The organism is Comamonas sp. Tr-654, from assembly GCF_011752915.1.
Lineage (GTDB): Bacteria > Pseudomonadota > Gammaproteobacteria > Burkholderiales > Burkholderiaceae_C > Comamonas.
In genome coordinates this window covers 1-57465 of record NZ_VWWQ01000003.1, presented here as the reverse complement: position 1 = coordinate 57465, position 57465 = coordinate 1, and the positions used below count along the sequence as shown (strand labels likewise).

Here is a 57465-nt window from a genome sequence, read left to right as displayed (position 1 = left end):
GTTCAAGCTATGTGCGAAAAACCGCTAGCTTAGCGCAACTCGATCAGAGTACGCCAACTTTACGCAGAGCATCCTCAACAACTGCTTCGCATTGCTCGCTCAGCTGCGTCATGGGCAGGCGCATGGCGGGGCCGCACAAACCCATGCGGGCTGCTGCCCATTTCACGGGAATGGGATTGGCTTCCACAAACAGGCTCTTGTGCAGGGGCATGAGCTTGAACTGGATTTCCATGGCGCGCTTGGTATCGCCGGCCATTGCGGCCTTGCACAGCTCGCTCATCAGACGGGGGGCGACGTTGGCCGTCACGCTGATATTGCCGTGGCCGCCGCACAGCATCAGTGCCACGGCGGTGGGGTCGTCACCGGAGTAGACGCCGAAGCCGGCAGGCACATCGCGGATCAGCCATTGGGCACGCTCGATGTTGCCGGTGGCTTCCTTGATGCCGATGATGCCGGGGATCTGGGCCAGACGCAGCACGGTCTCATGCTGCATGTCGGCGACCGAGCGACCGGGCACGTTGTACAGAACCACGGGCAGGTCGCCAGTGGCTTCGGCGATGGCCTTGAAGTGCTGGTACTGGCCTTCCTGCGTGGGCTTGTTGTAGTAGGGAACGACCTGCAGCTGGCTGTCTGCGCCCACCTTCTTCGCGTACCTTGCCAGCTCGATGGCTTCATGCGTGCTGTTGGCACCGCAGCCGGCCATGATGGAGACGCGGCCGGCGGCCTGCTCCACGGCGACGCGAATGATTTCGCAATGCTCTTCGACATTCACGGTGGGCGACTCACCGGTGGTGCCGACCACACCGATGCAGTTGGTGCCTTCGGCCACATGCCAGTCGATGAGTTTGCGCAGCGACGGGTAGTCGACGCTACCGTCTTCGAGCATAGGCGTAATGAGGGCAACAATGCTGCCAGTGAGAGCAACGGAGGGTGATGTCATATCCGCAATCAGAAAACGGTAAAAATGAATTCTACAAACAGGGACAGGGTGCAGGCAGTGGTTTGCTGTCAACAGTGTCTAGCAAAACTCTGTTTTTGTCGAAGTGTTGTCGATAAATGACGAAATGACGAAATATTTAATTTTTGTGCGTCATATTGTTTGTTGATTGACGGTCTGTTTCAGACGCCATGACGGCAATCCGGCCATGTTGCGGGTTCTGGCCGATGCGGCCGCGTCGGCTCGCTTGGGTGCCTGCCGCTTCGCAAAGGCCTGGGCCTGGAGCATCGGCCAGACCGCTGTGCAAAAAGGCATCAGGCTGGCAGCAAGGGGGCAGACGTGAGCGCTGCATCATCGGGCCGGATTGCGGCGATGCGCTGCACCACGCGCGCGGGCTGTTCAAGCAGACCATGCTCGTAGGCGACGATGTTCCAGCCGGAGCAGACCTGGAGCAGCTCGCCGGGAGCCAGCAGGAAGTCCGGGCGCGAGGGCTTGCCATAGGCTTCGTTGCCCTGGGCAAAGGTTTCGTAGAGCAGCACGCCGCCGGGCTTGACGCTGTCCAGAATCAGCGCCCACAGCGGACGCCACAGATAGTTGGTGACGACCACGCCGTCAAAGCTGCGGCCCGTCAGCGGCCAGGCGTTGTTCTCAATGTCGGCGGTAATCGTCTCGGCGATATCCGCTACGGACAGGGTGGCTTCCGGCGCCTTGTCCACGCTGGTCAGCCTGTGATCCAGGGCCGAGAGGAAACGGGTATGGCGGCCCATGCCGCAGGCCAGATCCAGCACCGAGCCCTGCGGGCGTACCAGATGGGCAAAGCGGGCAATCCAGGCGGAGGGTTCCTGCACGCAGTGGCTGGGGACAATCGCAGGAATGGCGGCGGCTGTGGGGGGCGGGGTGTGGCTGGTCATCTTGCGAAAACTATAGCAGTGCCCGCAGCCCTGTTCCTGGATGGCCTGCCGCAGCGTCAGATGTAGGTCACCAGCTCAGTGCGGCTTCACATCGTCCTTAAGCGCGGCCAGGGCCATGTCTTCCACCATGCCCGGGGCGATCAGCTTGATGAAGCGGCCCAGCTTGCCCTTGCCTGTCATCACCACCTCGCGCTGGCGGCGCTTCAGGCCGTCGAGGATGAGGCGCGCGCATTCGGCCACCGTCATCGCACCGTCTTCCTTGAGGCCGCTGACGCCTGCGGCTTCGCCTCTGGCGTTGTAGCCGTGGTAGCGGATGCGCGTATCCACCACACCGGGGTAGGCGGTGGTCACGCTCACGCCGGCGGGTTTGAGCTCGATGCGCAGGGCTTCGAAGAAGCCGGCCATGGCGAACTTGCTGGCGCTATAGGCCGTGCGGCCCGGCACACCGATCAGTCCTGCCAGTGAAGACACGGCGACGATGGAGCCCTGGCTGGCTTTGAGGTGCGGCAGCGCTGCGTGGGTGCACCAGACGCTGCCCCAGAGGTTGATGCGCATCAGCCTTTCATACCAGCCCAGGTCTTGTGCGCTAACCTGCTCGAACAGCGCATGGGCCGAGATCCCGGCGTTGTTGATCAGGGCGTCCAGCCCGCCGAACTGCTGCACGGCGGCGTCGATCAGCGCGCGGCACTGGGCCTCCTCGCTCACATCGGTGGGAACTTCCAGGACCTGTGCCCCCAGGGCCCGGCATTGTTCCGCCACGGCTTGCAGATTGTCGGCATTGCGCGCGGCCAGCGTCAGCTTCAGCCGGCTCTGATGGGTTTGCGCCAGCTGGCGGGCCATTTCGGCGCCTATGCCGTCGGAGGCTCCGGTGATGATGATGCGGGCCATGCTCTCTCCCGGCCATGCCGCCCGGGCTGGTTGCCCAAGAGCTCAGAAGCAGGCCCAGACCTGGTCTGCCAGTGTGAGCATGAATTCCGGTTGCAGATACAGGGCAAACACCGCCAGCAGCAGCAAGAGCACGGCACACCAGATGGAGAGGCGCTGCCAGAGTTTGAGCTGCATGGGTCTGTCTCCGGTATCAGGCGGCGCTGGGCGTGCGGCGCACAATGGCTGCCTCGCGCACGGGCAGGTTGACGACAGCGGCAAAAATGCCCAGGGCAATCGAGATATACCAGACCATGTCGTAGTTGCCGTTGATGTCGTAGAGATAGCCGCCCAGCCAGACTCCCAGGAAGCTGCCGATCTGGTGGCTGAAGAATACAAAGCCGCCCAGCATGGACAGATGCTGCACGCCGAAGATCTGGGCGATGGTGGCATTGGTCAGTGGCACGGTGGACAGCCACAGAAAGCCCATGGCGGCGCAGAAGGCATAGACCGACCAGGGCGAGAGCGGGGCCAGCAAAAAGGCCACGGTGGCCACCGAACGCAGCCCGTAGATCCCCGACAGCAGATAGCGCTTGGGCAGCTTCTGCCCCAGATTGCCGGCCAGATAGGTGCCGAAGATATTGAAAAGGCCGACCAGGGCCAGCGAATAGCTGGCCACATGGGGCGCCATGCCGAAGTCCTTCAGATAGCTGGGCATGTGCACGCCGATGAACATGACCTGGAAGCCGCAGACAAAGTAGCCCGCCATCAGCAGCAGAAAGCTGGGGTAGGTCCAGGCTTCCTTGAGCGCCTGACCCACGGTCTGCTCGCGCTTGATGGGCGTGCTGCCGCCAAAGCCCGGCTCGCGCAGGCCGAAGGCCAGGGCGGCGATCAGCAGCGCGAACAGCGCCAGTATCAGCAAGGCATTGGACCAGCCGAACTGCGCGATCAGCTTGCCTTCCACGGGCACCATGAAGAACTGGCCGAACGAGCCTGCCGCTGCGGCCACGCCCATGGCCCAGCTGCGCCGCGCCACGGGAATCTGGCGGCCCAGCACGCCGTAGATCACGGCATAGGTAGTGCCGGCCTGGGCCGCGCCGATCAGTACGCCGGCGGTCAGCAGGAACACCGTGGAACTGGGAGACAGCGCCATGCCGACCAGACCCAGGGCATAGAGGACGGAGCCGCCGATCAGCACCTTGAAGGCGCCGATGCGGTCGGCCAGCATGCCGACAAAGATGCCCAGGATGCCCCAGGACAGGTTCTGCACGGCGATGGCCAAGGAAAAGTTCTCGCGCGTCCAGCCCATGTCCTGGGTGATGGGCTGCAGCCAGAGGCCGAAGCCGTGGCGTATGCCCATGGAGAGCGTGACGATGGCGCCACCGCACAGAAGAATCTGCGCCATGGACATGGGGGCTGGAGTTGTCTTTGTTGTCATGCCGTGCGTGCGAAAAAAGGCCTGGGGTGCGGCCAGCACATCACTGTAACCAAAGCCGCTGCTTCGCGCCGGCACAGCTCGTCACATGTGCGCCAGCCTGTGCTGCCAGAATGCGGGAGCGGCGCCGGGCCCTGCGGGCGTACAGCAAGTCGTGAACCATAAAAAGTGAGCGCCTTGCGCACGGACTGCAATAAAAACTGATGTAAATCTATCTGAATCTATTGAATAACATGCGGTAAAAGCTATCTTATTGAGAGCTCCCGCAGCGGAAAAGATGCGCCGAAAACACGTTGCCAAGACAGATGTTCGGGCTTTGTGCAAGAGTATTGGGAGTAAACAACTGTGAATTTATCCAGCTCTCATCCGGAGAGGCCACTACAATCCGCCCCCATGGCAGTCAAACCGTCCAACGAATATTCCGAAGGCTCGATCCGCGTTCTCAAGGGTCTGGAGCCTGTCAAACAGCGTCCCGGCATGTATACGCGCACCGACAACCCCCTGCACATCCTGCAGGAGGTGATCGACAACGCGGCCGACGAGGCGCTTGCCGGCTACGGCAAGAAAATCAAGTTCACCATGCACGCCGACGGCTCCTACAGCGTGGAGGACGACGGGCGCGGCATTCCCTTCGGTCTGCACCCCGAAGAGAAGGCGCCCGTGGTGGAACTGGTCTTCACGCGTTTGCACGCGGGCGGCAAGTTCGACAAGGGCAATGGCGGCGCCTACAGCTTCTCGGGCGGTCTGCACGGCGTGGGCGTTTCGGTGACGAATGCGCTGGCCACGCGCCTGGAGGTGCAGGTGCACCGCGACGGCCAGGTGGCCACGCTGGTGTTCTCGGGCGGCGATGTGATCGAGCCGCTCAAGGTGCGCCCTCTGCAGGCCGGCGAGCGCAAGCAGGGCACGACGGTACGTGCCTGGCCCGATGCCAAATACTTCGAATCCTCGGCCCTGCCCATGGGCGAGCTGGTGCATCTGCTGCGCAGCAAGGCCGTGCTAATGCCCGGCGTGGCCGTTTCGCTGATCAATGAAAAGTCGCGTGACACCCAGAGCTGGCAGTTCAAGGGCGGTCTGCGCGACTATCTGGCGCAGAGCCTGCATGGCGAGCCCGTCATCCCCCTGTTCGAGGGCGAGGGCTTTGCCGACAAGAACAACGACAGCTTTGCCGAAGGCGAGGGCGCTGCTTGGTGCGTGGCCTTCACCGAAGACGGTGCGCCGCTGCGCGAAAGCTATGTCAACCTGATTCCCACCACGGCGGGCGGCACGCATGACAGCGGCCTGCGCGACGGCCTGTTCCAGGCCGTCAAGGCCTTTATCGACATGCACTCGCTGCTGCCCAAGGGCGTCAAGCTCATGCCCGACGACGTGTTCGCGCGGGCCAGCTATGTGCTCAACGCCAAGGTGCTGGACCCGCAGTTCCAGGGCCAGATCAAGGAGCGCCTGAACTCGCGCGATGCCGTGCGTCTGGTCTCGGGCTTTGTGCGCCCGGCGCTCGAGCTGTGGCTCAACGAGCATGTGGACTGGGGCAAGAAGCTGGCCGAGATCGCCATCAAGGCCGCCCAGACCCGCCAGAAGGCCGGCCAGAAGGTGGAAAAACGCAAGGGCAGCGGCGTGGCCGTGCTGCCCGGCAAGCTGACCGATTGCGAGAGCAAGGACATAGCCGTCAACGAGGTGTTTCTGGTCGAGGGCGACTCTGCGGGCGGCAGCGCCAAGATGGGCCGCGACAAGGAAACCCAGGCCATCCTGCCGCTGCGCGGCAAGGTGCTCAACACCTGGGAGGTGGACCGCGACCGGCTGTTCGCCAACAACGAAATCCACGATATCTCGGTGGCGATCGGCGTGGACCCGCATGGCCCCAATGACGAGCCCGACCTGTCCGGCCTGCGCTACGGCAAGATCTGCATTCTCTCGGATGCGGACGTGGACGGCTCGCACATCCAGGTGCTGCTGCTGACGCTGTTCTTCAAGCATTTCCCCAAGCTCATCGAAGCCGGCCACATCCATGTGGCGCTGCCACCGCTGTTCCGTGTGGACGTGCCTGCGCGCGGCAAGAAGCCCGCCATCAAGGTCTATGCACTCGATGCGGGCGAGCTTGATGCCATCATCGAAAAATGCGCCAAGGACGGCGTGCCGCGCGAAAAATGCCAGGTCAGCCGTTTCAAGGGCCTGGGCGAGATGAATGCCGAACAGCTGTGGGAAACCACGCTGAACCCCGATACGCGTCGTCTGCTGCCGGTGCAGTTCATGAATCTGGACTTTGCACAGTCGGAAGCCGTGGTCACCAAGCTCATGGGCAAGGGCGAAGCCGCCGCCCGCCGCGAGCTGATGGAGCTGCATGGCGATGCCGTGGAGGTCGATATCTAGGCGGGCGTTGCAACGCCTGCACTAGCGCTCACCAGCGGTCGATGGAGCCAGCCATGCACAAGCCCACGTTCGATGCCTCACCCAGCCAGCCGCCTGCGCGCGGCGGGTTCGCGTTTGTGCGTTTGCGACGTGCGGTGGCAGCTGCCTTGCTGGCGGGCTCGGGCTGGCTGGCCCTGGCGCCGGCGGCGTATGCCGATCTCTGGGCCTATGTCGACGAATTCGGCGTCACGCACTTTGCGGCCGAGGCGCTGGACGAGCGCTACAAGCTGTTCTTCAAGGGCGAGCTCTACGACAGCAGCCAGCCGGGTCTGCAGCTGAAGCCGGATTCGGCGGCCGAGGGGCTCAATGCCCGCACGCGCATGCAGAGCTTTTTCGAAGTCTCGCCGCGCTACAAGAGCGTGAGGCCGCATCTGCAGAAGGCGGCCGAGAGAACCGGCGTGGACTATGACCTGATCAAGGCCGTGATCGCCGTGGAGTCCGGTTTTGATGCCCAGGCCGTCTCACCCAAGGGCGCTGTCGGTCTGATGCAGCTGATGCCGGCTACGGCCGAGCGCTTTGGCGTGGCGGTCAGCAAAAAGCGCAGCCTGCAGCAGCAACTGGTCGACCCGGCCGTGAACGTGCCTGCCGGCGCGCGCTATCTGAGCTATCTGATGGACTTGTTCCCGGGCCGGCTCGATCTGGTGCTGGCCGCCTATAACGCAGGCGAAGGTGCAGTGCAGAAGTTTGGCAAGGCGATTCCGCCCTATAAAGAAACAATGAATTACGTCAAGGCCGTCACGGGCATTTACGAGCAGCTGCAGGCAGCCAGGCCCCTGAGCGGCCGGCTGGCTGCGGCCGGCTCGGCTGGCCGCGGCGGCTCCCGCATACGCATGACTCTGCCGGGCGCGGCCCCTGCGGCCGCGGACGCGCAAATACCTTGAGTCGCCGGATCGGCGCAATTTGGAAAATCACAAAGAATTCATGAGCGATCAAACCACACTGGATTTGTCTCAACAAGCCGCTGGCGATGCACTGGACCTGGGTCAATACGCACAGCGCGCCTATCTCGAATACGCTTTATCGGTGGTCAAGGGCCGAGCCCTGCCGGATGTCAGCGATGGCTTGAAGCCCGTGCAGCGCCGCATTCTCTATGCCATGGAGCGCATGGGCCTGAGCTATAGCGGCCCGAACGGCAATACGGCGGCCAAGCCTGTCAAGAGCGCCCGTGTCGTCGGCGACGTGCTGGGCCGCTTTCACCCGCACGGCGACCAGTCGGCCTATGACGCACTCGTGCGCATGGCGCAGGACTTCAACCAGCGCTACCCGCTGGTCGACGGCCAGGGCAACTTCGGCAGCCGCGACGGCGACGGCGCTGCGGCTATGCGTTATACCGAGGCGCGCCTGTCCAAGATCACCGGCCTGCTGCTCGACGAAATCGATATGGGCACGGTGGACTTCGTGCCCAACTACGACGGCAGCACCCAGGAGCCCAAGCAGCTTCCGGCCCGTCTGCCGTTCTCGCTGCTCAATGGAGCCAGCGGCATTGCCGTGGGCCTGGCAACGGAAATCCCCAGCCACAATCTGCCCGAAGTGGCGGCGGCCTGCGTGGCCTTGATCAAGAAGCCGCAGCTGCCCGAGGAAGAGCTGCTGGCGCTGATTCCCGGCCCCGACTATCCGGGCGGCGGCCAGATCATTTCATCGAGCAGCGATATCGCCGATGCCTACCGCACAGGCCGCGGCAGTCTCAAGGTGCGTGCGCGCTGGAAGATCGAAGAGCTGGCACGCGGCCAGTGGCAGCTGGTGGTGACCGAGTTGCCGCCTGGTGTGTCGGCCCAGAAGGTGCTCGAAGAGATTGAGGACATCACCAACCCCAAGGTCAAGACCGGCAAGAAGGCGCTGAGCCAAGAGCAGACCCAGCTCAAGGCCAGCATGCTGGCCGTGCTGGACTGCGTGCGCGACGAGTCGAGCAAGGATGCGCCGGTGCGCATCGTGTTCGAACCCAAGACCGGCAAGATTCCGCAGTCGGAGCTGATCACGGCGCTGCTGGCCCACACCAGCCTGGAGTCTTCGAGCTCGATCAACCTGACCAGCATCGGCCTCGATGGCCGCCCGGTGCAGAAGTCGCTGCGCCAGATGCTGGAGGAGTGGATCGCCTTCCGCTTCCAGACCGTGACGCGGCGCAGCCAGCATCGGCTGGAGAAGGTGCTGGATCGCATCCACATCCTCGAAGGCCGCCAGGCCGTGCTGCTCAATATCGACAAGGTCATTGCCATCATCCGCGCCAGCGATGAACCCAAGCAGGCCCTGATCGACGCCTTCAACCTCTCCGAGCGTCAGGCCGAGGACATTCTTGAAATCCGTCTGCGCCAATTGGCGCGCCTGGAGGCCATCAAGATCGAGCAGGAGCTCAAGGAACTGCGCAGCGAGCAGGGCAAGCTCGAAGACATCCTGGGCAGCGAAGCGACCATGCGCCGCCTGATCTGCAAGGAGATCGAAGCCGATGCCAAGACCTTCGGCGATGCCCGTCGCACGCTGATTCACGAGGAAAAAAAGGTGGTGGCGGAGGTCAAGGTGGTGGATGAACCCGCGACCGTGATCATTTCCGAAAAGGGCTGGGTGCGCACGCGCCAAGGCCATGGTGTGGACGCTGCCACGCTGAGCTTCAAGGCCGGCGACAGCCTCTACGGCACGTTCGAGTGCCGCACCGTCGATCAGTTGCTGGCCTTTGGCAGCAACGGCCGGGTCTATTCGGTGCCGGTATCGGCCCTGCCGGGCGGGCGCGGCGACGGCCAGCCCGTGACGACGATGATCGAACTCGAAGCCGGTACCCAGCTGCTGTACTACTTTGCCGGCAGCGAAAGCACACAGCTGCTGCTCTCGGGCTCGGGCGCCTATGGCTTCACGGCGAATGTGGGCGACATGGTCTCGCGCCAGAAGGCCGGCAAGGCGTTTGTCACGCTGGGCGAGGGCGAGACCCTGTGCGCGCCTTCGGTGGTGCATGGCGTGCCCATGAATGCGCGTGCCGAATATGTGGAGGGCGGCGAGCAGGGGGCCGGTTTGCTCAACCCCGCCAGCCATGTGATCTGCGCCTCGGTGGGCGGCCGCATTCTGACGTTCGAGATCGCCGAGCTCAAGGCCATGCCCAAGGGCGGGCGCGGCCTGATGCTGCTCAGCCTCGAAGACAAGGACCAGCTGGCCGGCGCGGCTGCCTATACGCGCAGCATCCGCCTGGATGGCGTGGGGCGCGGCGGCAAGGCACGTACCGAGACGCTGGAGATCCGCAGCCTCAACAATGCCCGCGGCAACCGCGGCCGCAAGGGCAAGGCAGCCGACCTGGGCTTCAAGCCCCAGGCGGTGACGCGCGTGGAATAAGGCAGCTCTTGCTGCCTGTCAAAAAGCCGCACCAGGCAGGTCCTGGGCGGCTTTTTTGTTTTCTGTGGTGCAAGCATTGACTTGAGGCAACGCGTGACAAAGGGAAATTCCTGCTGCTGAAATCGTTCGAGGCTCGATACATTTTGTATCAATGCGCTGCAATGTCTGCGCGCAGGCGGTGCAGCTTTGTTGGCAGGATATTTATGCAGCGACTGAAGATGGCCCACAAACTCTGGGCGGCAGTGTTACTTATCGTGGTGGTGTTGATGGCGGTGGTCGGGTTTGCCGCCTACCGCTCCTCGGTCACGCAGCAGGCATCGGACCAGGCGGCGCAGCAAATGCGCTCACGCACCGAACTGGCGATTCAATGGATGGGTCTGACCGAAGCCAATGCGGCGCGCACACTGGTGCTGGCGCTGACCAGCGAGGCTTCGGTGGAGGCCACCTTTAAGCCCGCGATTGCGGAGGCTTCGGGTCGCATCTCCAAGGTACAAAAGGCGCTGCAGGAGCTGGCGGTGTCTGCCGAGGACAAGGCCCAGATGGACCGGGTGGCCGCAGCGCGCCAGCAGGTGTTGACGCTGCTGGGGCAGATTGGTCAGCTCAAGGCCGCAGGAGATGTGGCCCAGGCTTCCACGCTGGCCGAGCAACGCTTCAAGCCCGCGATTGCGGCCTATATGCAGTCGCTGCAGGTGTTTGTCGATCTGCAGCAAAAAGCCGCCGCCGACAGCCAGTTGCAGATGGCCGGTGTGCGCATGCAGACCGTGAAGATGGCCGGCCTGGCCGTGCTGCTTCTGGTGGTCGGCATTGCCGCCGGCGCGTTCTTTCTGATCCGCAGCATGCAATTGCCGCTGCAGGCCGCGCAGGCCATGGCCGAGCGCATTGCCAGGGGCGATCTGCGGGTGGGCGAAAAAGTGCAGCGCCATGACGAATTTGGCGAGCTGCTGCGCACTCAGCAGAGCATGTGCCGGGCGCTCAACGACATGGTGGCCGAGGTGCGCCATAGCGCCGACAGCATCGCCACGGCCAGTGCCGAGATCGCCGGTGGCAACCAGGATCTGTCGGCGCGCACCGAGCAGACCTCCAGCAATCTGCAGCAGACCGCTGCCGCCATGGAGGAGTTCACCAGCACCATCCAGAACAGTGCCAGCAGCGCAGGGCAGGCGCGCAACACGGCTTCGAGTGCGGCCAGCCTGGCCCAGCGCGGCGGTGAAGTCGTGGGCTCCATGGTGGTGACCATGGACGAGATCCGCCAGAGCAGCCAGAAGATCGGCGACATCATCGGCGTCATCGACGGCATTGCCTTCCAGACCAATATCCTCGCGCTCAATGCGGCAGTGGAAGCGGCGCGTGCCGGTGAGCAAGGCCGCGGCTTTGCCGTGGTGGCAAGCGAGGTGCGCTCCCTGGCCCGGCGCAGCGGCGATGCGGCCAAGGAAATCCGGGCACTGATAGGTACTTCGGAGACGCGCGTGCAAAACGGCATCCGTTTGGTGCAGAGCGTGGGCGCATCCATGGACGATATCGTCAAATCGGTGCAGAACGCCAGCACCATGATTGCCGAGGTGACCGAAGCTTCGGTTCAGCAAAGTGCAGGCGTGACTCAGGTCAATCAAGCCGTCAGCCAGCTCGATCAGATGACGCAGCAGAACGCGGCCCTGGTCGAAGAATCGGCCGCTGCCGCGCAAAGCCTGCGCGAGCAGGCCGAGCATCTGAAGCAGACGGTCAGCATGTTCCGCATCGATGACTTGGGAAGCAGCCATGGATATGCCCAGGCTGCTATTGCATCGGCAGCAAGAGGCACTGCCTCGGCGGCCCTGCCACGCTCGGGTGCTGTTGTGCGCCAGCCAGCGCTGGCGCATGAGGACTGAATCGGGGCGCTCCGCTTCAGCGCGTCAGCGGTACGGCGGCAAAGGTTTGCGCCGGTGCCGTGATCTGCTCGCGGCTGGCGACCAGGGGCAGGTCGCGCTGCCCCGGTTCGGTGCGAGAGACCAGGGCATACAGGGTGCTCACGGCCATGGATACGGCATCGGGCACGGCGCGCCCTTGAATCAGATGGCCCAGCAGCACGGCCGAGAGCACATCGCCCATGCCGTTGGGCAGCGGGTGCAGGTCGATATAGGGCGTCTGTACCAGCCAGGACTTGTCGGCCGTCACGGCCAGTGTGGCCAACTGGTCGGATGGCAGATCGTCGGTGCGCAGGCTGGTGATGACGATCAGGGCCGACGGGCTGTGGTGCATCTGCGTGAGCATGGAGCGGGCCGCCTGGGTGGCCGCCTCCACGCTGCTCAGGGGCTGGCCGCCGCACAGCAGCTCGAACTCGTAGTGGTTGGGCGTGATGACGCTGGCCTGGGACAGCGCGCGCTTGCGCAGAAAGTCCGGGATGCCGGGGCGCACGAACACGCCGCGCCCCACATCGCCCATGACTGGGTCGCACAGGTAGTGGGCCCCGGGCTGGGCGGCGCGCACTTCCAGCACGGCGGCCAGGATGGCTTCGCCCACGCCGGCATCGCCCAGATAGCCAGAGAGCACGGCGGTGCAGCGCGCCAGCACGCCGCGGGCGCGCAGGCCGTCCAGCACATCCTGTACATGGGCGGGTGTGAAGACCTGGCCCTTGAACTCGCCGTAGCCAGTGTGGTTGGAGAATTGCACCGTATGCACGGCCACGGGTTCTATGCCCAGCAGCTGCAGCGGCAGCATGGCGGCGTCGTTGCCCACATGGCCGTAGGCGACATGGGATTGAATGCTGAGAACCAGTGGGGGTGCCTGCGTGCTGGGCATGGGTGCTCTTTCGTGAGGGATCGAGATGCTTGCGGCGAGCATCGCGTTGCAATGGTAAAGTGAGCTGCTTGCGCTTGCCAGCTAATCAATTCAGATGGTTTTGTATCTAAAATCTATGAATAGCAAGCGGTATTAGCTCACTTTATATGAGTGAGCGGAATCCTTAGCCCAGCTCGGCCATCAGCTCGATTTCCACGCAGCAACCCAGGGGAATCTGAGCCACGCCGAAGGCGCTGCGGGCGTGCTTGCCGGCTTCGCCGAAGACTTCGCCCAGCAGTTCGCTGCAGCCGTTGGTGACCAGATGCTGCTCGGTGTAGCTGGTGCTGGAGTTGACCAGGCTCATGACCTTGACGATGCGCTTGACGCGATTCAGATCGCCGCCGCAGGCATGCTGCAGAGTGCCCATCAGATCCACGGCCACGGCACGGGCTGCCTGCTTGCCTTCTTCGGTCGTCATGTTCTCGCCCAGCTTGCCAACCCAGGGCTGGCCGTTTTGCTTGGCGATATGGCCGCTGAGGAATACCAGATTGCCGGTCTGCATATAGGGCAGATAGGCGGCCGCGGGCATGGCCACTTCGGGCAGGGTGATGTTCAGTGCTTTGAGTTTTTCGTAGACGCTCATGACGGGCTCCAAAAAGTGCGGGGTTAAGAACGTGTTGACGATCTCCTCGCGCCGCGACAGAGGGCTTTGCGGGATGGCATGCAAGGCGGGCGGCCCCCCCGCGCGCGATACCGCAGCAATAGCTCTGCTATTGCGAGGATTCGCGCGGCCGGCAAGGCAACGCCACAGACCACCCCTGACGGGGCGTCCGCAAAGCCTCTGTCCCGAAGGTTTGGAGCGAAATCGGACGATTTCTGTGCGCTGACTCTTGCTTGCACCCTTGTGCAAGCGGCGAGCCATCGCTTCGAACTCATCCCGATTGCGCTCCAACGCGGCTGCGTAGAGATCGTCAACACGTTCTAAAAGGTTGACAAGTTTGACACAGCAGCGCGACCGGGCCGTCATTGTGTCGGCACGGCGGCCATAGCGTTTGAATTGATAGCTGCTCGCGCAACGAGAGTCGGCATCCGCTGCGGTTTTAGAGCCGCAAGCAGGGCAGGGATAGTCGCAATGCTGGGGGCCGGCCCTCGCTCCTAGCATGGCTAGCATGCCGCATCAGCAGATTTCCGCCTCTTTGCGTCGCCGCCTGTCCTGGCTGGCGCCGCTCTGGGGCTGTGTGCTGGGCGCAGCCTGGCAGGTGACTCAGGCCGGACTCTGGCATCTGGCGCTCTATCAGCTCCTGCTGGCCTTGGGGTTGCTGACGCTGCTGCTGGCTTTCAGATGGCGCGGCCGGCCGAGGCTGGGCTGGTGGCTGCTGCTGACGGGCGCGGCTTGCTGTGTGGCGGGGCTGACGGGCTGGCGCGCCCATGCCTATCTGCAGCAGACCCTGCCGTCGGCGCTGGAGGCCGTGGATTTGCAGGTGGAGGGCCACATTGCCTCGATGCTGCAGAACCAGGCCAACGGCCAGCGCTGGCGCTTTGTGGTGGAGCGTGCGGATGCCGGCGTGCCGCAAGTGCTGGAGCTGTCCTGGTACGGCCCGTTCGGGCAGCTGGCGGATGCCGGCCAACCGCTGCTTCCTGCCTGGGCCCAGGGCGTGGCGCTGAGTCCCGGTCAGCGCTGGCGCCTGACGGTACGCATCAAGCGCCCGCACGGCGCGCGCAATCCGCATGGTTTTGACTATGAGCTGCTGGCCTGGGAGCAGGGCGTGCAGGCCACGGGCTATGTGCGCGACCAGCCCGCGCCCGAGCTGCTGGCCGTGACGGCCCAGCATCCCTTGCAGCGCTGGCGGCAGTGGCTGCGTGATCGCATCCAGGACGAGATGAGGCGACTGCAGCGCTGGCTGCCAGGCGGCGATGCGGCGCGTGCCCAGGCCGCACTGGGCGTGGTGGCAGCGCTGGCCGTGGGCGATCAGCAGGCGATCGAGCGCAATGACTGGACGCTGTTTCGCCAGACGGGCGTGGCGCATCTGATGAGCATCTCGGGCCTGCATATCACCATGTTTGCCTGGCTGGCGGCCTTGCTGGTGGGGCGCTTGTGGAGGCTCAGTGCCAGTGCTTGCCGCTGGGTGCCGGCCCCGCGCGCGGCCCTGGCCGTGGGCGTGGTGCTGGCGGCCGCCTATGCCTTGTTCAGCGGCTGGGGCCTGCCCGCGCAGCGCACGATCTGCATGCTGGCCGTGGTGGCGCTGCTGCAATGGCAGGGCGTGCGCTGGCCCTGGGCCTGTGTCTGGCTGCTGGCGCTGGCAGTGATTGTCGTGGCCGACCCGTGGGCGCTTTGGCAGGCCGGGTTCTGGCTCAGTTTCGTCGCAGTCGGCGTATTGCTGGCTTCGGGCTCGGGTGCTGTTAGCGAGAAAGGTAAAAGCACTGCGGGCCGATGGATGGCAAAGCTGCATGCCCTGTGGCGTGAGCAATGGCTGATCTCCCTGGCCCTGGCACCGCTGGGGCTGCTGCTGTTCGGTCAGGTGTCCGTCGTGGGCCTGATGGCCAATCTGCTGGCCATTCCCTGGGTGACCCTGGTGGTCACGCCGCTGGCCCTGCTGGCTGCCGTGTTTCCCATGGCGGCAAGCGCTGCCGCTGTCGCCATGCTGCCCTTGATGCAGCTGTTGCAGTGGATGGCCCAGCTACCCGGGGCGGTTTGGGTTTTGCCGCAGCCTGCCTGGTGGGCCAGCGTGCTGGCGATAGCTGCCGGACTGCTGGTGATCGCGCCTTTGCCGGGCCGGCTGCGGCTGGTGGCCGCGCTGTTCGCGCTGCCTGCCTTGTTCTGGCCTCAGGCACGGCCGCGCGTTGGCGAGTTCGAGCTGCTGGCGGTAGATATCGGCCAGGGCAATGCCGTCATCGTCACTACCGCCGACCATCGTCTGCTCTATGACGCAGGGCCGCAGTACGGCCGCAACAGCGATGCCGGTGAGCGTGTGCTCTTGCCCTTGCTGGCCGCGCAGGGCATGCAGCTGGATGCCATGATGCTCAGCCACAGCGACAAGGATCACACCGGCGGAGCTCTGGCCGTGAAGGCGGCTCAGCCAGCTGCCAGAGTCTGGGGTTCGGACTCGGTGATTCAGGACCCGCAACTGGCGGGCCTGGCTCCGGTGCAGCGCTGTACCCAGGGGCAGCACTGGCAATGGGATGGCGTGACGTTCGAAGTGCTGCACCCGCCGGCAGGAGATGCCTGGCTCAATGGTCGCAAGGCCAAGCCCAATTTCGGCAGTTGCGTGCTGCGCCTGCGCTCGGCCAGTGGCCGGGTGGCGCTGCTGGCCGGCGACATCGAGGCTGCACAGGAGCGGCAGCTGTTGCAAACCAGTCTGGACGAGCCGGTGGACTGGCTGCTGGTGCCGCACCATGGCAGCAAGACTTCATCAACCGAGGCCTGGGTCGGCACGCTGCGCCCGCGCTGGGCGGTGGCGCAGGCGGGCTATCTGAACCGCTTCGGACACCCGGTGGCAGCCGTGGTGCAGCGCTATCGGGCGGTGGGCAGCCAGTTGGTGGCACAGGATCGCTGTGGCGCGGCCTACTGGAGTTCTGCTAAGCCGGAAAAATTGGAATGCGAGCGCTTGATTCGGGCGCATTATTGGGATGTTCATGCCGTCTCCAAGGGTCCGCCCTGAGAAACTGGCATGGGGCTTGCATTGATGCTGTACCGCCTTTCAGGCGGTAGGCAGACATGCTGGGTTGCTCGCGCGTTGCCAGGCAGATTGCCTGGCGCCGCGTCGCTAAACTGAAACCCGCGGCTTGCATGCGTAAGTCGCGGCAGAAATAGGGAGGACAGGATGCGCACATTCGATGAGATGTATCTGAACTCGCCCGCCGAAGGTGCAGCGGTGCGAGACCACTATCGGGACTATGCGCAGTGGCTGGGCAAGCAGTCGCAGGACTATCTGCGTGCCCGCAGTGCCGAGGCGGAAATCGTGTTTCGCCGCGTGGGCATCACCTTTGCCGTCTATGGCGACAAGGACGAAAGCGGTGCCGGTACGGAGCGCCTGATTCCGTTCGATCTGATCCCGCGCATCATTCCGGCCCATGAGTGGACCAGCATGCAGGCCGGTCTGGCCCAGCGCGTGAAGGCGCTCAACTGCTTCATCCGCGACGCCTACCACGGGCAGGACATGGTGCGCGCCGGCCTGATTCCGACGGAGCTGGTGCGCGGCAACAGCCAGTACCGGCCCGAGATGGAAGGCATACAGGTGCCCAACGATGTCTATGCCAATATTGCCGGCATCGACATCGTGCGTGCACCCGATGAGCAGGGCAACGGCATCTACTACGTGCTCGAAGACAATCTGCGCGTGCCATCGGGTGTTTCCTACATGCTGGAGAACCGCCGCATGACCATGCGCCTGTTCCCCGAGCTGTTCGGCAAGCACGCCGTGGCGCCCGTGGCCCACTATCCCGACATGCTGCTCGACACCCTGCGAGCCAGTGCGCCCTCTGGCGTGCTGGAGCCGACGGTGGTGGTGCTGACGCCGGGCATGTACAACAGCGCCTATTTCGAGCATGCCTTCCTGGCCCAGCAGATGGGGGTGGAGCTGGTCGAAGGGCAGGATCTGGTGGTCGAAAAAGACGTGGTCTATATGCGCACCACCCAGGGCCTGCAGCGTGTGGACGTGATCTACCGCCGCGTGGACGACGATTTTCTCGACCCGGAAGTCTTTCGGCCCACATCGACGCTGGGCTGCAAGGGCCTGATGCGTGCCTATCGCGCAGGCAACGTCAATATCTGCAACGCTGTGGGCACGGGCCTGGCCGATGACAAATCGGTGTACCCCTATGTGCCGGAGATGATCCGCTTCTATCTGGGAGAGGAACCCATTTTGCAGAACGTCCCGACCTGGCTGTGCCGCAAGGAGGACGACCTCAAATACGTGCTCGACCATCTGCATGAGCTGGTGGTCAAGGAGGTGCATGGTGCCGGCGGCTACGGCATGTTGATCGGCCCGGCAGCCACCAAGGCCGAGATTGAAGCCTTCCGCAGAATGCTGGTCGGCAACCCCTCGGGCTATATCGCGCAGCCCACGCTTTCCTTGTCTACCTGCCCGACCATGGTGGAAAAAGGCATAGCGCCGCGCCATATCGACCTGCGGCCCTTCGTGCTCACGGGCACCGAAGTCAATATGGTGGCCGGTGGACTGACGCGCGTGGCGCTCAAGCAGGGCTCGCTGGTGGTGAATTCATCCCAGGGCGGGGGAACCAAGGACACCTGGGTGCTGGAAGATCAAGAGGGAGGCCATTGATGCTGTCACGTACCGCAGATCATCGTTACTGGATGTCCCGCTACACCGAGCGGGCAGAAAAAAAGGCTGCAAGCATTTTTTCAACAGAATACGGCGCGCGCGTCCAGCGCGTGCGGGGTTCTCTGCCCAAGGAGGGCCTATGCTGAGCCGCACTGCAGATCATCTTTACTGGATGTCCCGCTACACCGAGCGGGCAGAGAACACAGCGCGCATGCTCAGCGTGGCCTATGAAACCGCCATGCTGCCGCAGGCCATCCATGACGCCCACCGTGGCTGGCAGAGCGTGCTGTCCATCAGCGAGCTGATCCCGGCCTTCAAGGCGCAGTTTCCGGTGGTGGACCGCGAGTCGGTGCTGCAGTTCATGGTTTCGGACGAGGCCAACCCGTCCTCCATCTTTGCCTGTCTGAAGGCGGCGCGCGAGAACGCGCGTGCCGTGCGCGGGGCGCTGACCACGGAGTCCTGGGAAACGCAGAATCAGACCTGGCTGGCGCTGCAGCGCCACTTCGGCAAGGATGCCTGGAAGAAGGATCCGGCACAGTTCTTCGAATGGGTCAAATACCGCTCGCACCTGTGGCGCGGTGTGTCTCTGGGCACCATGCTCAAGGACGAGGCGCTGCACTTTGTGCGCCTGGGTACTTTTGTCGAGCGGGCCGACAACACGGCACGCCTGCTGGATGTGAAGTTCCATTCCATTGAGCGCGACTACCATGGCATGCCGCGCGGTCGCGCCCTGATGAACTTCGACTTCTATCATTGGAGCGCGCTGTTGCGCAGCGTCTCGGCCTTTGAGGTCTACCGCAAGGTCTACCGCGATGTGATCACGCCCGAACGCGTGGCCGAGCTGCTGATGCTGCGCGCCGACATGCCGCGCTCGCTGCTGGCCAGCATGCATGAGGTGGTCAAGAACCTGGAGCGGGTGGCCAACGACCATTCGCAGGAAACCACGCGCAAGGCCGGGCGCCTGCTGGCCGATCTGCAGTACGGCCGCATCGACGAGATCCTGACCACAGGTCTGCACGCCTATCTGACGCAGTTTCTCGACCGCGTCAACGATCTGGGCTCGGGCATCAGCCGGGACTTCCTGATGCCGACCTGAGACAGGTGGCGCTCAAAACAAAAGCGGCCCTGAGGCCGCTTTTGTTTTTCGACGCGAAGCCGAACTTACTCGATCTCGCCCATCAGCGACTGCAGATAGTTCTGCGTGCCGACCTTGTCGATCAGGTCGAGCTGGGTTTCGAGGAAATCGATGTGCTCTTCGGTGTCGTCCAGAATCTTTTGCAGCAGATCGCGCGAAACATAGTCGCGCACGGATTCGCAGTGCGCGATGCCGTCCTTGATGGTTTGCTGCGCGGCTTGCTCCAGGCGCAGGTCGCAGGCCAGGGCTTCCGGCACGTCCTCGCCGATCTGCAGCTTGCCCAGGTCCTGCAGATTGGGCAGGCCGTCGAGCATGAAGATACGGTCCATCAGCCAGTCGGCATGCTTCATCTCGCCGATGGATTCCTCGTATTCCTTCTTGGCCAGCTTGTCGAAGCCCCAGTGCTTGTACATGCGGTAATGCAGAAAGTACTGGTTGATGGCGGTCAGTTCGTTCTTGAGCTGGGCTTGCAGCCAGGAAATGACTTGTGCATCACCTTTCATGGGGGACTCCTTCTCGGGTAGTTGTTGTTCGCGTCGATTGTCCATGCTTTATGAGGCAAATCAAACAAAGCCCATGCCCGCGCGAATTGGCTGCATCTGATCCGCGTTCTCGTTTAGTTTTGGGGGAGGCGCTGCCCGGCTTTGACGCAGTGATGACAACAAAAGCTATGAGCGTGATTGAAGGACTATTGGCTTGAACTGCCTGGTTTCAGCCCACAATAGAAAGCTGGGCTGCACAGCGGTGCAGCTTGACTTCAGAAGCCGGGAATCTGGTTTGATAGCTTTTGTAAATCAATTTAATGAAATCAATCGATTGGTTTTATTAAGTGGGTCGCTCTAAACTTCATCCTGTCTTCAAACACTAACCACAAGGAAACAGCAAATGTCTCTGATCAACACTCAAGTTCAACCTTTCAAGACCGAAGCCTATGTGAACCGCAACGGCAAGGGTGAATTCATCACCGTGACTGAAGAGAGCCTGAAGGGCAAGTGGTCTGTGGTGATCTTCATGCCCGCCGCCTTCACCTTCAACTGCCCCACCGAAATCGAAGACGCCGCCAACAACTACGCCGAGTTCCAGAAGGCCGGTGCCGAGGTCTACATCGTGACCACCGACACCCACTTCTCGCACAAGGTGTGGCACGAAACTTCCGACGCTGTGGGCAAGGCACAGTTCCCCCTGGTCGGCGACCCCACACACCAGCTGACCAATGCTTTCGGCGTGCACATCCCCGAAGAAGGCCTGGCTCTGCGCGGTACCTTCGTGATCAACCCCGAAGGCGTGATCAAGACCATGGAAGTGCATTCCAACGAAATCGCTCGTGACGTGTCCGAAACCCTGCGCAAGCTGAAAGCTGCCCAGTTCACCGCCGCCAACCCCGGCCAGGTGTGCCCCGCCAAGTGGAAGGAAGGCGCCAGCACGATCACTCCTTCGCTGGATCTGGTCGGCAAGATCTAAGCCTGATATCTATCGGCTGAGCGTGCAAGCGCTCTGAAAGCCGGACGACGTTCAGGCGCGTGCTGCCCGTCCGTCCGGCTTTTTTTCGCCCAGTTTTTGCTTTCATGGGCGGGCAAAGGCCTCAAAAGCACTTTGCTGCATTGCATCAACAACTCTAAATTCAAAGGAATCCACCATGCTTGACGATCAACTCAAAGCCCAACTCGCCGCCTACCTGGAACGCGTGCAGCAGCCGTTTGAGCTGGTGGCTTCTCTGGATGACAGCGAGACCAGTGCACAGATGCACGATCTGCTGAAAACCATCCAGTCCCTGCGCAGCGACAAGATTTCCCTGCGCACCGACGGCAGCGACGCCCGCAAGCCTTCGTTCACGCTGCAGCGTCAGGGCACGGCCACCCAGCTGCGCTTTGCAGGTCTGCCCCTGGGCCATGAATTCACCTCGCTGGTGCTGGCCCTGCTGTGGACGGGCGGCCATCCTCCCAAGGTGGAGCAGGAAGTGATCGACCAGATCAAGGCGCTCGATGGCGACTTCAACTTCGAGGTCTACATGAGCCTGAGCTGCCACAACTGCCCCGATGTGGTTCAGGCACTGTCGCTGATGGCGATTCTCAACCCCAAGGTCAAGACCACGGTGATCGAAGGCGGCGCCTTCCAGAAGGAAGTGACCGAGCGCGAAATCATGGCCGTGCCCATGGTGTTCATGAACGGCAGCGTGTTCGGCTCCGGCCGCATGAGTATCGAGGAAATCGTGGCCAAGCTGGACACCGGTGCCGCCTCGCGTGATGCCGCCAAGCTGTCTGCCAAGGAAGCCTTCGACGTGCTGATCATCGGCGGCGGCCCTGCCGGCGCGGCAGCCGCCGTGTACGCGGCTCGCAAGGGCATTCGCACCGGAGTGGCGGCCGAACGCTTTGGCGGTCAGGTCAACGACACTCTGGCGATCGAGAACTACATCTCCGTGCTGGAGACCGACGGCCCCAAGTTCGCTGCGGCCCTGGAAGCCCACACCCGTGCCTATGACGTGGACATCATGAACCTGCAGCGCGCAGAGAAGCTGATTCCCGCCGCGCAGCCCGGTGGTCTGGTGGAAGTGCAACTGGCCAATGGCGGATCGCTCAAGGCCAAGACCGTGATCCTGTCCACCGGTGCACGCTGGCGCAACGTGAACGTGCCTGGCGAAGCCGAGTACAAGAACAAGGGCGTGGCCTACTGCCCGCACTGCGACGGTCCGCTGTTCAAGGGTAAGCGCGTGTCGGTGATCGGCGGCGGCAACTCCGGCATTGAAGCTGCGATTGACCTGGCGGGGCTGGTGGCCCATGTGACGGTGGTGGAGTTTGCCGATCAGCTCAAGGCCGATGCCGTGCTGGTCAAGAAGCTGCATAGCCTGCCCAATGTGACCGTCATCACCAATGCCCAGACCACCGAGATCACCGGTGCCAATGGCAAGGTCAACGGCTTGAGCTACAAGGACAGGGCAACGGGCACCGAGCACCATGTGGAGCTGGAAGGCGTGTTTGTGCAGATCGGCTTGGTGCCGAACACCGAATGGCTCAAGGGCTCGGTGGAGCTGAGCAAGTTCGGCGAAATCATTGTGGATGCCAAGGGGCAGACCAATCTTCCCGGGGTGTTTGCAGCCGGTGATTGCACCACGGTGCCTTACAAGCAGATCGTCATTGCCGCCGGCGCAGGTGCCACCGCAGCCCTGTCGGCCTTTGATCATCTGATTCGCAACTAAAAGGTCTTCATCGCTTGCAGGGAAAGCGATGATGGCTATCAAAAAGGACTGCCTAGGCAGTCCTTTTTGCTTTTGAATGGGCGCGAAGAGGAGGGCATAGCCGCCGGGATCATCAAGGGCTCTGGCGCTCATGGCACCGGGTTCGCCGGCACCGGCAGCCCGTGAAAACAGGCACAGGTGCAAACCGCAGCTGCGCCAAGACACAATTCCCGTTTTGTAACGAAGTTATTTGCAGTTGAGAATTATTCGCATATACTGATCGACATTCAGCCAGCCAATGCCGTGCCAGCTACAGGCCGCGAAGCCTCTGACGTTTCGACCTGTGGCCATTGACGTACCTATCAGAAGCCAGCTCTTTTCAATTTCTATGAATAAAGAGGGTTTCTGGTATGGCTTCCGCCACCGCTTTGCACGCCCGCGCCTCGCTGGCGCCTAGCTCCAATCTGCGTCCGCTGGCGCTGGCCTGCGCACTGGCATGCGCTGCCATCTCGGCCCAGGCCCAGCAGCAGTCTTCCGAGTCCGTCCAGGTTGCGGCGGCCCGCGCCGACCGCAGCACGCCCGTGCTGCGCGATGTGGTCATCAGTGCCTCGCGTGACGAGCAGGACGCCGACAGCCTGCCCATGACGGTGGACGTCATCGATGCCAAGCAGATGGAAGAGGAGCAGATCAACGATATCCGCGAGCTGGCCAGCAAGCTGCCCAATGTGACCGTGCCGCGCAGTCCGGCGCGCTTTACGCTGGCAAGTGGCTCCACCGGACGTGACCAGAACAGCGGCTTCAATATCCGTGGCCTCGAAGGCAACCGGGTGCTGATGCTGGTCGATGGCGTGCGTCTGCCGCGCAGCTATTCCTTCAGCGCCAATGCCTTTGGTCGTGACTACATGGATCTGGGCCTGATACAGCGCGTGGAAATCCTGCGCGGCGCCGTGCCCGCGCTCTATGGTTCTGACGGCATGGGCGGCCTGGTCAATTTCATCACCGTGCAGCCAGACGATCTGCTCAAGGACGGCAAGACCATTGGCGGTCGCGTCTCGGCCAGCTATGACGGCTCGGACAACGGCAAGCGCGTGGGGGCGACGCTGGCGGGCCGTGCCAGCCAGGAATGGAGCTGGCTGCTGTCGGCCGGCATAGGCCGCTCCAGCGCGCTGGAAAACATGGGCAGCAATAACACCGTGGGTGCTCTGCGCACCACGCCTAACCCCGAAACGGACAAGAGCCATTCTTTGCTGGGCAAGCTGGTCTACACACCATCGGCCGTGCAAAAACATGTGTTCGTCCTGGAGGGCGTGGACAAGCGAGCCGACTACGACCTGCTGTCGGCACGCAGCGCCACGGTGACGGATTCCAAGTCGAATACCTCGATGAAGCGCTGGCGCGCTACCTGGCAGGGGCAGTGGCAGCAGCTGGATACGGCACTGGCCGACGAGCTCAAGCTGATGGCCAGCTATCAAAGCACGAGTTCGCGTGAGTTCGTGACCGAAACCCGCACCCCGCCTTTGGCCTATCGCGAGCGTGATGTGACCTATGACGAGGACGCGCTGCAGTTGCACGCCCAGGCTGGCAAGACGCTGCGCTGGAGCAATGGCCTCAGCGGCAAGTTCAGCTATGGCGTCGACTATCTGCGTGGCAAGGTGGTCAACGAGCAAAACGGCATCACGCCACCGGCAGGCGAGAGCTTTCCGCTCAAGCGCTTCCCCGACACCACGGAAACCTCGAGCGCGCTGTTCGCCCAGGCCGAGCTGCACTATGGTGCTTTCAGCCTGACGCCCGGATTGCGGGCCGAGCACTACAGCATCAAGCCCAAGCAGCAGGGCTTTGGCGGAACGGTGGTCAGCAATTCGGACTCTGCCGTCTCCCCCAAGCTGGGCGCCATGTTCCAGATGAACGATGCCTGGTCGGTCTACGGCAACTATGCCGCCGGTTTCCGCGCGCCCAATGCAGGCCAGGTGAATGCCTTCTTCGAGAACCCGCTGGCCTTCTATCGCAGCATTCCCAACCCCGATCTCAAGGCGGAAAAAAGCAATACCTTCGAGCTGGGCCTGCGTGGCCGCATGAATGCGCTGCGACTTGATGCCGCAGTCTTCACGGGCCGCTACAAGGACTTCATCCAGGATCAGGTGCTGGTTTCCGGCAGCTACGGTGACCGCAACAATCCGGCCACCTTCCAGTCCGTCAATCTGAATCGCGTGCATATCAGCGGCTTCGAGCTCAAGGCCGACTACGACTGGGGCAAGTTTGCGGGTGGCGACTGGCGCACCAATGCCGCCTATGGCTACACCAAGGGCACGGATAAGAGCACCGACCTGCCCGTGGACACCATCTCGCCGCAGCAACTGGTGCTGGGCGTGCGCTACGACCGCTCGAATGTGGGCGTGCAGTTCAGCGCCTCGCACTGGGCCGGCAAAAAGGCCGGGGATGCAGCGGCCAATGCCTGGCTCAGCCCCAGCGCCACGGTGCTGGATCTGAGCGCTCAATGGCGCATCCGTCCCGGCACCCGCCTGAACGTGGGCGTCTACAACCTGACCGACAAGAAGTACTGGCGCTGGTCTGATGTGCGCAGCCTGACCAACACCACGCAGATTGCCGACGCCTATAGCCAGGCCGGCCGCTATGTGCGTGTGTCCCTGGTTCAGGACTTCTGATTTTGTAGCTGAAAGCGCTTGTTTGGTAAGCGCTTGAGATCTGTTTGACTCAAATACTGCGGGAGTGTGCCATGTCTGTTTATGAGAACACCGCCAATGCCCAGAGTGCCTCTGGCAGCCGCGATGAGGAATATCTGCTGACCGAGGGCGAAGCCCAGCTGGCCACGGTGCTGGCACTGATGACCGGTTTCAGCCAGGGCTGCTGTGCGGTGCACCGTGCGCCCATGGCCCAGCGCGTGGCGGACCAGCTGGTGCGCATGACCGAAGGCCTGGACGGCAGCGAGCGCTCTGACGACATGCGTCACTTTCTGCAGCGGCTGGGGCAGCGCTGGGCCACCGTGGCTCGGGTGCTGGCTCAGTCCGAGCCTGATTCCGAAGTCGAGGCCCAGGCTTCGGCTCCCCGTTCCGACGACGAATTTTCCAACCCACAACCACACTGGCATCACAGCCCGGAGACCCTGCAATGAACGCCATCACCTCCCCCGCAATCCAGACCATGACTGCGGTGCAGATTCGTGAGCAATTTGCCCAGAAACGCCTGCAAGGCCTGCGCGCCAAGGATGCCGCCGAAGCCCTGCAGCTGAGTGAAGGCGCGGTGATTGCCGCACATGGCGGCGAGCATGAACGCGCGCTGCAGGCGCTGCCGCTGCGCGCCGAATGGCTGGACATCCTCAAGGCCCTGGAGGCCTGCGGCCCGGTGATGGCGCTGACGCGCAACGAATCCACCGTGCATGAAAAAGACGGCATCTACCAGAACCTCTCGGCCCAGGGGCCGGTCGGGCTGGCGCTGAGCCGGGAAATCGATCTGCGCCTGTTCTTCATGCACTGGCATGCCGGCTTTGCCGTGACCGAGGAGTCCGCCAATGGCGGCCGCCCCGCCATGCGCAGCCTGCAGTTCTATGACGCGGCCGGCCGTGCCGTGCACAAGGTGTTTGCACGCGAGGCCACGGACATGGCGGCCTGGAATGCGCTGGTCGAGCGCTTTGCCGAGCCCTCCGCAGGTTATGTGTTCCGCGAGCCTGCGGCCAAGCCCGCGATCAAGGCCGACGCCGAGATCGATGTGCCCGCGCTGACCCAGGCCTGGACCGATATGAAGGACACGCATGAGTTCTTCGAGATGCTGCGCAGGTTCGGTGCCGAGCGCCAGCAGGCCTTCCGTCTGGTGCCCCAGTACTGCGAGCGCCTGAGCACCGACGCGGTGGCCCAGTTGCTGGGCGATGCGGCGGTGGATGGCGTCTCCATCATGGTGTTTGTGGGCAGCAGCGGCTGTATCCAGATCCACACCGGTCCCGTGAGCAATATCCAGCCCATGGACGGCAAGGATGGTGTGCGCTGGATCAATGTGCTGGACAAGGGCTTCAACCTGCATCTGCGCACCGACCTGATCGCCAATGTCTGGGTGGTGCAGAAACCCACCAGCGATGGCGTGGTGACCTCGGTCGAGGCCTTTGATGCCGAAGGCAACAACATGGCCATGTTCTTCGGCGAGCGCAAGCCCGGTCAGCCCGAGTTGCAAGGCTGGCGCGATCTGGTGGCCGGCCTGCCGCGCAAGGTGGCAGTGGCGGAGGCTGCATGAGCACGGTCAGCATTTCCCGGCGCCAGGGTCTGCAGTGGCTGGGTGCGACCGTGGCGGGTACGGCCCTGCCGGGGCTGGCGCAGGCCGCCTCTGCAGCTGCCGCACCCGGAGCCAAGCGGCTGGTGTCGCTCAGCGGCGCACTGACCGAGGTGGTCTATCTGCTCAATGCCCAGAACCTGCTGGTGGGCACCGACACCACCAGCCTGTTTCCCGAAGCGGCGCAAAAAACCGCCAAGGTCGGCTATGTGCGCCAGCTTTCGGCCGAAGGTCTGCTCTCGCTCAAGCCCGATGCGGTGATCGCAACCAGTGAGGCAGGTCCGCCCGTGGTGCTCGATCAAATCCGCCAGGCGGGCGTGCGCGTATCGCTGGTTGCGGCCAGGCACAACTGGGCCGAAGTGCAGGAAAAGGTCAAGGTCGTGGGCCGCGAAACCGGTCGCATGGCCGAGGCCGAAAAGCTGCTGGCCGAGCTCGAAGCGCAGTGGAGCAATGTGCAGGCCCAGGTAGCCAAGGCCCAGCGCAAGCCGCGCGTGCTGTTTGTGCTCTCGCATAGCGGCAGTCCGCAAGTGGCGGGCAAGGGCACGGCAGCCAATGCGCTGATCCAGTACGCGGGCTGCGTCAATGCCATCGACCAGTTCGACGGCTACAAGCCTCTGACTGCCGAAGCCATGGCCAGCGCCGCGCCCGAAGTCATCATCAACACCACGCAGGGTATCGAGGCTCTGGGCGGCGAGGCCGTCTTCTGGAAGCGGCCAGAGCTGGCCCTGACGCCGGCCTTTGCCAAGAAGGCGCTGGTGACGCTGGAAGCCAGCCACCTGCTGGGCTTCGGCCCGCGCCTGCCCAGTGCCGTGCAGGCTTTGCATATGCGCGCACTGCAGTGGGTGGCCTGATGGGCGGGCTGTCTGGTGCCATGGGCGCAAAGCCGGTGACGGGCCCGCCCACGGCTGCATCGCGCTGGCGCACGCCGGCCGGCCGGCTCAGCCGCAGTGCCACGCTGCTGCTGGGCCTGGCGCTGGTGCTGCTGGCCATGGTCTGGGGTGCGGCCAGCGGTGCCTATGCGATTGCGCCTGCGCAGTTGCCCGGCATCGTCTGGGACGGAGTTCGCAGCCTTTGGGGGGGCGATGTGCAAACCGGGCCCGAACATCTGGTCTTTCTCAATATCCGCCTGCCTCGCCTGCTCATGGGCGTAGCGGCCGGCGCCGGACTGGGGCTGGCCGGAGCGTTGATGCAGGGGCTGTTTCGCAATCCGCTGGCCGACCCCGGGCTGATCGGCGTGAGCAGCGGAGCGGCCCTGGCCGCCGGCATCACCATCGTGCTGGGCGGAATGTATCTGCCCTGGCTGCCGCGTCATCTGGGCAGCTGGGCCTTGGTGGCCATGGCTTTTGGCGGTGGTCTGGCCGTGACGGCCGTGGTCTATGTGCTGGGACAGGTCCAGGGCACGACCCGCATCGGCCTGATGCTGCTGGCCGGCATTGCCATCAACGCGCTGGCCGGTGCCGGACTGGGCTTTCTGAGTTTTGTGTCCACTGACGAGCAACTGCGCAATCTGCAGATGTGGCTGCTGGGCAGCCTGGGCGCCTCGCGCTGGAGTGCGGTAGCCCTGGTGTCGGCGGCCGTGGCTGTCAGCGCGGCGGCGGCGCTGGCGCTGGCCAGGCCGCTGAATGCGATTGCCCTGGGCGAAGCCCAGGCTAATCTGCTGGGCGTGGCCGTCGAGAAAACCAAGCGCCGCGCCGTGATGGTGGCTGCGCTGGCCGTGGGCGCCGTGACCGCGACCACGGGCATCATCGGCTTCATCGGTCTGGTCGCGCCGCACTGGGTGCGGCTGATTGCCGGCCCCGATCATCGCGTGGTGCTGCCGGGATCGGCCCTGCTGGGGGCGGCGCTGGTGGTCAGCGCCGATGCCGTGGCGCGCACCATCGTCAAGCCGGCCGAGCTGCCGCTGGGCGTGCTCACTGCATTTATCGGTGTGCCGCTGTTTCTGGCCATGCTGCGCCAGTTCAGGAGCAAGGTATGAGTGCGCACCAAGGGTTTTCCAGCCTCGAATGCCGCAATCTGGGCGTCGGCGTGGCCAAGGGGCCGCGCCTGGCGACGGTGGATGTGCGGATTGCGGCCGGGCGCTTTACCGCCATCCTCGGCCCCAACGGCGCCGGCAAGTCCACGCTGATGTCCATGCTGGTGGGCGAGCGCGCTCCGCAGTCGGGGCAGGTCCTGCTCGACGGGCTGGAGCTGTCCGCGCATGCGATGGAGGGCCTGGCACGTCGGCGCTCAGTCATGCCCCAGGATTGCAGCGTGGCCTTTGACTTCACGGCCCAGGAGGTGGTGGAGCTGGGACGTTATCCGCACCGTCATCAGCCCGGCACCGGCGAAGCGCAGATTCCGGCGCAGGCCATGGCGTTGACCGGGGTCGATCATCTGGCGCAGCGCAGCATCAATACGCTGTCGGGCGGCGAGCGGGCGCGCACGCATCTGGCCAGGGCACTGGCACAGATCTGGCCGGATGGGGAGATGCCCGCCGACGGTGCGGCGCGCTGGCTGCTGCTGGACGAGCCCACCGCTGCTCTCGATCTGGCCCATCAGCACCATGCCATGCGCCTGCTGCGCCAGTGGGCCGGGCAGCAGGGCGCAGGGGTGGTGGCGGTGATTCACGATCTGAACCTGGCTTTGCGCTATGCCGACGATGTGCTGGTGCTGGGCGGTGATGCCGGAGTGCATCACGGCGCGGTGCTGGATGTGCTTCAGCCTGCGCTGGTGCGCCAGGTCTGGGGCATGCAGTGCGATCCGGTGCGCAGCAGCGACGGCGCGCTGCAATATATTTTTGTAGCTGATACCGCTTTATCTGCTTGAAATTTCAGCAGGCTGCATTGAATTCTGAAGCCAGTCATGCGCAGGCTGCTTCAGATTCAATAGCTCATGATCTGGTGGTTCAATGTGTATGCACGGTCAGAGCGACCAGCTTGAGCACCAGCGGCCGCACCATCATCACGCAGAAGAACGCCACCGGCATGGCCAGCGCATAGGCGCTGAACACGCGCCGCACATAGCCGCTGTCAAAGCCGGTATTGGCCGCCACGATGGTGCAGCACATCAGGAAGGCCATGATGCCGGCCATGAAAAACGCAAAGACAAACGGCGTGTAGCGCCGGTGCAGCTTGAGCGTCGAAAGTCTGGATGGGGAAGAGCTGGTGGAGGAATTCATGAAAGCGGTGTCGGAAATGCATTGCGCGTTGTCGCGGCGGGAGCAGGGTCTGCCAGCGGTTCGGGCGGAATGCATGGATGGAAAACAGGGTTGAACTGTAAGCACCACCGGCGGCCTGCGGTAGAGGTCCGGGACTTGTTGCACTCATAAGCAGATCTTTCGAATCCAATTGGGGATACATTCGCAGTCATGCCGAATCTGCGAGCCATAGAAACCTTTGTCAAAGCGCTGGAGGGCGGCTCCATCGCCTCGGCCGCGCGCCAGCTGGGCATTTCACCCGCCGCGGCCAGCCAGAACATCGCGCGGCTGGAGCGCGAACTGGGCACGCGCCTGATCACCCGCACCACCCGGTCCATGGCCTTGACCGAGGCCGGCGAGCGCTATCTGGGGCGCGTCGCGCCGGTGCTCGACGAGCTCGAAAAAGCCCAGTCCGATCTATCGCTGATTCATGGAGAGCTGCAAGGCCGCTTGCGTATTGCCTGCATGTCCGCCTTCGGTCGCCATATGCTGGCGCCGCTGCTGCCGGCGTTTACCGCGCTGCATCCTCGGCTGGAGCTGGAGCTCCTGATCACGGACCGGCATGTGGACGTGCTCAAGGAAGACGTGGACATCAGCGTGCGCTACCGCGATGTGCTGGAGCCCGGCATGTCGGTGCGGCTGCTGGCCTCGGCGCCGCGCATTCTGTGTGCCTCGCCCCGGTATCTGCAGCAGCACGGGAGACCGCAGACGGCACAGGAGCTGCTCGAGCACGCCTGCTTGCTGTACCGGCGCGAGCGCGACGGCAGGATCATGCGCTGGCCTTTTCTGCGCGATGGCCAGCGCACCGATCCGCAGCAGAAGATTGCGGCCATCGGCAGCGATATCGATGCCCTGGTGGAGTTCGCCGCTGCCGGTGGCGGCATCGCCTGGGCCGGCAGCTTCATCGTCCATGAGGAGCTGCGCAGAGGGCGGCTGGTGCCGCTGGCACTCAAGCCGGCGCGCAAGGGACAGCTGCAGTTCGAGGATGTTCCGCTGGACTTCTTCGCCTGCTTCAAGGATCGCCAATATGTGCCCGCCAAGGTCCGCGCGCTGGTGGACTATCTGCTGCAGGTGCTGCCGCAGCAGGCGCAGCTGAAATGGCCGTTGCCAGACTGACGTGGTGCAAGTGCACCTGGGGCCGGCCGGCTCTTGCGGTCCAGGCTGTTTGCGCTGGCGCAAGAAAGCAGTGTGTGTGGCGCGCTGCTGTGCCAGGGGCGCTTGATAACAATCTATAAAAAAATATACTATTTATTTATAGATTGAATCAGGCATTCCCTCCGGATGCCTGCAGCACAGGGAGTCAGCATGAAATTCAATGTAGGCGGTCTGGACCGCATGCTTCGTATTGCCTTGGGCCTGGTCCTCATCGTCCTGGCGGCGATGGGCATCATTGGCTGGTGGGGATGGCTTGGGGTGATTCCCCTGGCCACCGGCTTGCTGCGCTTCTGCCCGCTGTACTCGCTGGCGGGCTTGAACACCTGCCCGCTGGATGCTCGAAAAAAATAGGCCGCCGGTGCCTCAACCCGTTGAAAAAGGCCCGGGCGAACAAGCCGGGCCTTTGGGGGTGACGTCAACCTTCAGTGGCCCAGGTGCTGCGGCAGCACCTCCTGCAAGATGGTGGTGGCAATCTCTTCGATCGACTTGGTGGTGCTGGACAGCCACTCGATGCCGCTTCTGCGCATCATGGCCTCGGCCTCGGCCACCTCGTAGCGGCAGTTCTGCAGGCTGGCGTATTTGGAGTCCGGACGGCGCTCGCTGCGGATGGCGGAGAGGCGGCTCGGGTCGATCGTCAGACCGAACAGCTTGGCGCGGAAGGGAACGAGCGCTGGCGGCAACTGCTTGCGGTCGAAGTCTTCGGGGATCAGCGGGTAGTTGGCGACCTTGAGACCGAACTGCATGGCCAGATACAGGCTGGTGGGTGTCTTGCCCGAGCGGCTCACGCCGACCAGGATCACGTCGGCACCTGTCAGATCGGTATTGGTCTGACCATCATCATGAGCCAGCGTGTAGTTGATGGCCTCCATGCGCTCCAGATATTCCTTGCTCTCGCTGATATCGGCAAAGCGGCCCACGCGGTGCAGCGACTTCTGGCCCAGCTCCACCTCCAGCGGCCGGACAAAGGTGCCGAACATGTCGAACAGCTTGCCCTTGCAGTTGGCTTCGAGGAATTCCAGCATTTCCTGGCTCACCAGCGTGGTGAAGATGATGGGCTTGCGCTTCTCCACCTCGGCCACATGGTTGATCTGGCGCACGGCTTGGTGCACCTTGTCCATGGAGTCCACAAAGGGCACGCGAATGATGCGCGGCTTGCTCTCGAACTGGGCCATGATGGCCGTGCCGAAAGTCTCTGCCGTGATGCCTGTGCCGTCAGAAATGACAAAAATTGTATGGGTATGCATGGTGCGCGCTGTTATTAGGTGGGACCTGTGCAGGCAATGCCATGTCCCGGACTCTGAATCTGGTTTGAGCCACGCGAGGCTTGCTGGCTCAGCCTACAATGTCGCCCATTATTCCCAAATTCAAGCCCATGCTCGTTGACGGTCGATATCCAGAACAGCAAAGCACTGCACTCCAGCAGCATGGGTTCGCGTGCCCTGGCCATTCAGCCCAGCGCCGCCTGCGTACCGGTTTTTAACTTTGGAGCTCCCCATGTCTCAACTGTTCGAAGCGACCGCGCTGGTCGTTCCGTTTGAAAAACTGAGAATGTCTGATGTCGAGTCCGTAGGCGGCAAGAACGCCTCGCTCGGCGAAATGATCTCGCAACTGCCCCAGGGCGTGCGCGTGCCTACCGGCTTTGCCACCACGGCCCATGCCTTCCGCGAATTCCTGGCCTTTGAAGGTCTGGCCGGCAAGATCTCAGCCAAGCTGGCCGCTCTGGACGTGGACGATGTCCGCGCTTTGGCCGCTGTCGGCGCCGAAATCCGCGCCATGGTGGAAAGCCAGCCTTTCCCTGCCGATCTGGAACAGGCCATCCGTGAAGAATTTGTCCGTCTGCAAGGCGGCAATGCCGAGGCATCGTTTGCCGTGCGCTCTTCTGCCACCGCAGAAGACCTGCCCGACGCATCGTTTGCCGGCCAGCAGGAAACCTTCCTGAACGTGGTGGGCATCGAAGACGTGCTGCACAAGATGAAGGAAGTGTTCGCGTCGCTTTACAACGACCGCGCCATCTCCTACCGCGTGCACAAGGGCTTCGAGCACGATGTGGTGGCCCTGTCCGCCGGCGTGCAGCGCATGGTGCGTTCCGACAAGGGCGCTGCCGGCGTGATGTTCACCATCGACACCGAATCCGGTTTCGAGGAAGTGGTCTTCATCACCTCCAGCTACGGTCTGGGCGAGACCGTGGTGCAGGGCGCCGTGAACCCCGACGAGTTCTATGTGCACAAGCCCATGCTCAAGGCTGGCAACAAGGCGCTGATCCGCCGCAATCTGGGCTCCAAGCTGATCCAGATGATCTTTGCCACGCCCGAGGAAAAGGCTGCCGACGGCAAGCTGGTCAAGACCACCGATGTGGCCCACGAGCTGCGCAACCGCTATTCGCTGACCGACGAGGAAGTGCAGCAACTGGCGCATTACGCCCTGGTGATCGAGCAGCATTACGGCCGTCCCATGGATATCGAATGGGGCAAGGACGGCACCGACGGCCAGCTCTACATCCTGCAGGCTCGTCCTGAAACCGTGAAGAGCCAGTCCAAGGGCCAGGCCGAGCTGCGCTACAAGCTCAAGGGCACGGGTACCGTGCTGGCCGAAGGCCGCGCCATCGGTCAGAAGATCGGTACCGGCCCCGTGCGCCTGGTGTCCGATATCTCGCAGATGGATCAGGTGCAGGCCGGCGACGTGCTGGTGACCGACATGACCGACCCCAACTGGGAGCCCGTCATGAAGAAGGCTTCGGCCATCGTCACCAACCGTGGCGGCCGTACCTGCCACGCCGCCATCATTGCACGCGAGCTGGGCATTCCCGCTGTTGTGGGCTGCGGCAATGCAACCGATCTGCTCAAGGCCGAAACACTGGTTACCGTGTCCTGCGCGGAAGGCGATACGGGCAAGATCTATGACGGTCTGCTGGAAACCGAAGTGACCGAGGTCAAGCGTGGCGAGATGCCCAGTATCTCCACCAAGATCATGATGAACGTGGGCAATCCCCAGCTGGCTTTCGACTTTGCCCAGCTGCCCAATGAGGGCGTGGGTCTGGCCCGCCTGGAATTCATCATCAACAACAACATCGGCGTGCACCCCAAGGCCATCCTGGACTACCCCGCTGTTGATGCCGACCTGAAGAAGGCCGTCGAGTCCGTGGCCCGTGGCCATGCATCTCCCCGTGCGTTCTACGTGGACAAGGTGACCGAAGGCGTGGCAACGATTGCCGCCGCTTTCTGGCCCAAGCCCGTGATCGTGCGCATGTCCGACTTCAAGTCCAACGAATACCGCAAGCTGATCGGCGGCAGCCGTTACGAGCCCGAGGAAGAGAACCCCATGCTGGGCTTCCGCGGTGCAGCGCGTTACATCTCGGTCGAGTTCGGCGAAGCCTTCAAGATGGAATGCGAAGCCCTGCGCCGCGTGCGTGAGGACATGGGGCTGACCAACGTCAAGATCATGATCCCCTTCGTGCGTACCCTGGGCCAGGCCAAGCGCGTGACCGAGCTGCTGGCCGAAAACGGCCTCAAGCGTGGCGAAAATGGCCTGCAGCTGATCATGATGTGCGAAGTGCCTTCCAACGCCGTGCTGGCCGAGGAGTTCCTCGAATACTTCGACGGCTTCTCCGTGGGCTCCAACGACCTGACCCAGCTGACCCTGGGTCTGGACCGCGATTCCGGTCTGGAGCTGCTGGCTGCCGACTTCGACGAGCGCGACCCCGCCGTCAAGAAGCTGCTGGCTCATGCCATCAAGGCCTGCCGCGATCAGAACAAGTATGTGGGCATCTGCGGCCAAGGCCCTTCGGACCACCCCGACTTTGCCAAGTGGCTGGCCGATGAAGGCATCTCCTCCATCTCCCTGAACCCTGACAGCGTGGTCTCCACCTGGCAGAAGCTGGCTGAATAAGCCGCTGCATCGCCGTGCAGACGCATCACGCGCCTATGCATGACGATGCCGTGTCGGATGCCCCGCGACAGGCATTCGACGCTTTTGGCAATCCGGTGGAGGTCACCTTCCCGCCGGATCTGCACGATACGCACCACCTGAGACTCAAGGCCTTGCTGCTGAGTGTCTGGGTGGTGTCTTCATTTGGTACCTGCTACTTTGCGCGCGATATCCAGGCACTGGTGCCGGACTGGCCCGTAGCCTACTGGATGGCCGCCCAAGGGGCGGTCCTGATGTTCCTGCTGATCATCGTGGTCTATTGTGTGGCCATGGATTATTTCGAACGCCGACAGGCGCGTGGCGAAGCGCCAGCCTCTCCCGTTGCCACCGACCCTCATGTCTGAGCGGCCCGTTCTGAGCCGTGCCTATCACTGGCGGCTGCATCGCATTCTGTTTCTCTATGTGCTGGGAACGGCGGCATTTTTGCTGACTATGCTCTGGGCCGAGGAGCGCGGGCTGTCGCGGCACTGGATCGGGCCCATCTTTCTGTTTTCCACGGTGATGGTGTACGCGGCCATCGGTGTGTATTCGCGCACCAGTGATGCCGAGGAGTATTTCGTCGCCGGCAGGCGCATTCCGCCGTTCTACAACGGCATGGCGGCGGCTGCCGACTGGATGAGCGCAGCCTCGTTCATCAGCCTCTCCGGCGCGCTTTATCTGCAAGGTTTTTCGGGGACCGGCACACAGCCTGGCGGGCTGGCCTATGTGCTGGGATGGACGGGCGGGTTCTGCCTGGTCGGCATGCTGATTGCTCCCTATCTGCGGGCCATGAATCTCTATACCGTGCCGGATTTCTTCCAGGCGCGCTATGGCGGGCGCTGGCCGCGCATCATTGCCGCGCTGGCCGCCATTACCTGTTCCTTCACCTATGTGGTGGCGCAGATCTATGGCGTGGGCCTGATTGCTGCGCGCCTGACCGGCGTGCAGTTCGAGATCGGCATCATGCTGGGTCTGGGCGGCGTGCTGCTGTGCTCGTTCCTGGGCGGCATGCGGGCCATCACCTGGACCCAGGTGGCGCAATACGTGGTCATCTTGCTGGCCTTCATGCTGCCGGTTTCCTGGCTGGCCTACAAGCAGCTGGGCAACCCCTGGGCGCAGCTGGCCTACAGCCAGCAACTGGGCAAGATTGGTGCCATGGAGCAGCAACTGCTGTCCTCAAAGGCCGAGCAGTCGGTGCTGGAGGCCTACCGCACCCGCGCCCAGGTGCTGCAGGCCAAGTTGCGCGACGTGCCTAATGTACTGGCGGCCGAACGCCAAGCATTGAGCGAGCATATTCGCGAGCTACGCACCAGCAGCGGCAATATTGGCGCCATCATGACCGCCAGCCGGGAGCTGGCCGCCATGCCCAAGGATGAGGTGGCGGCACGCGAACTCTGGAGCCGCGAGCTGCACGAGGCTTATGAGCGGGCCAAGCCGCTGGGCGGCATGCCGCTGCAAAGTCAGCCTTTTGCCGGGGATCCGGATGGTTCGCCGGCCGAGCGCAAGGCTTACGAGGAAAGCCGGCGCAATTTTCTGGCGCTGATGTTCTGCCTGATGGTCGGCACGGCCGGGCTGCCGCATCTGCTGACACGCTACTTCACGGTTCCCTCGGTGTCGGCGGCGCGTACCTCGGTGGCCTGGTCGCTGTTCTTTATCGGCCTGCTGTATCTTGGCGCACCGGCCTTGGCCGTGCTGGTCAAGTTCGAGGTCATGAGCAATCTTGTGGGCACGCATTTCGATGCCTTGCCCAACTGGATAGCGCAGTGGTCAAGGGTCGACAGTTCGTTGCTGGCCGTCGAGGACATCAATGGCGACGGCATCCTGCAGTTCGGCGAGATCCGTATGGGGGCCGACCTCATCATGCTGGCCACGCCGGAGCTGGGCGGCATGCCCTATGTGCTCTCCGGTCTGGTGGCCGCGGGCGGATTGGCGGCGGCATTGTCCACGGCAGACGGTCTGCTGCTGACGATCAGCAATGCCCTGGTGCGGGATCTCTACTTCCAGGAGCGTCAGCGCCTGGATACGCGTAAGCGGCGTGTCTCGCCCGAGCAGCGTGTGATTCTCTCCAAGTTCGCATTGCTGCTGGTGGCGCTGTCGGCGGCCTTTGTGGCAGCGCGGCGCTCTTCGGACATTCTTCCCATGGTCTCGGCCTCGTTTTCGCTGGCCGGCTCGGCTTTTGTGCCGGCCATGGTGCTGGGCATCTTCTGGCGCGGCACCACGCGCCGTGGCGCAGTAGCTGGCATGTTGCTAGGCTTGGCCGTGACGGTGTACTACATGGTTTCTCATGTGCCGGGTCTGCAGGGCGTGCTGCCTCCGGCACTGCGCGGCGAGGCACTCTGGTGGGGCATTCAGCCCATCTCGGCCGGTGTGTTTGGCGTGCCGGCAGGCCTGCTCACCATATTGCTGGTCAGCTGGTGGGAGCAGCGGCGGGCAGGCGTTCGGAAGAACTCTTGATTCGATAGCTGCCAGCGCTCTTCCACGAAGGACTTGAGATGGATTTCATGTGGTTTTTTTGCAGAGTCTGATCTGGCTCAGCCCGGAGCTAGCTTGCAGGAAAACCCGCTTTTCAGCCGCCGCCACAGCTGCCACTCTGCATGTCTAAAAGCAATTCAATGCAAAGAGGGGCGGGGCCGATGAATCTAGTCAAGACACCCGAAGGCCAGCAGGCCTTCAAGGAGCGCCATGCCGATCTGAGTCAGCGCCTGCGCTCGGCTTTTTTGCTGTTTGACGGTCAACGCAGCCTGATGCAGGTGCTGGAGGCAACTTCGGCGCTGGGAGTGGTCAAGGACGATATTCTGGCCCTGGTCGACAGAGGCTGGCTGGCAACGAGGGAGTCTTTAGCCGCAGCGTCGGCTTCGAAGAGCGGCTCCCCCTCTCTGGCCTCGGCCGAACTCGGGCTAGACGTCGGCCAGAAGCGCTACCAGAAGGCCTACCCCATGGCCGTGTCCATCACGGGTGCATTGGGGCTCAAGGGCTTCAGGCTGAATTTAGCCGTGGAGGCTGCTATGGGCTATGAGCAACTGGTGGAACTGGCGCCGCGCATACGCGATGCGGCGGGTGAAAAAGCCTATATGCCGCTGCACAGAGCGCTGTTCGAGGCCGATGCATAAGCTGCCGATGCAGGGCATTTCCCAAAGAAAAAGCGGCCTTGCAAGGCCGCTTTTTAGTGGCGGAGCCTGGGGCTCAGACCGCCAGCAATTCCACATCGAACTTCAGCGTGGCGTTGGGAGGGATCACGCCGCCGGCGCCGCGCGCGCCATAGCCCAGGGCTGCTGGAATCAGCAGCGTGCGCTGACCGCCCACCTTCATGCCTTGCACGCCTTCGTCCCAGCCCTTGATGACCATGCCGGCGCCCAGGGGGAAGACGAAAGGATCGTTGCGGTCCTTGCTGGAGTCAAACTTGGCGCCTTGCACACCATTGTTGTAGAGCCAGCCGGTGTAGTGCACGGTCACGTTCTGACCGGCCTTGGCTTCGGTGCCTTCGCCAACGACGGTGTCTTCGTATTGCAGGCCGGAGGCAGTAGTGTTGAATGCCATGATGGATTTCCTTTCAGCGCAAAGCAGAAAAAGGCGATGGAAAAAAGGGCCGGCCAAGCTCGCTTGGGGCCCTTGGATGATAGTGGTGCCCGCTTGCCGCCAGTTCCCCGGCCGCGACAGCGGCAAGGTTTACTTCTTGGCGCGCGCCGCAACCCAGCGGTTGGCAAAGGCCTGCACGTCGGACAGGCGCTTGAGCAGATCTTGTCCGGTCAAGGTCACGGTGTAGCCGTCGCTGCCATGTTCGAGCAAGCCGCATTCGCGCAGTTCCTTGATGCGGGTATTCAGCGTGTTGGGGGTGATGCCGCCCACGCTATCTTGCAACAGTCGGAAGGTCTGGGGATGACCATCCCGCAAAGCCCACAGCACGCGCAGCGCATAGCGGCATTCGAGCTTCTCGAACAGCTGGTTGATGGCGGCGTTTTCCTTGGAGCTCATGGACGCTTCTCCTTGCGCAATGATGTTGTCGAGCTGGGCGCACTGGGCGCTTTCAGTGCCATGTCCTATGGACTATAGCGGTTAATTTATTTTGCTACAAGTTTAGTAGCTTCAAATCTTCAACTGCAACGCCTTGAGGTGATAAACGCGACAAACAACGCGCAAGTGTTGCGGGTCAGCCACGAATCCGGGCAAAGACGCGCGTGCTTCAGGGTTTGTAGCAGTGGTGAGAGTGCTGGAGCAGCCTGCGGGACAGGCTGGCGTGGTTTTCCGGCTGTGTTAGTGCTGGCTTAGGTGTTTCCAGGTGTAAAAATAGAGTCAAGCCATTGATCTGTCGATGCAGGCAGCTATGAAAATCATAGTTCCTGTTTTGGTGCCGCTATTTGCTTGAGTTGCACCAGCACTTGCAGCAGGCGATTGGCCGGCGCAGCAACGCCCAGAGCCTGGGCGCGCCGCACCACATAGCCGTTGAGATGGTCGATTTCCGTGGGTTTGCCGCGCGCCAGATCCTGGGCCGTGGAAGAGAGCTGGCCAGGCATGGTGCGTGCGATGGCTGTGACCGCCTCGTCTACGGTAGCGGGCAGGATCACGCCGTCGGTCATGGCCACGGTCTTGCATTCGGCGGCAATGTCCTGCATTACGGCGGGTATGCCCTGCTGCGCGACCAGCCAGCCATAGGGCTGTTGGGTGAGAGCGGAGAGCGCGTTGTACACGCAGTTGATGATGAGCTTTTGCCAGAGTGCGGCCAGCACGCCATCCGAGACTTGCGTGGGAATGCCGGCGGCGCTGAACTGGTCCGCGATCGAATCGCCCAGGGGGCAGGGAGCGATGACCAGCTCGCCCCGGCCAAAGTGACGCACATGGCCCGGGCCGGCCATGGCGGTGGCCACATAGACCACGGCAGCTGCCACCGGCTGCCGACCCAGCACCTGACGCAGGCGCTGGTCGTTGTCCACGCCATTCTGCAAGCTCAGTACCTGGGTATGGGCAGCCAGGTGGGGTTTGATCTGTGCGGCCGCTGTTTCGGTGTCGGTGGATTTCACGCAGAACAGCACCACATCGGCGCCCGCCACGGCACTGGGCTCGGTGCTGGTTGCGACGGGGAGTTGAAGATCTTCGGTTGCCGTCTGCAGTCGCAGCCCGTGCTGGCTGACCGCCTGCATATGCGATGCTCTACCGATCAGCGTGACCGGGTGGCCGGCGCGTGCCAGCAGAGCTCCAAAGTAGCAGCCCACCGAGCCCGCGCCCATGACGGCAACGGAAAGGCGGGAGCGGGCAGCGGTGTGGTCGACCAGGTTCATGGGGCTATCCTGCAAAGTGGCTTAGCTCTTGAGCTTGAGCAGATAGGTCATCAGCTGGGCAGTGGAGGTCTCGACCTCCAGAAACTCCTGCAGTGCCTTGCCGGTTTGCCAAGAGGAGCTCCAATTATTGCTGACCAGGGCTTGTTTCCAGAGCTCCTGATTGCTCGCGTGGTCGATGGCAGCCAGCAGTTGCTGGGTGCGCTCTGCAGGCAGATTTTTGCCTGTGAAGACGGCACGCCAGTTGGACATTTCGGCGTCCATGCCCTGGTCGCGCATGGAGGCGATGCCGAACATGGTACGCCGCGAGGAAACGCCGAGAGCGCGCAGCTTGCCAGCCTGCAAGGCGTCCCTGAGCTCGCTGTAGCCCGAAATTCCCACCTGCACCTGTTTTTGCAGCAGGGCCTGCAGCACCTCGTTGCCGCCGGGGAAGGCCTTGTACTGCAACTGCTCCGCATTGGCCTTGGACTGGCGGGCCAGCATGCCCGCATACATATGGTCCACGCCGCCTGCGGAGCCTCCGGCAATCGCCAGTGCAGGCAGGTTTTCGCGCATGGCCTTGGCCAGTGCCTTGGGGTTGGCGATCGGTGAGTCGAAAGGCACGGCTACCACGAGGTAGTCACTGGTCAGGCGCGCCAGGGCTTGCACCTGATGCAGCTCAGCCGACTTCTTGTTCAGCGCCAGAGCACCGACCATGACCATGCCGCCGATCAGCAGGCTGTTGGGGTCGTTGCCGTAGCGCTTGGTGTACTCGGCCAAGCCTATGGTGCCGCCCTTGCCGCCGATGTTTTCATAGATGACCTTGTCCACCATGCCGCTGCCGATCAGCGCTGCACCCAGGGCGCGACCGGTCTGATCCCAACCGCCGCCGGGGTTGGCAGGGATCACGATGCGCAGCTGCGTCCCCAGACGCTGGGGCGGGTTGGCCATGGCTGCCAAAGGCGCAGTCAGCAGGGCTGCGGAATAACCCAGCCACTGGCGCCGTGTCGGAAAGCGATGTGCTTGGATGGTGTTCATGTCTGTCTCCGTTGTTATGTGTCTTTTGATGTGTCTGGCCGCAAGCGAAGGCTTGCTGACCTGGGGTACATGCGAAAAAGCCCCGACCTGAAACAGATCGGGGCTTTGGGTCGCAGGGAACCGGCGCGCCGGTTCCTCGGGTTGGCTTTACAGCGAATCGATGAAGCTGCGCAGCTTGTCGGAGCGCGAAGGGTGCTTGAGCTTGCGCAGCGCCTTGGCTTCGATCTGACGGATACGTTCCCGCGTCACGTCAAACTGCTTGCCGACTTCTTCCAGCGTGTGGTCGGTGGACATTTCGATGCCGAAGCGCATGCGCAGCACCTTGGCTTCGCGAGGCGTCAGGCCGTCGAGGATGTCCTTGACCACATCGCGCAGACCGGCCTGCATGGCGGCATCGATAGGCGCCGTGTTGTTGCCGTCCTCGATGAAATCGCCCAGGTGGGAATCGTCGTCGTCGCCGATGGGGGTTTCCATCGAGATCGGCTCCTTGGCGATCTTCATGATCTTGCGGATCTTGTCCTCGGGGATCTCCATCTTGGCTGCCAGGATGGACGCATCGGGCTCGAAACCAAACTCTTGCAAGTGCTGGCGCGAGATGCGGTTCATCTTGTTGATGGTCTCGATCATGTGCACCGGGATGCGGATCGTGCGGGCCTGGTCGGCGATGGAGCGCGTGATGGCCTGACGAATCCACCAGGTCGCATAGGTCGAGAACTTGTAGCCGCGACGGTATTCGAACTTGTCCACGGCCTTCATCAGGCCGATATTGCCTTCCTGGATCAGATCCAGGAACTGCAGACCGCGGTTGGTGTACTTCTTGGCGATGGAGATCACGAGACGAAGGTTGGCCTCGATCATTTCCTTCTTGGCGTCACGGCTGGCGCGTTCGCCGCTGTTCATGCGCTTGTTGATGTGCTTGAGCTCTTCCAGGGGCACAACCACACGGGCCTGCAGGTCGATCAGGTTCTGCTGCAGCTCCTGCACGGGCGGGATGTTGCGTTCCAGCACGGCGCTGTAGTTCTTGCCTGCCGCCACTTGCTTGAGGACCCAGTCCAGGTTCAGCAGGTTGGGCGGGAAGTCCTTGATGAACTGCTCCTGCGGCATGCCGCACTTGTCCACGATGATCTTGCGCAGCTCGCGTTCCTTCTTGCGCACGTCATCCACCTGTGCGCGCACCAGATCGCAGAGCTTTTCAATCGTCTTGGCCGTGAAGCGAATGGTCATCAGCTCTTCGGTGATGGCCTTCTGCACCTTCATGTATGCCTCGGTGCCGTAGCCTTCCTTGTCATACACCTTGTGCATCTTGTCGAAAAGCTCGCGCATGGAGTCAAAGCGACCCAGGGCTTCGTTCTTCAGTTCTTCGAGCTTCTTGGTCAGGGCCTTGGAGCCGCCCTTGCCGTCATCGTCGTCTTCTTCGTCGTATTCGTCGAAGTCTTCTTCGGCTACATAGTCGTCGTTCTCGTTGGCATTGACGAAGCCGTCCACCACGGTGGAGATGACAACCTTGCCTTCGCGGATCTCCTCGGCCATGTTGAGGATCTCGGCGATGGTCGCGGGGGAAGCCGAGATGGCTTCCATCATGTCCATCAGGCCGCCTTCGATGCGCTTGGCGATTTCGATTTCGCCTTCGCGTGTCAGTAGTTCGACGGTACCCATTTCACGCATGTACATGCGCACGGGGTCGGTGGTGCGGCCGAATTCGGAGTCCACGGTGGACAGAGCCGCTTCGGCTTCTTCTTCCGCTTCCTCTTCGGTGGTGGCCGACTGGCCGGTGTTGTTCAGCAGCAGGGTTTCCGCATCGGGAGTCTGCTCGTACACGGCCACGCCCATGTCGTTCAACATGGAGATCACGACTTCCAGCGTTTCGGCATCGACCAGCTTGTCGGGCAGGTGGTCGTTGATTTCGGCGTGGGTCAGGTAGCCGCGGGTCTTGCCCAGCTTGATCAGCATCTTCAGACGCTGACGGCGGGTGTTCATTTCCTCTTCGGTCAGAACGGTCTCGTCCAGGCCGAATTCCTTCATCAAGGCGCGTTCCTTCGCCTTGCTGATCTTCATGCGCAGAGGCTTGGCCTTTTCGGCAGGAGCAGCAGACGCTTCGGTGACTGTCTCCTCTTCGATTTCGCCTTCCAGATCGCTGTCGATATCCGACAGGTCGGCATCATCCATGTCCTCGTCGGCTTCCTTGGCCTTGGGCTTGCGACCGCGCTTGGCGGGAGCCTTGTCGGCATCGGCGCTGGCAGCGGGGGCCTTGACGGCGGCAGCCTTCTTGGCGGGAGCAGCCTTTTGGGCGACGGTCTTCTTGGCGGCAGGAGCGGCAGCTGTGTCGTCGTCTTCTTCGGCCTTTTTGCGGCCGCGCTTGGGAGTTGCCTGCGCCAGCAGCGCATCGGCCATGGCTTTGAGTTCGGCTTGTGACTTGGTAACCACGGTGGTGTCTTTCTTGGCTTCGGCTGCAGATGCAGCACTCTTCTTCACAGCAGGCTTGCTGGCACTGGCCTTTTTCGCGGACTCTGCTGCGGAAGTGGAAGTTTTAGAGGTCTTGGGCTTTGCTGAAGCTTCTGGGGCCTGCTTGGACTTCACGGACTTTGAAACGGGCATGAACACCTCTCACGGTACGAACACACACAAACACACAAAGGAAAACGGAAAATGCAAACAAACGCCATCAAAGCTGGCGCAAGAACAGGCCTAGCCTGTCCGGTGGAGCACAAAGACTCCATGGCAAGATGTTGGGGCGATCATTTGGTATGCAATCCTTGCGAGAAATGGGCCATGCAGTTGCTGCCATCACGTGATTTCTTCACGGGGCCCGGGTCGGAGGTGTTGCTGTCGCTCTTGCCTGTATCCTCTAAATTATACCTTTTTTAAAGATGTCAAGAGGCGGAGCTAATAATTACAGATAAATTTTTCCGCCGCTGTTGAAACTCTATGTAACGCCTTGCCGCCGTGGGATCGGTGGCGATCTCCTTGAGTGCCTGGGCCTCCTCGCGCTTGAGGTGATCCACGAGGATCAGGTTCAGCGTGCCGCGCAACTCCTTGCGCAACTCGTCGACTTCGCCCTCGGGGTTGGCATGGGCACCGCTCATCAGCTTGCTGGCCAGCGGCTCGCAGGGCGAGCCTTGCAATTGCTCGCGCAGCACCGCCCAGGAGCGCGGTCCGGACTCGGTGAACTGGGCTTCCAGCCAGCGGAACAAGGGGGCATGGCTTTGGTTGCAGCGCGCCAAGGCATCGAAATCCTCATGGGTCATCTCTTCCATGAACTCCATGTGACACATCAGCAGGCGCGCGGCCTGGTCTTCGCGGCTGACCGGCGTGGGGCGCGGGCCCAGCTGCGGCGGGTTCCAGTCCTCGCCCTTCTTGCCCCAGGGCTTGCGCTGGCGGCCGAACTCCTTGCGGCCCGACCAGTTGCCGCCGCCCTGGCTCGGGTAGGAGGGGGCCGGTGCCGCGGCATCGGCCCAGTCGGGGGCGCTTTCCCAGTTGGCCGGGGGCGCATCCCATTCCGGTGCCTGAGGGCCGGAGGGCGCAGGCGCGCGGCGGGCAATGGGGGCTGTGCGTGCGGTTTCCTGCGCCCAGATATCGGTGAGATCGCGCGAGTCCAGCTGGGCCAGGGCTGCGATTTCGGAGAGCAACTGGCGCTTGAGGGCTCCGTCGGGCAGCAGCGACCACAGCGGCCGCGCGTTGCTGGCCATGTGGGCACGGCCTTCGGTCTGGCCCAGATCGCAGCCCTCGCTGGCCGATTCAATGAGAAAGCGGCTCAGCGGCGTGGCATCGCCCACATAGCGCGAGAAGGCCTCGGGGCCGAATTCGCGGATGAAGCTGTCGGGGTCGTGCTCCGAAGGCAGGAACAGGAATTTGATGGAGCGCGTGTCGGTCGCCAGTGGCAGCGCCGCATCCAGCGCCTTGCGCGCGGCGCGCCGGCCCGCGCTATCGCCGTCGAAGCTGAAGACCACGGCATCGGTGAAGCGAAACAGCTTTTGCACATGCTCCGGCGTGCAGGCCGTTCCAAGCGTGGCAACGGCATTGGCAAAGCCCAGTTGGGCCAGCGCCACCACGTCCATATAGCCTTCGGTGACCAGGGCGTAGCCCATGTCGCGCAGGGCCTGGCGGGCCTCGTAGAGGCCGTAGAGTTCACGGCCCTTGTGGAAGACCGGGGTTTCGGGGGAGTTCAGGTATTTGGGTTTCTCATCGCCAAACACCCGGCCGCCAAAGCCTATGCATTCGCCTTTGACATTGCGAATCGGGAACATCAGCCGGTCGCGGAAACGGTCGTAGCGGCGGCTGTCGTCCTCGCCCACGATGACCAGCCCGCATTCTTCAAGCTGCGGGTTGTCGTATTCGGCGAATACGCTGGCCAGGCCATGCCAGCCGGCAGGCGCATAGCCCAGGCCGAAGCGCTTGGAGACCTCGCCCGAGACGCCGCGCTTTTTCAGATACTCGATGGCCTTGGGAGCGGCCTTGAGTTGTTTGCGATAGGACTCGCCGGCTTTTTCCAGCAGGTCGCTCAGGGTCTCGGCTTTCTGCTTTTGCTGGGCCTGGCGCTGGCGCTCGGCCGGGCTGATGTCGTCCTGCGGCACTTGCAGACCGCATTGATTGGCTAGCTCCTGCACGGCTTCGACAAAGCCCATGCCGGCATGCTCCATCAGAAAGCCGATGGCATTGCCGTTCTTGCCGCAGCCAAAGCAGTGAAAAAACTGCTTGCTGGGGCTGACTGTGAAAGAGGGCGACTTTTCGCCGTGGAATGGGCATAGGCCCATGAAGTTGGCGCCGCCCTTTTTGAGCTGCACATAGCGGCCCACGATGTCGACCACGTCGACGCGGGAGAGCAACTCTTGGATGAATGATTGGGGAATGGCCACCCGCGTATTCTGCCTTTTTCGGCAATGGCCGATGGCTTGGCAGGAATGAGGCGGACGGGCAAAAAAAAGCCTGCACCGATGGGTGCAGGCTCAGGTCTCCTGATGCCTGGATCATTGCCAGGCTCTCCTCTAAAACGTCTCCTCCGCCACACAGTTTTGAGGCATGTGACCGGCTCCGTGCGGGATAGATGCCGGTCTGGCCTGCCAGCATGGGCAGTCAGATCCTCAAAAACATGTGCGCATTCTAAAAGCGATTCAAGGTCCGGGTGATTGGTCTGTCAGATAAATGATGTCTTATAGATGACTTGCATGAGATGCCACTACCTGAGGAATGATGGGGTTTCTGATTATTTTATAAGTATTTGATTTTAAATTAATTTATTGATTTTCAGAAGCTGTTGAAAGTATTGGTTTGATCAATGACCTTTTGCGTTGCTCTGGTTTCTATGTGTGAGAGCTAAGTGGAATCCGGCTTGACCTGGATCACAACAGACTTGCATGGCGCTCGGTTGTAAGCCTGACGTGACGGATGCTGGAGTACAAAACGCTCAGGAGACAAACATGACAAGTTCTTTCGATCTGAATCTCACCCCGAATACCGCCAACCATGCCGCGCTGACGCCACTGGGATTTATTGCCCGCACGGCCGAGGTCTACCCCGAGCGCCTGGCCATTGTTCATGGTGACCTGCGCCAGAACTGGGCGCAGACCTATGCACGTTGCCGCCAGCTTGCCAGTAGCCTGCAGAGGATCGGCATTGGCAAGAACGACACAGTGGCCGTGATGCTGCCCAATACGCCGCCCATGGTGGAGGCCCACTTTGGCGTGCCCATGGCCGGTGCCGTACTCAACACGCTCAACACCCGGCTGGATGCCGAGACTCTGGCCTTCATGCTCGACCATGGCGAAGCCAAGGCCCTGATCGTGGACCCCGAGTTCGCGCCTCTGATGGCCAGGGCGCTCAAGCTGCGCCAGAGTACCGCGCCCATCTATGTGATCCAGGTCGAAGACCCGGTTTACGGCGAGGCGGCCGAGCAGATCGGTGCCACTGACTACGAGAGCTTTGTGGCCCAGGGCGATGCCGGTTTCGACTGGCAGTGGCCCGGCGACGAATGGGATGCGATTGCACTGAACTACACCAGCGGAACCACGGGCAACCCCAAGGGCGTGGTCTACCACCATCGCGGCGCGCATAACAATGCCATCAGCAATGTGCTGGAGTGGGACATGCCCAAGCACGCTGTCTATCTGTGGACGCTGCCCATGTTCCACTGCAACGGCTGGTGCTTCCCCTGGACGGTGGCCGCGCGCGCGGCCGTCAATGTCTGCCTGCGCCGGGTGGATGCGCAGGCGATTTTTGACGCCATCCGCGACCACGGCGTGAGCCATTACTGCGGCGCGCCCATTGTGCACAGCCTGCTGGTGAATGCGCCGGCCGCCATGAAGCAGGACGTGCCCGCCGGCGTCAAGGCCATGGTGGCAGGGGCAGCGCCGCCCGCATCGATGATAGAGGGGATGGAGGCCATGGGCTTTGACATCACCCATGTCTACGGCCTGACCGAAACCTATGGGCCGGCCACGGTCTGCGCCAAGCATGAGAGCTGGAATGCGCTCGATATCGGCGAGCGCGCCCGCCTGAACTCGCGCCAGGGCGTGCGCTACCACCTGCAGCGCTCAGCGGCCGTGCTGGACCCCGAAACCATGCAGCCCGTGCCGCGCGACGGCCAGACCATGGGCGAAATCATGTTCCAGGGCAATATCGCTATGAAGGGCTATCTCAAGAATCCGCAGGCGACGCAGGAAGCCTTCCGCGGCGGCTGGTTCCATAGCGGCGACCTGGCCGTGCAGCATCCCGACGGCTATATCCAGATCAAGGACCGCAGCAAGGACATCATCATCTCGGGGGGCGAGAACATCTCCTCCATCGAGGTGGAGGATGTGCTCTATCGCCACCCCGCCGTGCTGGCTGCGGCCGTGGTGGCCAAGCCCGACCCCAAATGGGGCGAGACGCCCTGCGCCTTCATCGAGCTCAAGGCGGGAGCCGAAACGACGGACGAGGACATCATCGCCCACTGCAAAAAGCATCTGGCCGGCTACAAGGTGCCGCGCGCCGTGGTGTTTGGCGAGTTGCCCAAGACCAGCACGGGCAAGATCCAGAAGTTCGAGCTGCGCAAGCAGGCAGGCTCGGCTTCCGCCATCTCGGCCTGATATCCCGCCGCCGACCCCAAGGTCCGATGCCTCAGCTAGGTGGGCCGCGGGCTCTTCGTGTCTGCCGGTCCGGCAAACTTGATAGCTGCTAGCGCTTGTTATTCATAGAGCTTGGATAGTTTTCAATCTGAAATCTATGAATAGCCTGCGCAAGAAGCTCTGAATGAGATAGCGGCAACTGGATGGTGCGTCACGCCAATTCGGGCGGCATGCGCTGCCAGCCTTCAGGCGTCACACGCAGCACCTCGCTGCGCTGTGTATCGGCATCGATATGCCAGTCGCTGAGCACGATGCGCCACTGCCCGTCGCCTAGCGCGTGGTCAGCGGGCTGATGCGTATGGCCGTGAATCAGCCAGGGCGCTTGCGCGGCCTGCATCCAGGTGCTGCTCATCTGCGCGTCGGCATCCGCATAGGGCGCGCCGCTTTGCTTGCGCTGCTCGCTTTCGCTGCGCGCCGATTTGCCGATTGCGCGGCGCACGGCCAGAGGCTGGGCCAGCAACTGCTGTTGCCAGGCGGCGGAGCGCGAAACGGCGCGGAATTGCTGGTACTCTACATCGTCCAGGCACAGCGCATCGCCATGGCTGAGCAGGATGCTGGGGCCTGCCCACAGCAATACCGTGGGATCGGAAAGCCCGCTCATGCCGCTGCGGCGCAGAAATTCGTCGCCGGCCAGAAAGTCGCGGTTGCCGACCATGAAGAACAGCGGGCGCTGCTGCGCCGCCTCGCGCAGCACGGCAGCGCATTCGGCCTCGAAGCTGCCGGGTTCATCGAGCGCATCGTCACCGACCCAGACTTCAAACAGATCGCCAAGGATAAAGATGGCGTCGGCCGTGCTGCGCGTCAGATAGCTGCGCCAGGCTTCGACCGTTTGCGGCTCCGAAGGCTGCAGATGCAGATCGGAAATAAAGTCGATAGCTCGCCAGTCGGGTGCGCCTTGCAACTGCGCCACTTGGGGCGCCGCCGTGCGGGGATCTGAAGAATCAGTCATGTGATGATGGTACGCAGCCTGAAAACAATAACGGCCCCGAGCGAGAGACGGCAAGCAAGAGCCGCCTCGCAGCGAGGCCGTCGTCCCCTTCCGCGAAGCAGAGAGGGGGAAGGCGCGTTAGCGCCACAGGGGGAAATTACAGGGCCACAGCCTTGTCGATCACCACGGCGTCGAAGGGCACGTCGTCGTGGAAGCCCTTGCGTGTGGTGCGCACCTTCTTGATGGCGTCCACGACTTCCTCACCCTTGACCACCTTGCCGAACACGGCATAGCCCCAGCCCTGGCCGGTGGGAGCGGTGTGGTTCAGGAAGCCGTTGTCCACGGTGTTGATGAAGAACTGCGCAGTTGCGCTGTGGGGATCGCTGGTGCGAGCCATGGCAATCGTGTACTTGTCGTTCTTCAGGCCGTTCTTGGCTTCGTTCTCGATGGGAGCCGCAGTGTCCTTTTGCTTCATGTCGGCCGCAAAACCGCCGCCCTGGATCATGAAGTTCTTGATCACACGGTGGAAGATGGTGCCGTTGTAGAAGCCCTGGTTCACGTAGTTCAGGAAGTTCTCGGTGGACTTGGGCGCGTTCACGGCGTCCAGTTCCAGGGTGATCACGCCCTGGGTGGCAGTATCGGCCACGTTGATGGTCACGTGCAGTTCGACTTGGGGATTGCTCATGTCTGTGCTTTCTAGAGGATGGAGTAAGGAGGCTGACGCCGCCCGGCTTGGGCAGCGCCGCCCGGTTGTTCACTTGATTTCGGTGGCGGAGAGGATTGTTACCGGCGTCGTGGGCACATTCTGGTGCATGCCACGGTTGCCCGTAGCCACGGCGCGGATTTTGTCCACCACATCCATGCCCTTGATGACCTTGCCGAAGACGGTATAGCCGTAGCCATCGGGCTTGGGTGCGTTGAGCATGTCGTTGTTCACCACATTGATGAAGAACTGCGAGGTGGCGGAATTGGGGTTGCCGGTGCGCGCCATGGCAATCGTGCCGCGGTCGTTCTTGAGGCCGTTGCTGGCTTCCAGTGGGATCGGGGCACGTGTGGGCTTCTCGCTCAGATTGGCGTCCATGCCGCCGCCCTGGATCATGAAGCCGTCGATGACGCGGTGGAACACCGTGCCGTCATAGTGCTTGTCGCGCACATATTGCAGGAAATTGGCCGCGCTCTTGGGGGCCTTGGCATCGTTGAGTTCGACCACGATATCGCCCATGCTGGTCTTGAGCTGCACCTTGGATTGCGCCTGGGCCAGGCCGGGGATTGCGAAAACAGTGGCTGCCAGCGCAATCGCGGACAGGGCCTTGAGGCTGTTTCGACGGAAATTCAGCATGGTCATATTCTTGGGTAAGTGGGTCTTGGGCTGGGCAGCGGCTGCAAAAAACTGGCTTGAAGCAGCTGAGGGCGCCGGCCGGCTTCACAAGAGGAGGGAGGGTGGGACGACAAAAAACGGATTCAGCGGGCCGGGGTAGGTGTTGCAAGAGAGGCTGCGGGTTGCAGCAAGTCTTTGAGCTGCTTGAGCTTGGGGTTCAGGGCTGCGGGGCGGCCGCCCTTGGCCAGGGACTGCGCATAGGACTGATAGGCCAGGCGGGCATAGATATCGCCCAGATTCTCGTGTGCCACGGCATAGTTCGGATTGTTGCGCACGGCGGCTTCGAGTGCGGAGCGGGCGCGATCCAGATCACCCTGGCGTGCATAGATCACGGCCAGATTGTTATAGGGCTCGGGCAGCTCGGGATAGTCCTCGGTCAGCTGGCGAAAAGCCGTGATCGCGTCTTCGGTCTTGCCGTCATTGCTCAGCGCGATGCCGCGCAGAAAACGCATTTGCGGGTCGCGTGAATTCTTGGCCAGATAGGTGTCCGCTTTTTGCAGTGCCTGCTGGGTCTTGCCGCTTTTGAGCAACTGGGCAACATCCGTGTAATCGTCGGCGTGGGCGCTACCTGCAGCGAGCAAGGCAGCCAGGGCTGCCGCACGCGCTGCGGTACTGAACAAGTTGCGTACAGGCATGTAGGTGCTTTCATTGCGCCGCAAAACTGCGCTGCGGCGGGAGCTTATACTGCGGGGAATTGTAGCTGAGGGGTGTGCGGCGCTTAGGCGTCTGGCCGGACCGGGATGTGTCTGGATGCTAGTGCGCATTTTTCAGCCTCAGGGAATGGCAGGCACGGTTTATGCATCGCAGGCATGACCAGTGCTGCTGCTCGCCACCCTCTCTCCCTATTTCAAGATTCATGAGTTTGCGTATCTACAACACGCTGTCGCGTGCACTGGAATCGTTTTCGCCGCTTGAGCCGGGCCATGTGCGTATGTACGTCTGTGGCATGACGGTCTATGACCTCTGCCACCTGGGCCATGCACGCTCCATGGTGGCTTTTGACGTGGTGCAGCGCTGGCTGCGCGCCAGCGGCTACAAGGTGACCTATGTGCGCAACATCACCGACATCGATGACAAGATCATCCGACGTGCGGTGGAAAACGGCGAGACCATACGCAGCCTGACCGATCGCATGATCGATGCGCTGCATCAGGACGCGGATGCGCTCGGTATCGAGCGCCCCACGCTGGAGCCGCGCGCCACCGAATACGTGCCGCAGATGCTCGGCATGATCGCAAAGCTGCAGGACAAGGGCCTGGCCTATCAGGCCGGCAATGGCGATGTGAACTACGCCGTGCGCAAGTTTGCGGGCTACGGCAAGCTCTCGGGCAAGTCGCTGGACGAGCTCAACGCTGGCGAGCGCGTGGCTGTGGCAGACGGCAAGCTTGATCCGCTGGACTTTGTGCTGTGGAAATCGGCCAAGGCCGACGAGCCGGCCGATGTGAAATGGCAGAGCCCGTTTGGCGAAGGCCGCCCCGGCTGGCATATCGAATGCTCGGCCATGGGCTGCGAGTTGCTGGGCGAGAGCTTTGACATCCATGGCGGCGGAGCAGACCTGCAGTTCCCTCACCATGAGAACGAGATTGCCCAGAGCGAAGGTGCGACCGGCAAGCCGTTTGCCCAGACCTGGATGCACAACGGTTTCATCAACGTGGATAACGAGAAGATGTCCAAGTCGCTGGGCAACTTTTTCACCATCCGCGACGTGCTCAAGGAGTACGACGCCGAGACCATCCGGTTCTTCGTCGTGCGCAGCCACTATCGCAGCCCGCTGAACTATTCCAACGTGCATCTCGATGATGCGCGTGGAGCGCTCAAGCGCCTCTATACCGCGCTGGATCTGGTGGCGCCCGCCGAGGTGCAGGTCGACTGGAGTAATCCCTATGCCGCCCGCTTCAAGGCGGCGATGGATGAAGACTTCGGCACGCCCGAGGCAGTGGCTGTGCTGTTCGAGCTGGCAGTTGAAGTCAATCGCAGCAAGTCGCCCGAGATGGCGGGCTTGCTCAAGGCGCTGGGGGGCTGTCTGGGTCTGCTGCAGGCCGAGCCGCAGAAATTTCTGCAGGCCGGTGCTGAAGGTGTGGACGCTGCCGCGATCGAGGTGCAGATTGCCGCACGCGCAGAGGCCAAGGCCGCAAAGAACTGGGCCGAGGCCGACCGTATCCGCAAGGAACTGCTTGAGCAGGGCATCGTCCTCAAGGACTCCGCCGCAGGTACGACCTGGGAATCGGCCGCCAAGGGCTGAGGCTGCATGCAATATTCCATCAACTGTGTGAACAGTGCGAAGGGGCGTGCATGAGCGCGGTCAAGCATCTGGACACCATGGAGTTCGAGCAACTGCCGCTGGTTGCCGATCTGCCCGTGCCCATGGGGCCGGCTGCGCCTTTGCCTGTTGCGCCTCTGGGGGCGGCAGCGTTGGCCGATCCTGCGGTGCTGGCCATCAAAACTGCGGGAGCGCCCAAGCCGGTAGCGCCGAAGATGGCTGCGCCCAAGATCAACCTGGCTTTGCCCGAAGGGGTGCCCGCTTATTGGGAAGAGGCCTGCCGCCAGCTCATGCGCCGCGATCGCGTGCTCAAGCGACTGATTCCGCAGCTCGGCAGCCAGGCGCTGCTGCCCTGTGGGCAGGAGCAGGCCTTTGCCACCTTGGCTCGCTCCATCATCGGGCAGCAGATCTCGGCCAAGTCGGCCAAGACCTTGTGGAACAAGTTCGCCAAGCTGCCTGCTGCCATGCAGCCCGAGCAGGTGCTCAGGCTCAAGGTGGACGATATGCGTGGTGCGGGACTGTCGGCCCGCAAGGTGGACTATCTGGTCGATCTGGCTCTGCACTTCACCGAGCATCGACTGCACATGGATGAATGGGCCCAGATGAGCGATGAGGTCATCATCGCCGAGCTGATGTCCATACGCGGTCTCAGCCGCTGGACGGCCGAGAATTTTCTGATTTACTGCCTGGGGCGGCCCAATGTGCTGCCTCTGGACGATGCCGGTTTGATACAGGGCATCTCTCTCAATCATTTTTCGGGCGATCCTGTCAGTCGCAGCGATGCCCGTGAAGTCGCCGAGGCTTGGAAACCGTGGTGCACGGTTGCAACTTGGTATATTTGGCGCTCGCTCGAGGCGCAGCCTGTGGCTTGATGACATCTGTCCACTGGCCGATTGCAAGGATTGCAACAGGCTGGCACAAGGAGAAATACGTTGGCGAAAAAGAACTTTCTGGATTTTGAGCAGCCCATTGCAGAACTCGAATCCAAAATCGAAGAACTGCGGTATGTGCAGACTGAAAGCGCAGTAGATATCTCGGAAGAGATCGACCAGCTCAGCAAGAAAAGCTTGCAGCTGACCAAGGACATCTACAGCGACCTGACCCCCTGGCAGATCACCAAGATTGCCCGCCATACCGAGCGCCCCTATACGCTCGACTATGTGCGTGAGTGCTTTACCGACTTTGTCGAAATGCACGGCGACCGCCACTTTGCGGATGACCAGTCCATCATCGGTGGCCTGGCACGCTTCAATGGCCAGCCCTGCATGGTGATCGGTCATCAAAAGGGCCGCGATACCAAGGAGCGCACGCTGCGCAACTTTGGCATGACCCGCCCCGAGGGCTATCGCAAGGCCTTGCGTCTGATGAAGACGGCCGAGAAGTTCAAGCTGCCCGTGTTCACTTTTGTGGACACGCCCGGTGCCTTCCCCGGTATCGACGCCGAAGAGCGTGGCCAGTCCGAGGCCATCGGTCGCAACATCTACGAAATGGCTCAGCTGCAGACCCCCATCATCACCACCATCATTGGTGAAGGTGGTTCGGGCGGTGCGCTGGCGATTGCCGTGGCCGACCAGGTGCTGATGCTGCAGTATTCCGTGTACTCGGTGATCAGCCCCGAAGGCTGCGCTTCCATTCTGTGGAAGACTGGTGAAAAGGCCCAGGAAGCAGCGGATGCCATGGGCATCACCGCACACCGCCTCAAGGCGCTGGGTCTGGTGGACAAGATCGTCAACGAGCCTGTGGGTGGCGCTCACCGTGATCACAAGCAAATGGGTGCCTTCCTCAAGCGTGCGTTGGGCGATGCCTATCGTCAGCTGACCGATCTCAAGCCCAAGGAGCTGCAGGATCGTCGCTACGACCGCATTCAGAGCTACGGCAAGTTTGCCGACACCAAGGCCGACAACCGCTGATCAGGCGGGTTCGATGCCGCTTGCGCACAATGGCTCCTTCGGGAGCCATTTGTTTTTTGTCGGGAGTTAATGGGCGAAATACGCCTTAAGCCCTTTCTGAGTAAGCGTTAGCTGCTATTGAATTGAAAAGAGGGAGTCTGTTGTTCATGCAAGCCCAGTCTGATGCTGACTTGTTGGCGGCTTCGGCCGGCCGGGTGGATGCCGCAGTGGCTGCATTCAATCCAGTGCTGCCGTTGGTTGTGGCCTTCAGCGGCGGAGCAGATTCGTCGGCTCTGCTGCTGGCCTGCCATGCGCGCTGGCCGGGGCAGGTGAGGGCGATCCATGTGCACCATGGTTTGCAGTCTGCGGCCGATGGTTTTCAGCAGCACTGCGAGCAACTGTGCGCCAGGCACGGCATTGCCCTCAAGGTCTGCGTCATCGATGCGCGCCATGTGCAGGGGCAAAGCCCCGAAGACGCGGCGCGTCAGGGGCGCTATGCGGCCTTGATTCAGGCGGCCAGCCAGCCTTGGCTGGCTGCAGATGGTGCGCCGCTGGATGCGGTAGGCTCCGTGGCGCTGGCCCAGCATGCCGACGACCAGGTCGAGACCTTGCTCTTGGCGCTCTCACGCGGTGCCGGTGTGGCAGGTCTGGCGGCCATGCCCGGGCATTGGCAAAGAGCGGGGCTGCAGTGGTTCCGGCCCTTGCTGGCAGTGCCAGGCCAGGCGCTGCGCGACTGGTTGCGGCTCAGGGATTTGAGCTGGGTCGAGGATCCGACGAATACCGATCAGAGCTACACGCGCAACCGCATCCGGGCTCAGTTGCTGCCGGTGCTGGAGCAGGTCTTTCCGCAGTTCCGCAGCACGTTCGCACGCAGCAGCGCCCATTGCGCCCAGGCGTTCGAGTTGCTGGACGAGCAGGCGGCGGCAGACCTGCAGATGGTGGGACTGCCTCCGGCGATCAAGGCGCTGCAGCGTTTGAGTGAAGCGCGCCTGGGCAATGTTCTGCGCTATTGGCTGCGTGTCGCGCATGACACCACGCCGACGGCGGCCCAGCTTGCGCAGCTCATGGCGCAGGTCGGTGCTTGCACTACGCGAGGGCACCGTATCCACATCAAGGTGGGGCGGGGTTTTGTGGAGCGCCAGGGGGTAAGTCTCGGTTGGTACAATTCCTAGGTTTTGGTTTTTTACCTGTACGAAAACCGCCGGCGCGCCAAAACCTTTGTGATCTGCGCCGTGGCTGATGTTTCGTCACCCTTTAGTATCCAATGGCACTGATCGTTCATAAATACGGCGGCACCTCGATGGGCTCGACAGAGCGCATCCGCAACGTCGCCAAGCGTGTGGCCAAATGGGCTCGGGCAGGTCACCAGTTGGTGGTTGTGCCCAGCGCCATGAGTGGCGAAACCAACCGTTTGCTGGGTCTGGCCAGCGAGCTGGCTCCCAGCCACGCCAAGAGTTCGTACTACCGTGAGCTCGATATGCTGGCCGCCACTGGCGAGCAGGCATCCTCGGCTCTGCTGGCCATTGCGCTGCAGGCCGAAGGCATGGAATCCGTCAGCTATGCGGGCTGGCAAGTGCCTGTACGCACCGATAGCAGCTACACCAAGGCTCGCATCGAGTCCATCGACGACAAGCGAGTGCGCGCTGACCTCGAGGCGGGTCGTGTCGTGATCGTGACCGGCTTCCAGGGTATTGATCCCGAAGGCAATATCACCACGCTGGGTCGTGGCGGCTCTGATACATCCGCCGTGGCGGTTGCTGCTGCCATGAAGGCTGCCGAATGCCTGATCTATACCGATGTGGATGGCGTCTACACCACAGATCCCCGTGTGGTGCCTGCTGCCAAGCGCCTGGGCACGGTGAGCTTCGAGGAAATGCTGGAAATGGCCAGCCTGGGCTCCAAGGTGCTGCAGATCCGTTCCGTGGAGTTTGCAGGCAAGTACAAGGTGCCCATGCGCGTGCTGTCCAGCTTCACGCCCTGGGATATCGATCTGGAAGAAGAGGCCAAGTCCGGCACGCTGATTACTTTTGAGGAAGACGAAAAAATGGAAAAGGCTGTCGTATCCGGCATCGCTTTCAACCGTGGCGAGGCCAAGATTTCCGTGCTGGGCGTGCCTGATACCCCTGGCGTGGCCGCTGCCATCCTTGGTCCCGTGGCCGACGCCAACATCGAAGTCGATGTGATCATTCAGAACATCTCCAAGGACGGCAAGACCGACTTCAGCTTTACCGTGAGCCAGGGTGACTACCAGCGTGCCATGGAACTGCTGCGTGAAAGCGTTGTTCCTGCACTGGGTGCTTCCGAAGTGGTGGGCAATCCCAATATCGCCAAGGTCAGCATCGTCGGTATCGGCATGCGCAGCCATGTGGGTGTGGCCTCCACCATGTTTCGTGCCCTGAGCAAGGAAGGCGTGAACATTCAGATGATCTCGACTTCCGAGATCAAGACTTCGGTCGTGATCGACGAGAAGTACCTGGAGTTGGCCGTGCGCTCCCTGCACACCGCCTTCGGTTTGGACAAAAGCGAATAATTTTCGCAACTTTCCAAAAACGAACAAAAAAGCTGTTTACAATAGCGTCATTCCGGAAACGTGACCGAGTGGCCGAAGGTGCTCCCCTGCTAAGGGAGTATGGGGTGTAGAGCCTCATCGAGGGTTCGAATCCCTCCGTTTCCGCCAAATCAAAGAAAAAGCCGCAAGGCTTTTTCTTTTTGTCAAGACCTTCTGGGTCTTGACAAAAAGTTTCAAACTTTGATTTGAGTCTGGTAAAAACAGGCTACAATGTAAGGCTTCGCTGATCACAGCAAGCAACGAGATTCAAGATCGGTTCTTCTGATTTTGCACTCGGTTCCTTAAAAAAATACAGCCGATAAGCGTGGGCGTTTGAGGGCAAGCAGCCAGTTCTTCGGAAC

48 protein-coding genes and 1 tRNA gene are annotated in these 57465 nt (G+C 62.3%); 29 read left to right on the top strand and 20 right to left on the bottom strand.

Annotated features, from left to right (window positions below; genetic code table 11):
- Positions 1 to 43 precede the first annotated feature (43 nt).
- The 5 genes from dapA to F3J24_RS09870 all read right to left on the bottom strand — a co-directional run bounded on the left by dapA (position 44) and on the right by F3J24_RS09870 (position 4123).
- The gene (gene dapA / locus F3J24_RS09885) at positions 44 to 940 is read right to left on the bottom strand and encodes a 4-hydroxy-tetrahydrodipicolinate synthase (RefSeq protein WP_167005419.1); all 897 of its coding nucleotides are present in this window, start codon (positions 938 to 940) and stop codon (positions 44 to 46) included.
- Between the two features lie 311 nt (positions 941 to 1251).
- Positions 1252 to 1848 (bottom strand): bifunctional 2-polyprenyl-6-hydroxyphenol methylase/3-demethylubiquinol 3-O-methyltransferase UbiG, encoded by a 597-nt coding sequence (locus F3J24_RS09880; protein ID WP_167005416.1) that lies wholly within the window; start codon positions 1846 to 1848, stop codon positions 1252 to 1254.
- Positions 1849 to 1923: 75 nt separating this feature from the next.
- On the bottom strand, positions 1924 to 2736 hold the full coding sequence (locus tag F3J24_RS09875; RefSeq protein ID WP_167005413.1) for an SDR family oxidoreductase: 813 nt from the start codon (positions 2734 to 2736) through the stop codon (positions 1924 to 1926).
- 42 nt (positions 2737 to 2778) lie between these two features.
- Complete coding sequence (locus tag F3J24_RS25045) at positions 2779 to 2910, bottom strand: hypothetical protein (RefSeq protein ID WP_255498872.1); 132 nt, start codon at positions 2908 to 2910, stop codon at positions 2779 to 2781.
- A 16-nt stretch (positions 2911 to 2926) separates the two neighbouring features.
- Positions 2927 to 4123 carry an MFS transporter gene (locus tag F3J24_RS09870; RefSeq protein ID WP_167006955.1) on the bottom strand — a complete coding sequence of 399 codons (1197 nt, stop codon included), beginning with the start codon at positions 4121 to 4123 and terminating at the stop codon, positions 2927 to 2929.
- 417 nt (positions 4124 to 4540) lie between these two features.
- Between F3J24_RS09870 and F3J24_RS09865 the strand changes: the two genes are divergently transcribed.
- The 4 genes from F3J24_RS09865 to F3J24_RS09850 all read left to right on the top strand — a co-directional run bounded on the left by F3J24_RS09865 (position 4541) and on the right by F3J24_RS09850 (position 11727).
- The gene (locus tag F3J24_RS09865) at positions 4541 to 6511 is read left to right on the top strand and encodes a DNA topoisomerase IV subunit B (protein ID WP_003064589.1); all 1971 of its coding nucleotides are present in this window, start codon (positions 4541 to 4543) and stop codon (positions 6509 to 6511) included.
- 53 nt (positions 6512 to 6564) lie between these two features.
- Positions 6565 to 7431, top strand: a complete 867-nt coding sequence (locus tag F3J24_RS09860; RefSeq protein ID WP_167005410.1) for a lytic transglycosylase domain-containing protein — start codon at positions 6565 to 6567, stop codon at positions 7429 to 7431.
- Positions 7432 to 7471: 40 nt separating this feature from the next.
- Positions 7472 to 9862 (top strand): DNA topoisomerase IV subunit A, encoded by a 2391-nt coding sequence (parC, locus tag F3J24_RS09855; protein ID WP_167005407.1) that lies wholly within the window; start codon positions 7472 to 7474, stop codon positions 9860 to 9862.
- A gap of 203 nt (positions 9863 to 10065) precedes the next feature.
- A complete protein-coding gene (locus F3J24_RS09850) occupies positions 10066 to 11727 on the top strand; it encodes a methyl-accepting chemotaxis protein (RefSeq protein WP_167005404.1) in 1662 nt (553 codons plus the stop codon).
- 16 nt (positions 11728 to 11743) lie between these two features.
- Here the strand turns inward: F3J24_RS09850 and pdxY are convergent, their stop codons facing one another.
- Both pdxY and F3J24_RS09840 read right to left on the bottom strand, forming a co-directional pair.
- Complete coding sequence (pdxY, locus tag F3J24_RS09845) at positions 11744 to 12637, bottom strand: pyridoxal kinase PdxY (protein WP_167005400.1); 894 nt, start codon at positions 12635 to 12637, stop codon at positions 11744 to 11746.
- Positions 12638 to 12800: 163 nt separating this feature from the next.
- Entirely contained in the window at positions 12801 to 13259 is a 459-nt protein-coding gene (locus F3J24_RS09840) for a RidA family protein (protein WP_003064600.1), read from the bottom strand.
- A gap of 526 nt (positions 13260 to 13785) precedes the next feature.
- Here F3J24_RS09840 and F3J24_RS09835 point away from each other — a divergent pair.
- From F3J24_RS09835 to F3J24_RS09820, 4 genes are all read left to right on the top strand, one after another.
- Entirely contained in the window at positions 13786 to 16275 is a 2490-nt protein-coding gene (locus tag F3J24_RS09835) for a DNA internalization-related competence protein ComEC/Rec2 (RefSeq protein ID WP_167005397.1), read from the top strand.
- Positions 16276 to 16437: 162 nt separating this feature from the next.
- Positions 16438 to 17898, top strand: coding sequence for a circularly permuted type 2 ATP-grasp protein (locus F3J24_RS09830; RefSeq protein WP_167005395.1), 1461 nt, complete (start codon positions 16438 to 16440; stop codon positions 17896 to 17898).
- Complete coding sequence (locus F3J24_RS09825) at positions 17898 to 18044, top strand: alpha-E domain-containing protein (protein ID WP_167005393.1); 147 nt, start codon at positions 17898 to 17900, stop codon at positions 18042 to 18044. Before F3J24_RS09830 ends, F3J24_RS09825 begins: the two co-directional genes overlap by 1 nt.
- On the top strand, positions 18038 to 18994 hold the full coding sequence (locus F3J24_RS09820) for an alpha-E domain-containing protein (RefSeq protein ID WP_003057653.1): 957 nt from the start codon (positions 18038 to 18040) through the stop codon (positions 18992 to 18994). Before F3J24_RS09825 ends, F3J24_RS09820 begins: the two co-directional genes overlap by 7 nt.
- A gap of 65 nt (positions 18995 to 19059) precedes the next feature.
- On the opposite strand, the gene bfr is transcribed toward F3J24_RS09820, so the two are convergent.
- A complete protein-coding gene (gene bfr, locus F3J24_RS09815) occupies positions 19060 to 19536 on the bottom strand; it encodes a bacterioferritin (RefSeq protein WP_167005391.1) in 477 nt (158 codons plus the stop codon).
- Between the two features lie 382 nt (positions 19537 to 19918).
- Between bfr and ahpC the strand changes: the two genes are divergently transcribed.
- From ahpC to F3J24_RS09775, 8 genes are all read left to right on the top strand, one after another.
- Positions 19919 to 20494, top strand: coding sequence for an alkyl hydroperoxide reductase subunit C (gene ahpC, locus F3J24_RS09810; protein ID WP_167005389.1), 576 nt, complete (start codon positions 19919 to 19921; stop codon positions 20492 to 20494).
- Positions 20495 to 20669: 175 nt separating this feature from the next.
- Positions 20670 to 22226 carry an alkyl hydroperoxide reductase subunit F gene (ahpF, locus tag F3J24_RS09805; RefSeq protein ID WP_167005386.1) on the top strand — a complete coding sequence of 519 codons (1557 nt, stop codon included), beginning with the start codon at positions 20670 to 20672 and terminating at the stop codon, positions 22224 to 22226.
- A gap of 389 nt (positions 22227 to 22615) precedes the next feature.
- A complete protein-coding gene (locus F3J24_RS09800; RefSeq protein ID WP_167005383.1) occupies positions 22616 to 24868 on the top strand; it encodes a TonB-dependent hemoglobin/transferrin/lactoferrin family receptor in 2253 nt (750 codons plus the stop codon).
- 71 nt (positions 24869 to 24939) lie between these two features.
- On the top strand, positions 24940 to 25335 hold the full coding sequence (locus F3J24_RS09795; RefSeq protein WP_167005380.1) for a hypothetical protein: 396 nt from the start codon (positions 24940 to 24942) through the stop codon (positions 25333 to 25335).
- Positions 25332 to 26444, top strand: coding sequence for a hemin-degrading factor (locus tag F3J24_RS09790; RefSeq protein ID WP_167005377.1), 1113 nt, complete (start codon positions 25332 to 25334; stop codon positions 26442 to 26444). The genes F3J24_RS09795 and F3J24_RS09790 overlap by 4 nt, the downstream gene beginning before the upstream one ends.
- Positions 26441 to 27331 (top strand): hemin ABC transporter substrate-binding protein, encoded by an 891-nt coding sequence (locus F3J24_RS09785; protein ID WP_167005374.1) that lies wholly within the window; start codon positions 26441 to 26443, stop codon positions 27329 to 27331. The genes F3J24_RS09790 and F3J24_RS09785 overlap by 4 nt, the downstream gene beginning before the upstream one ends.
- Entirely contained in the window at positions 27331 to 28455 is a 1125-nt protein-coding gene (locus F3J24_RS09780; protein ID WP_167005371.1) for an iron ABC transporter permease, read from the top strand. Before F3J24_RS09785 ends, F3J24_RS09780 begins: the two co-directional genes overlap by 1 nt.
- Complete coding sequence (locus tag F3J24_RS09775; RefSeq protein WP_167005368.1) at positions 28452 to 29285, top strand: heme ABC transporter ATP-binding protein; 834 nt, start codon at positions 28452 to 28454, stop codon at positions 29283 to 29285. The genes F3J24_RS09780 and F3J24_RS09775 overlap by 4 nt, the downstream gene beginning before the upstream one ends.
- Before the next feature lie 79 nt (positions 29286 to 29364).
- Here the strand turns inward: F3J24_RS09775 and F3J24_RS09770 are convergent, their stop codons facing one another.
- Positions 29365 to 29637 (bottom strand): DUF2798 domain-containing protein, encoded by a 273-nt coding sequence (locus F3J24_RS09770; RefSeq protein ID WP_053282249.1) that lies wholly within the window; start codon positions 29635 to 29637, stop codon positions 29365 to 29367.
- A 189-nt stretch (positions 29638 to 29826) separates the two neighbouring features.
- On the opposite strand from F3J24_RS09770, the gene F3J24_RS09765 reads away from it, so the two are divergent.
- Together F3J24_RS09765 and F3J24_RS09760 are read left to right on the top strand one after the other, a co-directional pair.
- Positions 29827 to 30771 carry a LysR family transcriptional regulator gene (locus F3J24_RS09765; protein ID WP_167005365.1) on the top strand — a complete coding sequence of 315 codons (945 nt, stop codon included), beginning with the start codon at positions 29827 to 29829 and terminating at the stop codon, positions 30769 to 30771.
- A 189-nt stretch (positions 30772 to 30960) separates the two neighbouring features.
- Entirely contained in the window at positions 30961 to 31161 is a 201-nt protein-coding gene (locus F3J24_RS09760) for a DUF2892 domain-containing protein (RefSeq protein ID WP_167005362.1), read from the top strand.
- Between the two features lie 71 nt (positions 31162 to 31232).
- Here F3J24_RS09760 and F3J24_RS09755 read toward each other — a convergent pair whose 3' ends face one another.
- Positions 31233 to 32054: a pyruvate, water dikinase regulatory protein gene (locus tag F3J24_RS09755; protein ID WP_167005359.1), complete on the bottom strand. Its 822-nt coding sequence runs from the start codon at positions 32052 to 32054 to the stop codon at positions 31233 to 31235.
- 250 nt (positions 32055 to 32304) lie between these two features.
- Between F3J24_RS09755 and ppsA the strand changes: the two genes are divergently transcribed.
- From ppsA to F3J24_RS09735, 4 genes are all read left to right on the top strand, one after another.
- Positions 32305 to 34695 carry a phosphoenolpyruvate synthase gene (gene ppsA / locus F3J24_RS09750; RefSeq protein ID WP_167005356.1) on the top strand — a complete coding sequence of 797 codons (2391 nt, stop codon included), beginning with the start codon at positions 32305 to 32307 and terminating at the stop codon, positions 34693 to 34695.
- Between the two features lie 35 nt (positions 34696 to 34730).
- The gene (locus tag F3J24_RS09745; protein WP_205244705.1) at positions 34731 to 35078 is read left to right on the top strand and encodes a DUF4212 domain-containing protein; all 348 of its coding nucleotides are present in this window, start codon (positions 34731 to 34733) and stop codon (positions 35076 to 35078) included.
- Positions 35071 to 37167, top strand: a complete 2097-nt coding sequence (locus tag F3J24_RS09740) for a VC_2705 family sodium/solute symporter (RefSeq protein WP_167005353.1) — start codon at positions 35071 to 35073, stop codon at positions 37165 to 37167. The genes F3J24_RS09745 and F3J24_RS09740 overlap by 8 nt, the downstream gene beginning before the upstream one ends.
- A gap of 179 nt (positions 37168 to 37346) precedes the next feature.
- Positions 37347 to 37823 carry a hypothetical protein gene (locus F3J24_RS09735; protein WP_167005350.1) on the top strand — a complete coding sequence of 159 codons (477 nt, stop codon included), beginning with the start codon at positions 37347 to 37349 and terminating at the stop codon, positions 37821 to 37823.
- Positions 37824 to 37896: 73 nt separating this feature from the next.
- Here F3J24_RS09735 and F3J24_RS09730 read toward each other — a convergent pair whose 3' ends face one another.
- From F3J24_RS09730 to dnaG, 6 genes are all read right to left on the bottom strand, one after another.
- Positions 37897 to 38250 (bottom strand): FKBP-type peptidyl-prolyl cis-trans isomerase, encoded by a 354-nt coding sequence (locus F3J24_RS09730; protein WP_003057626.1) that lies wholly within the window; start codon positions 38248 to 38250, stop codon positions 37897 to 37899.
- 129 nt (positions 38251 to 38379) lie between these two features.
- A complete protein-coding gene (locus F3J24_RS09725) occupies positions 38380 to 38685 on the bottom strand; it encodes a helix-turn-helix domain-containing protein (protein WP_003057624.1) in 306 nt (101 codons plus the stop codon).
- 356 nt (positions 38686 to 39041) lie between these two features.
- Positions 39042 to 39986, bottom strand: coding sequence for a ketopantoate reductase family protein (locus F3J24_RS09720; RefSeq protein ID WP_167005347.1), 945 nt, complete (start codon positions 39984 to 39986; stop codon positions 39042 to 39044).
- 21 nt (positions 39987 to 40007) lie between these two features.
- The gene (locus F3J24_RS09715) at positions 40008 to 41000 is read right to left on the bottom strand and encodes a tripartite tricarboxylate transporter substrate binding protein (RefSeq protein WP_167005344.1); all 993 of its coding nucleotides are present in this window, start codon (positions 40998 to 41000) and stop codon (positions 40008 to 40010) included.
- A 147-nt stretch (positions 41001 to 41147) separates the two neighbouring features.
- Entirely contained in the window at positions 41148 to 43595 is a 2448-nt protein-coding gene (gene rpoD / locus F3J24_RS09710) for an RNA polymerase sigma factor RpoD (RefSeq protein ID WP_167005341.1), read from the bottom strand.
- Positions 43596 to 43870: 275 nt separating this feature from the next.
- Positions 43871 to 45853 (bottom strand): DNA primase, encoded by a 1983-nt coding sequence (gene dnaG / locus F3J24_RS09705; RefSeq protein WP_167005338.1) that lies wholly within the window; start codon positions 45851 to 45853, stop codon positions 43871 to 43873.
- Between the two features lie 561 nt (positions 45854 to 46414).
- Here dnaG and F3J24_RS09700 point away from each other — a divergent pair.
- Complete coding sequence (locus F3J24_RS09700) at positions 46415 to 48061, top strand: acyl-CoA synthetase (RefSeq protein ID WP_167005335.1); 1647 nt, start codon at positions 46415 to 46417, stop codon at positions 48059 to 48061.
- Between the two features lie 190 nt (positions 48062 to 48251).
- Here F3J24_RS09700 and F3J24_RS09695 read toward each other — a convergent pair whose 3' ends face one another.
- The 4 genes from F3J24_RS09695 to F3J24_RS09680 form a co-directional block, all read right to left on the bottom strand.
- On the bottom strand, positions 48252 to 49049 hold the full coding sequence (locus tag F3J24_RS09695) for a UDP-2,3-diacylglucosamine diphosphatase (protein WP_167005332.1): 798 nt from the start codon (positions 49047 to 49049) through the stop codon (positions 48252 to 48254).
- Positions 49050 to 49185: 136 nt separating this feature from the next.
- On the bottom strand, positions 49186 to 49713 hold the full coding sequence (locus F3J24_RS09690) for a peptidylprolyl isomerase (protein ID WP_003070690.1): 528 nt from the start codon (positions 49711 to 49713) through the stop codon (positions 49186 to 49188).
- A gap of 69 nt (positions 49714 to 49782) precedes the next feature.
- On the bottom strand, positions 49783 to 50367 hold the full coding sequence (locus F3J24_RS09685) for a peptidylprolyl isomerase (protein ID WP_205244703.1): 585 nt from the start codon (positions 50365 to 50367) through the stop codon (positions 49783 to 49785).
- Positions 50368 to 50489: 122 nt separating this feature from the next.
- On the bottom strand, positions 50490 to 51041 hold the full coding sequence (locus F3J24_RS09680) for a tetratricopeptide repeat protein (RefSeq protein ID WP_167005329.1): 552 nt from the start codon (positions 51039 to 51041) through the stop codon (positions 50490 to 50492).
- Between the two features lie 221 nt (positions 51042 to 51262).
- On the opposite strand from F3J24_RS09680, the gene cysS reads away from it, so the two are divergent.
- The 6 genes from cysS to F3J24_RS09650 all read left to right on the top strand — a co-directional run bounded on the left by cysS (position 51263) and on the right by F3J24_RS09650 (position 57232).
- Positions 51263 to 52648, top strand: coding sequence for a cysteine--tRNA ligase (cysS, locus tag F3J24_RS09675; RefSeq protein WP_167005326.1), 1386 nt, complete (start codon positions 51263 to 51265; stop codon positions 52646 to 52648).
- Between the two features lie 50 nt (positions 52649 to 52698).
- A complete protein-coding gene (locus F3J24_RS09670; RefSeq protein ID WP_167005323.1) occupies positions 52699 to 53538 on the top strand; it encodes a DNA-3-methyladenine glycosylase in 840 nt (279 codons plus the stop codon).
- Between the two features lie 60 nt (positions 53539 to 53598).
- Positions 53599 to 54576, top strand: a complete 978-nt coding sequence (locus tag F3J24_RS09665; protein WP_003057594.1) for an acetyl-CoA carboxylase carboxyltransferase subunit alpha — start codon at positions 53599 to 53601, stop codon at positions 54574 to 54576.
- A gap of 140 nt (positions 54577 to 54716) precedes the next feature.
- Positions 54717 to 55727, top strand: a complete 1011-nt coding sequence (gene tilS / locus F3J24_RS09660) for a tRNA lysidine(34) synthetase TilS (protein WP_205244702.1) — start codon at positions 54717 to 54719, stop codon at positions 55725 to 55727.
- Between the two features lie 92 nt (positions 55728 to 55819).
- Positions 55820 to 57085 carry an aspartate kinase gene (locus F3J24_RS09655; protein ID WP_167005317.1) on the top strand — a complete coding sequence of 422 codons (1266 nt, stop codon included), beginning with the start codon at positions 55820 to 55822 and terminating at the stop codon, positions 57083 to 57085.
- A gap of 54 nt (positions 57086 to 57139) precedes the next feature.
- Positions 57140 to 57232, top strand: a tRNA-Ser gene (locus F3J24_RS09650).
- Positions 57233 to 57465 lie beyond the last annotated feature (233 nt).

Coding starts and splice junctions, on each gene's coding strand:
- F3J24_RS09730 (WP_003057626.1), bottom strand. CDS start 38,250: ATGGCATTCAACACTACTGCCTCCGGCCTGCAATACGAAGACACCGTC.
- F3J24_RS09690 (WP_003070690.1), bottom strand. CDS start 49,713: ATGAGCAATCCCCAAGTCGAACTGCACGTGACCATCAACGTGGCCGAT.
- ahpF (WP_167005386.1), top strand. CDS start 20,670: ATGCTTGACGATCAACTCAAAGCCCAACTCGCCGCCTACCTGGAACGC.
- F3J24_RS09760 (WP_167005362.1), top strand. CDS start 30,961: ATGAAATTCAATGTAGGCGGTCTGGACCGCATGCTTCGTATTGCCTTG.
- F3J24_RS09755 (WP_167005359.1), bottom strand. CDS start 32,054: ATGCATACCCATACAATTTTTGTCATTTCTGACGGCACAGGCATCACG.
- F3J24_RS09685 (WP_205244703.1), bottom strand. CDS start 50,367: ATGCTGAATTTCCGTCGAAACAGCCTCAAGGCCCTGTCCGCGATTGCG.
- F3J24_RS25045 (WP_255498872.1), bottom strand. CDS start 2,910: ATGCAGCTCAAACTCTGGCAGCGCCTCTCCATCTGGTGTGCCGTGCTC.
- F3J24_RS09655 (WP_167005317.1), top strand. CDS start 55,820: ATGGCACTGATCGTTCATAAATACGGCGGCACCTCGATGGGCTCGACA.
- F3J24_RS09735 (WP_167005350.1), top strand. CDS start 37,347: ATGAATCTAGTCAAGACACCCGAAGGCCAGCAGGCCTTCAAGGAGCGC.
- ahpC (WP_167005389.1), top strand. CDS start 19,919: ATGTCTCTGATCAACACTCAAGTTCAACCTTTCAAGACCGAAGCCTAT.
- F3J24_RS09870 (WP_167006955.1), bottom strand. CDS start 4,123: ATGTCCATGGCGCAGATTCTTCTGTGCGGTGGCGCCATCGTCACGCTC.
- F3J24_RS09835 (WP_167005397.1), top strand. CDS start 13,786: ATGCCGCATCAGCAGATTTCCGCCTCTTTGCGTCGCCGCCTGTCCTGG.
- F3J24_RS09820 (WP_003057653.1), top strand. CDS start 18,038: ATGCTGAGCCGCACTGCAGATCATCTTTACTGGATGTCCCGCTACACC.
- rpoD (WP_167005341.1), bottom strand. CDS start 43,595: ATGCCCGTTTCAAAGTCCGTGAAGTCCAAGCAGGCCCCAGAAGCTTCA.
- F3J24_RS09770 (WP_053282249.1), bottom strand. CDS start 29,637: ATGAATTCCTCCACCAGCTCTTCCCCATCCAGACTTTCGACGCTCAAG.
- F3J24_RS09860 (WP_167005410.1), top strand. CDS start 6,565: ATGCACAAGCCCACGTTCGATGCCTCACCCAGCCAGCCGCCTGCGCGC.
- F3J24_RS09680 (WP_167005329.1), bottom strand. CDS start 51,041: ATGCCTGTACGCAACTTGTTCAGTACCGCAGCGCGTGCGGCAGCCCTG.
- ppsA (WP_167005356.1), top strand. CDS start 32,305: ATGTCTCAACTGTTCGAAGCGACCGCGCTGGTCGTTCCGTTTGAAAAA.
- F3J24_RS09790 (WP_167005377.1), top strand. CDS start 25,332: ATGAACGCCATCACCTCCCCCGCAATCCAGACCATGACTGCGGTGCAG.
- F3J24_RS09775 (WP_167005368.1), top strand. CDS start 28,452: ATGAGTGCGCACCAAGGGTTTTCCAGCCTCGAATGCCGCAATCTGGGC.
- F3J24_RS09865 (WP_003064589.1), top strand. CDS start 4,541: ATGGCAGTCAAACCGTCCAACGAATATTCCGAAGGCTCGATCCGCGTT.
- F3J24_RS09840 (WP_003064600.1), bottom strand. CDS start 13,259: ATGAGCGTCTACGAAAAACTCAAAGCACTGAACATCACCCTGCCCGAA.
- F3J24_RS09875 (WP_167005413.1), bottom strand. CDS start 2,736: ATGGCCCGCATCATCATCACCGGAGCCTCCGACGGCATAGGCGCCGAA.
- F3J24_RS09830 (WP_167005395.1), top strand. CDS start 16,438: ATGCGCACATTCGATGAGATGTATCTGAACTCGCCCGCCGAAGGTGCA.
- F3J24_RS09670 (WP_167005323.1), top strand. CDS start 52,699: ATGAGCGCGGTCAAGCATCTGGACACCATGGAGTTCGAGCAACTGCCG.
- cysS (WP_167005326.1), top strand. CDS start 51,263: ATGAGTTTGCGTATCTACAACACGCTGTCGCGTGCACTGGAATCGTTT.
- F3J24_RS09745 (WP_205244705.1), top strand. CDS start 34,731: ATGCATGACGATGCCGTGTCGGATGCCCCGCGACAGGCATTCGACGCT.
- bfr (WP_167005391.1), bottom strand. CDS start 19,536: ATGAAAGGTGATGCACAAGTCATTTCCTGGCTGCAAGCCCAGCTCAAG.
- pdxY (WP_167005400.1), bottom strand. CDS start 12,637: ATGCCCAGCACGCAGGCACCCCCACTGGTTCTCAGCATTCAATCCCAT.
- F3J24_RS09825 (WP_167005393.1), top strand. CDS start 17,898: ATGCTGTCACGTACCGCAGATCATCGTTACTGGATGTCCCGCTACACC.
- F3J24_RS09715 (WP_167005344.1), bottom strand. CDS start 41,000: ATGAACACCATCCAAGCACATCGCTTTCCGACACGGCGCCAGTGGCTG.
- F3J24_RS09725 (WP_003057624.1), bottom strand. CDS start 38,685: ATGAGCTCCAAGGAAAACGCCGCCATCAACCAGCTGTTCGAGAAGCTC.
- F3J24_RS09700 (WP_167005335.1), top strand. CDS start 46,415: ATGACAAGTTCTTTCGATCTGAATCTCACCCCGAATACCGCCAACCAT.
- parC (WP_167005407.1), top strand. CDS start 7,472: ATGAGCGATCAAACCACACTGGATTTGTCTCAACAAGCCGCTGGCGAT.
- F3J24_RS09800 (WP_167005383.1), top strand. CDS start 22,616: ATGGCTTCCGCCACCGCTTTGCACGCCCGCGCCTCGCTGGCGCCTAGC.
- dapA (WP_167005419.1), bottom strand. CDS start 940: ATGACATCACCCTCCGTTGCTCTCACTGGCAGCATTGTTGCCCTCATT.
- F3J24_RS09785 (WP_167005374.1), top strand. CDS start 26,441: ATGAGCACGGTCAGCATTTCCCGGCGCCAGGGTCTGCAGTGGCTGGGT.
- F3J24_RS09850 (WP_167005404.1), top strand. CDS start 10,066: ATGCAGCGACTGAAGATGGCCCACAAACTCTGGGCGGCAGTGTTACTT.
- F3J24_RS09880 (WP_167005416.1), bottom strand. CDS start 1,848: ATGACCAGCCACACCCCGCCCCCCACAGCCGCCGCCATTCCTGCGATT.
- F3J24_RS09795 (WP_167005380.1), top strand. CDS start 24,940: ATGTCTGTTTATGAGAACACCGCCAATGCCCAGAGTGCCTCTGGCAGC.
- F3J24_RS09765 (WP_167005365.1), top strand. CDS start 29,827: ATGCCGAATCTGCGAGCCATAGAAACCTTTGTCAAAGCGCTGGAGGGC.
- F3J24_RS09780 (WP_167005371.1), top strand. CDS start 27,331: ATGGGCGGGCTGTCTGGTGCCATGGGCGCAAAGCCGGTGACGGGCCCG.
- F3J24_RS09740 (WP_167005353.1), top strand. CDS start 35,071: ATGTCTGAGCGGCCCGTTCTGAGCCGTGCCTATCACTGGCGGCTGCAT.
- F3J24_RS09720 (WP_167005347.1), bottom strand. CDS start 39,986: ATGAACCTGGTCGACCACACCGCTGCCCGCTCCCGCCTTTCCGTTGCC.
- F3J24_RS09695 (WP_167005332.1), bottom strand. CDS start 49,049: ATGACTGATTCTTCAGATCCCCGCACGGCGGCGCCCCAAGTGGCGCAG.